The sequence below is a fragment of the Streptomyces sp. NPDC055400 genome (genome assembly GCF_053644375.1).
Genome location: NZ_JBSHLM010000020.1, coordinates 167991 through 224197, shown reverse-complemented (window position 1 = coordinate 224197; position 56207 = coordinate 167991). Strand labels below are relative to the sequence as shown.

General features: G+C 71.9%; 50 protein-coding genes and 3 pseudogenes (2 of these 53 cut by a window edge). 29 read left to right on the top strand and 24 right to left on the bottom strand.

Features of this window, described 5'->3' with window-relative positions:
• Window positions 1–18, top strand: partial view of a PadR family transcriptional regulator gene (locus ACWIGU_RS40200; protein ID WP_454406783.1) — the end only. Its footprint begins 567 nt before the window's first position; the window shows 18 of its 585 coding nt (coding positions 568–585); its start codon lies off the left edge, out of view; it ends in the stop codon at window positions 16–18.
• 290 nt (window positions 19–308) lie between these two features.
• Complete coding sequence (locus tag ACWIGU_RS40195) at window positions 309–992, top strand: glycerophosphodiester phosphodiesterase (protein WP_454406782.1); 684 nt, start codon at window positions 309–311, stop codon at window positions 990–992.
• A 19-nt stretch (window positions 993–1011) separates the two neighbouring features.
• On the opposite strand, the gene ACWIGU_RS40190 is transcribed toward ACWIGU_RS40195, so the two are convergent.
• The gene (locus ACWIGU_RS40190) at window positions 1012–1563 is read right to left on the bottom strand and encodes a GNAT family N-acetyltransferase (protein ID WP_454406780.1); all 552 of its coding nucleotides are present in this window, start codon (window positions 1561–1563) and stop codon (window positions 1012–1014) included.
• An 80-nt stretch (window positions 1564–1643) separates the two neighbouring features.
• Between ACWIGU_RS40190 and ACWIGU_RS40185 the strand changes: the two genes are divergently transcribed.
• Together ACWIGU_RS40185 and ACWIGU_RS40180 are read left to right on the top strand one after the other, a co-directional pair.
• Complete coding sequence (locus tag ACWIGU_RS40185) at window positions 1644–2030, top strand: VOC family protein (protein ID WP_454406778.1); 387 nt, start codon at window positions 1644–1646, stop codon at window positions 2028–2030.
• Between the two features lie 138 nt (window positions 2031–2168).
• A complete protein-coding gene (locus ACWIGU_RS40180) occupies window positions 2169–3560 on the top strand; it encodes an NAD(P)/FAD-dependent oxidoreductase (RefSeq protein WP_454406776.1) in 1392 nt (463 codons plus the stop codon).
• A 9-nt stretch (window positions 3561–3569) separates the two neighbouring features.
• On the opposite strand, the gene ACWIGU_RS40175 is transcribed toward ACWIGU_RS40180, so the two are convergent.
• Window positions 3570–5036: a PucR family transcriptional regulator gene (locus tag ACWIGU_RS40175; protein ID WP_454406775.1), complete on the bottom strand. Its 1467-nt coding sequence runs from the start codon at window positions 5034–5036 to the stop codon at window positions 3570–3572.
• An 89-nt stretch (window positions 5037–5125) separates the two neighbouring features.
• Between ACWIGU_RS40175 and ACWIGU_RS40170 the strand changes: the two genes are divergently transcribed.
• The 5 genes from ACWIGU_RS40170 (at window position 5126) to ACWIGU_RS40150 (ending at window position 11690) form a co-directional block, all read left to right on the top strand.
• Window positions 5126–6133 carry a DUF917 domain-containing protein gene (locus tag ACWIGU_RS40170; protein WP_454406774.1) on the top strand — a complete coding sequence of 336 codons (1008 nt, stop codon included), beginning with the start codon at window positions 5126–5128 and terminating at the stop codon, window positions 6131–6133.
• Window positions 6130–7497 carry a hydantoinase/oxoprolinase N-terminal domain-containing protein gene (locus tag ACWIGU_RS40165; RefSeq protein ID WP_454406773.1) on the top strand — a complete coding sequence of 456 codons (1368 nt, stop codon included), beginning with the start codon at window positions 6130–6132 and terminating at the stop codon, window positions 7495–7497. The genes ACWIGU_RS40170 and ACWIGU_RS40165 overlap by 4 nt, the downstream gene beginning before the upstream one ends.
• A gap of 87 nt (window positions 7498–7584) precedes the next feature.
• Complete coding sequence (locus ACWIGU_RS40160) at window positions 7585–9000, top strand: purine-cytosine permease family protein (protein WP_454406772.1); 1416 nt, start codon at window positions 7585–7587, stop codon at window positions 8998–9000.
• Between the two features lie 55 nt (window positions 9001–9055).
• Complete coding sequence (locus ACWIGU_RS40155) at window positions 9056–10627, top strand: hydantoinase/oxoprolinase N-terminal domain-containing protein (protein WP_454406771.1); 1572 nt, start codon at window positions 9056–9058, stop codon at window positions 10625–10627.
• On the top strand, window positions 10620–11690 hold the full coding sequence (locus tag ACWIGU_RS40150) for a DUF917 domain-containing protein (protein ID WP_454406769.1): 1071 nt from the start codon (window positions 10620–10622) through the stop codon (window positions 11688–11690). The genes ACWIGU_RS40155 and ACWIGU_RS40150 overlap by 8 nt, the downstream gene beginning before the upstream one ends.
• Here the strand turns inward: ACWIGU_RS40150 and ACWIGU_RS40145 are convergent.
• The 7 genes and pseudogenes from ACWIGU_RS40145 to ACWIGU_RS40115 form a co-directional block, all read right to left on the bottom strand.
• Window positions 11669–14005: a penicillin acylase family protein gene (locus ACWIGU_RS40145; protein WP_454406768.1), complete on the bottom strand. Its 2337-nt coding sequence runs from the start codon at window positions 14003–14005 to the stop codon at window positions 11669–11671. The genes ACWIGU_RS40150 and ACWIGU_RS40145 overlap by 22 nt on opposite strands.
• The gene (locus ACWIGU_RS40140) at window positions 14002–14142 is read right to left on the bottom strand and encodes a hypothetical protein (protein ID WP_454406767.1); all 141 of its coding nucleotides are present in this window, start codon (window positions 14140–14142) and stop codon (window positions 14002–14004) included. Before ACWIGU_RS40140 ends, ACWIGU_RS40145 begins: the two co-directional genes overlap by 4 nt.
• The gene (locus ACWIGU_RS40135) at window positions 14142–14684 is read right to left on the bottom strand and encodes a hypothetical protein (protein WP_454406765.1); all 543 of its coding nucleotides are present in this window, start codon (window positions 14682–14684) and stop codon (window positions 14142–14144) included. Before ACWIGU_RS40135 ends, ACWIGU_RS40140 begins: the two co-directional genes overlap by 1 nt.
• A pseudogene (locus ACWIGU_RS40130) lies at window positions 14669–15870 on the bottom strand (RNA-guided endonuclease InsQ/TnpB family protein). Before ACWIGU_RS40130 ends, ACWIGU_RS40135 begins: the two are co-directional and overlap by 16 nt.
• A 209-nt stretch (window positions 15871–16079) precedes the next feature.
• Window positions 16080–16868 (bottom strand): SDR family NAD(P)-dependent oxidoreductase, encoded by a 789-nt coding sequence (locus ACWIGU_RS40125; RefSeq protein WP_454406764.1) that lies wholly within the window; start codon window positions 16866–16868, stop codon window positions 16080–16082.
• 42 nt (window positions 16869–16910) lie between these two features.
• Window positions 16911–18359 (bottom strand): aldehyde dehydrogenase family protein, encoded by a 1449-nt coding sequence (locus ACWIGU_RS40120; RefSeq protein WP_454406763.1) that lies wholly within the window; start codon window positions 18357–18359, stop codon window positions 16911–16913.
• Complete coding sequence (locus ACWIGU_RS40115; protein WP_454406762.1) at window positions 18356–19612, bottom strand: M20 family metallopeptidase; 1257 nt, start codon at window positions 19610–19612, stop codon at window positions 18356–18358. Before ACWIGU_RS40115 ends, ACWIGU_RS40120 begins: the two co-directional genes overlap by 4 nt.
• A 143-nt stretch (window positions 19613–19755) precedes the next feature.
• Between ACWIGU_RS40115 and ACWIGU_RS40110 the strand changes: the two genes are divergently transcribed.
• On the top strand, window positions 19756–20541 hold the full coding sequence (locus ACWIGU_RS40110) for a FadR/GntR family transcriptional regulator (RefSeq protein ID WP_454406761.1): 786 nt from the start codon (window positions 19756–19758) through the stop codon (window positions 20539–20541).
• Between the two features lie 168 nt (window positions 20542–20709).
• Here the strand turns inward: ACWIGU_RS40110 and ACWIGU_RS40105 are convergent, their stop codons facing one another.
• On the bottom strand, window positions 20710–21216 hold the full coding sequence (locus ACWIGU_RS40105) for a DUF305 domain-containing protein (RefSeq protein ID WP_454406760.1): 507 nt from the start codon (window positions 21214–21216) through the stop codon (window positions 20710–20712).
• Between the two features lie 475 nt (window positions 21217–21691).
• Between ACWIGU_RS40105 and ACWIGU_RS40100 the strand changes: the two genes are divergently transcribed.
• Window positions 21692–22390: an AfsR/SARP family transcriptional regulator gene (locus tag ACWIGU_RS40100; RefSeq protein ID WP_454406759.1), complete on the top strand. Its 699-nt coding sequence runs from the start codon at window positions 21692–21694 to the stop codon at window positions 22388–22390.
• Window positions 22391–22420: 30 nt separating this feature from the next.
• Here the strand turns inward: ACWIGU_RS40100 and ACWIGU_RS40095 are convergent, their stop codons facing one another.
• Window positions 22421–22951, bottom strand: a complete 531-nt coding sequence (locus ACWIGU_RS40095) for a MarR family winged helix-turn-helix transcriptional regulator (RefSeq protein WP_454406757.1) — start codon at window positions 22949–22951, stop codon at window positions 22421–22423.
• Window positions 22948–24684, bottom strand: coding sequence for an FUSC family protein (locus ACWIGU_RS40090; protein WP_454406756.1), 1737 nt, complete (start codon window positions 24682–24684; stop codon window positions 22948–22950). The genes ACWIGU_RS40095 and ACWIGU_RS40090 overlap by 4 nt, the downstream gene beginning before the upstream one ends.
• 217 nt (window positions 24685–24901) lie before the next feature.
• On the opposite strand from ACWIGU_RS40090, the gene ACWIGU_RS40085 reads away from it, so the two are divergent.
• From ACWIGU_RS40085 to ACWIGU_RS40075, 3 genes are all read left to right on the top strand, one after another.
• Window positions 24902–25453, top strand: coding sequence for a DUF5134 domain-containing protein (locus tag ACWIGU_RS40085; protein WP_454406755.1), 552 nt, complete (start codon window positions 24902–24904; stop codon window positions 25451–25453).
• 186 nt (window positions 25454–25639) lie between these two features.
• Window positions 25640–26575: a M56 family metallopeptidase gene (locus tag ACWIGU_RS40080; protein WP_454406754.1), complete on the top strand. Its 936-nt coding sequence runs from the start codon at window positions 25640–25642 to the stop codon at window positions 26573–26575.
• Between the two features lie 73 nt (window positions 26576–26648).
• A complete protein-coding gene (locus ACWIGU_RS40075; protein ID WP_454406753.1) occupies window positions 26649–27323 on the top strand; it encodes a phosphatase PAP2 family protein in 675 nt (224 codons plus the stop codon).
• 73 nt (window positions 27324–27396) lie between these two features.
• On the opposite strand, the gene ACWIGU_RS40070 is transcribed toward ACWIGU_RS40075, so the two are convergent.
• On the bottom strand, window positions 27397–27642 hold the full coding sequence (locus ACWIGU_RS40070) for a DUF2630 family protein (RefSeq protein ID WP_356288891.1): 246 nt from the start codon (window positions 27640–27642) through the stop codon (window positions 27397–27399).
• 28 nt (window positions 27643–27670) lie between these two features.
• On the bottom strand, window positions 27671–28255 hold the full coding sequence (locus tag ACWIGU_RS40065; RefSeq protein WP_454406752.1) for a GNAT family N-acetyltransferase: 585 nt from the start codon (window positions 28253–28255) through the stop codon (window positions 27671–27673).
• 291 nt (window positions 28256–28546) lie between these two features.
• On the opposite strand from ACWIGU_RS40065, the gene ACWIGU_RS40060 reads away from it, so the two are divergent.
• Window positions 28547–29227: a TetR/AcrR family transcriptional regulator gene (locus ACWIGU_RS40060; protein WP_454406751.1), complete on the top strand. Its 681-nt coding sequence runs from the start codon at window positions 28547–28549 to the stop codon at window positions 29225–29227.
• On the opposite strand, the gene ACWIGU_RS40055 is transcribed toward ACWIGU_RS40060, so the two are convergent.
• Window positions 29215–30717: an LVIVD repeat-containing protein gene (locus ACWIGU_RS40055; RefSeq protein WP_454406750.1), complete on the bottom strand. Its 1503-nt coding sequence runs from the start codon at window positions 30715–30717 to the stop codon at window positions 29215–29217. The genes ACWIGU_RS40060 and ACWIGU_RS40055 overlap by 13 nt on opposite strands.
• Before the next feature lie 116 nt (window positions 30718–30833).
• On the opposite strand from ACWIGU_RS40055, the gene ACWIGU_RS40050 reads away from it, so the two are divergent.
• The 3 genes from ACWIGU_RS40050 (at window position 30834) to ACWIGU_RS40040 (ending at window position 34491) form a co-directional block, all read left to right on the top strand.
• Window positions 30834–31478 (top strand): DUF305 domain-containing protein, encoded by a 645-nt coding sequence (locus ACWIGU_RS40050; protein ID WP_454406749.1) that lies wholly within the window; start codon window positions 30834–30836, stop codon window positions 31476–31478.
• Window positions 31479–31573: 95 nt separating this feature from the next.
• The gene (locus ACWIGU_RS40045; protein ID WP_454406748.1) at window positions 31574–32929 is read left to right on the top strand and encodes an FAD-dependent oxidoreductase; all 1356 of its coding nucleotides are present in this window, start codon (window positions 31574–31576) and stop codon (window positions 32927–32929) included.
• A gap of 167 nt (window positions 32930–33096) precedes the next feature.
• Window positions 33097–34491 carry a nucleobase:cation symporter-2 family protein gene (locus ACWIGU_RS40040; protein WP_454406747.1) on the top strand — a complete coding sequence of 465 codons (1395 nt, stop codon included), beginning with the start codon at window positions 33097–33099 and terminating at the stop codon, window positions 34489–34491.
• Here the strand turns inward: ACWIGU_RS40040 and ACWIGU_RS40035 are convergent.
• On the bottom strand, window positions 34414–34773 hold the full coding sequence (locus ACWIGU_RS40035) for an ArsR/SmtB family transcription factor (RefSeq protein WP_356288905.1): 360 nt from the start codon (window positions 34771–34773) through the stop codon (window positions 34414–34416). The two genes, ACWIGU_RS40040 and ACWIGU_RS40035, sit on opposite strands and share 78 nt — an antisense overlap.
• 165 nt (window positions 34774–34938) lie before the next feature.
• On the opposite strand from ACWIGU_RS40035, the gene ACWIGU_RS40030 reads away from it, so the two are divergent.
• Window positions 34939–36018 carry an NADH:flavin oxidoreductase/NADH oxidase gene (locus ACWIGU_RS40030; RefSeq protein WP_454406746.1) on the top strand — a complete coding sequence of 360 codons (1080 nt, stop codon included), beginning with the start codon at window positions 34939–34941 and terminating at the stop codon, window positions 36016–36018.
• Between the two features lie 43 nt (window positions 36019–36061).
• Here the strand turns inward: ACWIGU_RS40030 and ACWIGU_RS40025 are convergent, their stop codons facing one another.
• From ACWIGU_RS40025 to ACWIGU_RS40015, 3 genes are all read right to left on the bottom strand, one after another.
• Window positions 36062–36316 carry a type B 50S ribosomal protein L31 gene (locus ACWIGU_RS40025; RefSeq protein ID WP_454406745.1) on the bottom strand — a complete coding sequence of 85 codons (255 nt, stop codon included), beginning with the start codon at window positions 36314–36316 and terminating at the stop codon, window positions 36062–36064.
• Between the two features lie 127 nt (window positions 36317–36443).
• On the bottom strand, window positions 36444–37991 hold the full coding sequence (locus ACWIGU_RS40020) for a M81 family metallopeptidase (protein WP_454406743.1): 1548 nt from the start codon (window positions 37989–37991) through the stop codon (window positions 36444–36446).
• Window positions 37992–38064: 73 nt separating this feature from the next.
• Window positions 38065–38226 carry a hypothetical protein gene (locus ACWIGU_RS40015; protein ID WP_454406742.1) on the bottom strand — a complete coding sequence of 54 codons (162 nt, stop codon included), beginning with the start codon at window positions 38224–38226 and terminating at the stop codon, window positions 38065–38067.
• Window positions 38227–38738: 512 nt separating this feature from the next.
• On the opposite strand from ACWIGU_RS40015, the gene ACWIGU_RS40010 reads away from it, so the two are divergent.
• The 4 genes from ACWIGU_RS40010 (at window position 38739) to ACWIGU_RS39995 (ending at window position 42665) form a co-directional block, all read left to right on the top strand.
• Window positions 38739–39827, top strand: a complete 1089-nt coding sequence (locus ACWIGU_RS40010) for a WD40/YVTN/BNR-like repeat-containing protein (protein ID WP_454406741.1) — start codon at window positions 38739–38741, stop codon at window positions 39825–39827.
• A 34-nt stretch (window positions 39828–39861) separates the two neighbouring features.
• Window positions 39862–40539 carry a uracil-DNA glycosylase gene (locus tag ACWIGU_RS40005; RefSeq protein WP_454406739.1) on the top strand — a complete coding sequence of 226 codons (678 nt, stop codon included), beginning with the start codon at window positions 39862–39864 and terminating at the stop codon, window positions 40537–40539.
• Window positions 40536–41582, top strand: coding sequence for an N-acetylglucosamine kinase (locus ACWIGU_RS40000; protein WP_454406738.1), 1047 nt, complete (start codon window positions 40536–40538; stop codon window positions 41580–41582). The genes ACWIGU_RS40005 and ACWIGU_RS40000 overlap by 4 nt, the downstream gene beginning before the upstream one ends.
• Window positions 41583–41714: 132 nt before the next feature.
• Window positions 41715–42665 (top strand): sirohydrochlorin chelatase, encoded by a 951-nt coding sequence (locus ACWIGU_RS39995; protein ID WP_454406737.1) that lies wholly within the window; start codon window positions 41715–41717, stop codon window positions 42663–42665.
• Window positions 42666–42757: 92 nt separating this feature from the next.
• Here ACWIGU_RS39995 and ACWIGU_RS39990 read toward each other — a convergent pair whose 3' ends face one another.
• The 3 genes and pseudogenes from ACWIGU_RS39990 to ACWIGU_RS39980 all read right to left on the bottom strand — a co-directional run.
• Window positions 42758–43798, bottom strand: a complete 1041-nt coding sequence (locus tag ACWIGU_RS39990) for a lactonase family protein (RefSeq protein WP_454406736.1) — start codon at window positions 43796–43798, stop codon at window positions 42758–42760.
• Window positions 43799–43918: 120 nt separating this feature from the next.
• Window positions 43919–45262 (bottom strand): nitric oxide synthase oxygenase, encoded by a 1344-nt coding sequence (locus tag ACWIGU_RS39985; protein ID WP_454406734.1) that lies wholly within the window; start codon window positions 45260–45262, stop codon window positions 43919–43921.
• Window positions 45263–45579: 317 nt separating this feature from the next.
• A pseudogene (locus tag ACWIGU_RS39980) lies at window positions 45580–46731 on the bottom strand (FUSC family protein); the annotation flags it as partial.
• Window positions 46732–46815: 84 nt separating this feature from the next.
• Between ACWIGU_RS39980 and ACWIGU_RS39975 the strand changes: the two are divergent.
• Window positions 46816–47973 (top strand): tyrosine-type recombinase/integrase, encoded by a 1158-nt coding sequence (locus ACWIGU_RS39975; RefSeq protein WP_454406733.1) that lies wholly within the window; start codon window positions 46816–46818, stop codon window positions 47971–47973.
• Window positions 47974–47999: 26 nt separating this feature from the next.
• Here the strand turns inward: ACWIGU_RS39975 and ACWIGU_RS39970 are convergent, their stop codons facing one another.
• Together ACWIGU_RS39970 and ACWIGU_RS39965 are read right to left on the bottom strand one after the other, a co-directional pair.
• Window positions 48000–49511, bottom strand: coding sequence for an FUSC family protein (locus tag ACWIGU_RS39970; protein ID WP_454406732.1), 1512 nt, complete (start codon window positions 49509–49511; stop codon window positions 48000–48002).
• A gap of 397 nt (window positions 49512–49908) precedes the next feature.
• Window positions 49909–50571: pseudogene (locus ACWIGU_RS39965) on the bottom strand (DNA-methyltransferase); the annotation flags it as partial.
• Between the two features lie 614 nt (window positions 50572–51185).
• On the opposite strand from ACWIGU_RS39965, the gene ACWIGU_RS39960 reads away from it, so the two are divergent.
• The 5 genes from ACWIGU_RS39960 to ACWIGU_RS39940 form a co-directional block, all read left to right on the top strand.
• Window positions 51186–52325, top strand: coding sequence for a C40 family peptidase (locus ACWIGU_RS39960; protein ID WP_454406731.1), 1140 nt, complete (start codon window positions 51186–51188; stop codon window positions 52323–52325).
• Between the two features lie 82 nt (window positions 52326–52407).
• Window positions 52408–52707: a DUF6112 family protein gene (locus tag ACWIGU_RS39955; RefSeq protein ID WP_454406730.1), complete on the top strand. Its 300-nt coding sequence runs from the start codon at window positions 52408–52410 to the stop codon at window positions 52705–52707.
• On the top strand, window positions 52707–53393 hold the full coding sequence (locus ACWIGU_RS39950) for a hypothetical protein (protein WP_454406729.1): 687 nt from the start codon (window positions 52707–52709) through the stop codon (window positions 53391–53393). Before ACWIGU_RS39955 ends, ACWIGU_RS39950 begins: the two co-directional genes overlap by 1 nt.
• A 34-nt stretch (window positions 53394–53427) precedes the next feature.
• Complete coding sequence (locus ACWIGU_RS39945) at window positions 53428–54798, top strand: SCO6881 family protein (RefSeq protein ID WP_454406728.1); 1371 nt, start codon at window positions 53428–53430, stop codon at window positions 54796–54798.
• Between the two features lie 79 nt (window positions 54799–54877).
• On the top strand, window positions 54878–56207 hold the 5' portion of the coding sequence (locus ACWIGU_RS39940; RefSeq protein ID WP_454406727.1) for an SCO6880 family protein. Its footprint extends 140 nt past the window's final position; only the first 1330 of its 1470 coding nucleotides appear in the window; its start codon is at window positions 54878–54880; its stop codon lies off the right edge, out of view.

The following is a 56207-nucleotide window of genomic DNA, read 5'->3' as shown; positions in this document are numbered from 1 at the left end:
TCGCCCACCCACGGGTGACACTTCCCGCGGCAGGCTTCCGAGGCGGTAGGACGGACCGGTCCCCGCCCTTCTCTGTCCCTCCGCCCGTCTGGAGCCCTGAGCGTGAGCATCCGCGCCGTTCTGGTCGCAGCCGTCATCACCGGACTGGTCCTAGGAATCACCGCAACCAGAGCGGACCACTCCACTCCCTCGCGTCGGACCGGTCCCATCGTGGAGACGGGCCGTTAGGCTTCGGCCGTGCCGCGCGGGCGACCCCGTCCACGACCTCGCGCGGATGCCGAGCCGCCGTCGACGGAAGCGAGACGATCTTGAACTTCCTCACCATCGGGCATCGCGGAGTGATGGGTGTCGAACCCGAGAACACCCTCCGGTCCTTCGTCGCCGCGCAGCACGCGGGCCTCGACCTCATCGAACTCGATCTGCATCTGAGCAAGGACGGCGCCCTCGTCGTCATGCACGACGCCGACGTCGACCGCACGACGGACGGCCGGGGCCCCATCGCCGACAAGACCCTCGCCGAGCTGCGCGCCCTGGACGCGGGGCGCGGCGAACGGGTGCCGGTCTTCGAGGAGGTGCTCGACGCCGTCTCCAAGCCGCTCCAGGCCGAGATCAAGGACGTCGCCGCGGCACGCGCCCTCGCCGAGGTCATGCTGCGCCGTGATCTGGTGAGCCGCGTCGAGGTGATCTCGTTCCACGACGAGGCCGTCGCCGAGATCGCCCGGCTGGTGCCGGGCGTCCGTACGGCGCTGGTGGCCAGCCGCTACGGCACCGACGTGGTGGACCGCGCCACCGCCGTCGGCGCCACGTCCCTCGTCCTCAACATCCGGCGTCTGACGCAGGAGATCGTCGAGCGGGCCCGCAAGGCGGACCTGCGGATCATCGGCTGGGTCGTCAACACGCAGGACGATCTGCGCCTGGTGCGGGCGCTCGGCCTGGACGGCGCGACGACCGACTACCCGGAGATCAAACGGACCGGCCGCTTCACGGCCTGAGCCGGCCGAGAGGCCCGCGTCAGCCGAGGAGCTTGACCAGCAGCTCGAACTGGAGGTCGTCCCGCTGCGGGATGCCGAAGCGCTCGTCGCCGTACGGGAAGGGGGTCATCTCTCCCGTACGGCGGTAGCCCCGGCGCTCGTACCAGGCGATGAGGTCCTCGCGTACGGAGATCACCGTCATGTGCATCTCGCGCACGCCCCAGGCCTCGCGGGCGGTGCGCTCCGCCTCCGCGATGATCACCTTGCCGAGCCCCGCGCCCTGGAGGGCAGGGCTCACGGCGAACATGCCGAAGTACGCGTGCTCCCCGCGGTGCTCCAGCTGGCAGCAGGCGACGACCGCGCCGTCGCGCTCGACCGTGAGCAACCGGCTGTCCGGCGACTTGATGACGTCGACGACGCCCTGCGGGTCGGTGCGCTGCCCCTCCAGGATGTCCGCCTCCGTCGTCCAGCCGGTGCGGCTGGAGTCCCCGCGGTACGCCGACTCGATCAGCGCGACGAGCACGTCGACATCGGCGTCGGTGGCGTCCCGGAAGGTGAGGTCGCCCGTCGTGGGGCGGGGAGCGATGGACATGGGACGGTCTCCGATCTCGTGCACAGGCTGTCGGCGCGGGCGCCGTCGAGCCTAACGCCGAGCCTCTACGCTGCGTTCGCATGGTTCACGTACTGAGCAGCAGGACGCTTCTTCGCCCCACCGATCCCGAGCGGTCGCGGGCTTTCTACGGTGGGGCGCTCGGTCTCGCCGTGTACCGGGAGTTCGGGACGGGGCCCGAGCGCGGGACCGTCTACTTCCTCGGGGGCGGTTTCCTGGAGGTGTCCGGCCGCTCGGAGACGCCACCGTCGCCCGGGCTCCAGCTGTGGCTCCAGGTCGCGGACGCGGCGGCCGCGCACGAGGAGCTGGCGGCGCGCGGCGTCGAGGTGCTCCGGCCGCCGGTCAAGGAGCCGTGGGGGCTGATCGAGATGTGGATCTCGGACCCGGACGGCGTGCGCATCGTGATCACCGAGGTCCCCGAGGAGCATCCGTTGCGCTACCGGCCTTGAGGGAGCGGGTTCCGGGGTACACGCGAGCGGAAGGCCCCGTTCAGCGTGCGCGCCACCGGCGCGCGGAAGAGTATGGGCGGGATGGTCGCAGACCGGCCCCTTCGCGTCCGGATGGGCCCGACCCTGGAGAGACATCACATGGCAGCTCCTCGGATCCTGATCGTCGGCGGTGGATTCGCCGGCATGGAATGCGCGCACAAGCTGGAGAAGATCCTCAAGCCGGGCGAGGCGCAGCTGAGGCTGGTCAGTCCGTTCGACCATCAGCTGTACCTGCCCCTGCTCCCCCAAGTCGCCTCGGGCGTGCTCACTCCGCAGTCGGTCGCGGTGCCGCTGCGCCGCATGCTGCGGCACACCGGCATCGTGCCGGGCGGCGCGGTGGGGGTGGACCCCGAGGCGAAGGCCGTCGTCGTACGGAAGATCAACGGCGAGACGGTGGTGGAGCGCTACGACTACCTCGTCCTGACGCCGGGCAGCGTCACGCGGCAGTTCGACATCCCCGGTGTGGACCAGTACGCGGTCGGCGTGAAGACGCTGGCGGAGGCGGCCTGGATCCGCGACCACGTCATCTCCCAGCTCGACCTGGCCGCGGCCGGCACCGACCCCGCCGAGCGGGAGTCGCGGCTGCAGTTCGTGGTGGTGGGCGGCGGGTACGCCGGTACGGAGACGGCCGCCTATCTGCAGCGCCTGACCACCGCCGCCGCCAAGCGCCTTCAGGGGCTCGACCCGGCGCAGATCAAGTGGCATCTCGTCGACATCGCCCCCAAGTTGATGCCCGAGCTCGGCGACCGGCTCGGCGAGAAGGCCTTGTCGATCGTGGAGCGGCGCGGGCTGCACGTGTCGCTCGGGGTGTCCGTGGCGAAGGCGACCGAGGACACGGTGACGCTCACGGACGGCCGTGTACTGCCGTGCCGCACGCTGATCTGGACGGCGGGTGTCGCCCCGAGCCCGCTGATCGCGACGCTCAGCGCGGAGACGAACCGGGGCCGGCTCGTCGTGGAGCCGCATCTGACGGTTCCGGGGCTCGACGGTGTGTTCGCGCTCGGTGACGCGGCCGCCGTGCCGGACCTGGAGAAGGGCGCCGACGCGATCTGCCCGCCGACCGCCCAGCACGCCATGCGGCAGGGCTGGGCGGCCGCGAAGAACGTGGCGGCCGCGCTGCGCGGACGGCCGCTGATGCCGTACCGGCACAAGGACCTGGGGCTCGTGGTGGACCTGGGCGGCATTCAGGCGGTGTCCAAGCCGTTGGGCGTGCAGCTGACCGGGCTGCCCGCCCAGTTCGTCGCCCGCGCCTACCACTTGGGGGCGCTGCGCACCGTGACGGCCCGGTTCCGCACGGCGGCGAACTGGGGGCTCAATGCCGTCGCCGGCGACGACTTCGTGCGTACGGGGTTCCAGGCGGAGCGGCCCGCGACGCTGAAGGACTTCGAGAAGACGGACGCGTATCTGACGCCGGAGGAAGTGCACGCGATGGTGACGGCGCATGTCGAGGGCCGTTCGACGTCGGCTCCGACTGAGCCCAAGGCCCCTTAGGGACGGCGGTTACGCGGGGCCCGGCGGGGCCGTCAGGCGTGCGCGGCAGGCCAGTTGGAGGGCCAGCCTGGTCTCTGGATCGGTGAGGTCGGCGCCCGTGAGGTCCGTGATGCGGCGGATGCGGGCGCCGACGGCGTTGCGGTGCAGATGGAGCTCCTCGGCGGCGCGGCCCGGGGAGTTGTTGTGGTCGAGGTAGGCCTGAAGGGTGCGCAGCAGCGGGTCGGCGCGGTCCGGACCCAACTCCGTCACGGGAGCGAGGAGTTCGTCCACGGCTTCGCGGGCGGTGTCCGAGGCGTACCACTCCAGGAGCATGCGGTCGAGGCCCGCGGCGTCGTGCGCGGTCACAGGGGCGGTGTCGGCGGTGGCGGGCTTGAGGAGGGCGGCCCTGGCCTCGCGGGCCGAAGTGCGGATGCCCAGGGGACCGCGGTGCGGGGCGCCGACGCCGCCGCGCAGGTCCGCCTCGGGGTGCAGTCGGCGCAGCCGGTCGACGGCGCGGCGGGCCAGGGCGAGCGCGGTGCGGCGGCCCGGGGCGCCGGGGTCGGTGGGCCAGGTGCCGAGCAGGAGGAGGGCGTCGTCGACGAGGGCGGCGTTCCAGTGGACGCCGTCGGGGACGTGGCCGTCGGCGTGCTGCCGTACGTCGGTGAGTGTCCTGGGCAGGACGGTGTCGAGGAGCCGGTAGCGGTCCGCGGCGGGCAGCGCCGCGGCCTCGATGCGCAGGGCGATGTGGCGGCCGTCGACGGGGAGGCCGATGGTCCGGCCGCGGGCGGCCAGGCGGGCGGTCTGGTCCTGCGGGGCGACGAGGAGTTCGGCGAGGAGGTGGCCGCGGGAGCGCACGGGGACGTCGCCGTGTCCGCCGCCGGCCGCCGTGAGCGCGGCCAGCGCCAGGACGGAGCGGATGGCGGTGCCCGGGTGACCGGGCTGTGCGGCCGCGGCGAGGCGCACCTCGCCGTCGGGTCCGGCGGCCGATGCGCCCTCCTCGCCGGGGCCGGGGGCGCGGCGCTCGACGGGTGTGCCGAGCAGGCGGGCGGCGATCGCGGCGGCCCGTTCCGGGTCTCCCGCGGCGGAGGGCAGTTCGCGGGCGGCGGCCTCGATCCGGGCGAGGGCGTCGGCCGAGTCCCCCGCGACGGCGCGGTCGACGGCCACGACCAGGGCCGCGAGGTCTCCGTCCGTGGTCAGGACGGCTATCCGGCCGCGCTCCGCGAGGGCGTGTACGGCGATGTCACCCGTCACCTGCTCGCCGCCCGGAAGCACGAGTGCCGCGGCGCCGGCCGCCGCGGCGTCCCGTACGGCCACGTCGAGGAGGTGGTCCGGAACGGGTGCGAGGAGCACCGCGACCGTTCCCGCGGGGACGGCCGCGAGCCCGTCGGCGCGGGGTTCGAGGCGGATGCCGGTGACCTCGGTGGCGTCGAGCGGGCCCGCGAGCGGGCGGAGCGTGTCGAGGCCGGGTGCGCTGAGCAGGTCGACGAGGCGCGGCATGCTGCCATTGTGCTGGAGGCACAGCGTGGCGCCAAGGTGTGGGCTCGCAGCCTATTGGCGGGCGCGTGCGAGCTCGTACTCTGAGCCGTATGCAGATGGACGCCGGAGTGCTCGCCGACTTCGCGCGGGGCTGTGCCGTCCTGGGTTCGGGAGGCGGCGGCGGCCCCGCCGCCGTGACGTGCCCCGTGGCCGAGCAGGCCATCGAGGAGTGCGGGCCCGTGCAGGTCGTCACCGCCGGCGAGCTGCCTGAGGACGCGTTCGTCATGCCCGTCGGCCTGATCGGCTCGCCCGCCGTCGCCGAGGAGCGCATCGGCAGCCGGGCCGAGCCCGCGCGGATGCGGGAGCGGGTCGAGGCGCTGCACGGCGTCCCGGTCGCCGCCGTCCTCATCTCGGAGATCGGCGGGCTCAACGGCTGCACGGCCGTCGCCTGGGCGGCCCGGCTGGGGTTGCCGCTGCTCGACGCCGACGCCATGGGCCGGGCGTTCCCGCGCATGGACCAGAACGTCCTCGAACTGGCCGGGCTGCGGCCGGGCCCGACCGTGCTCGCGGACGAGTACGGCCGCACCGTCGTCCTCGACCATGTCGACGGCCCCTGGCTGGAGGAACTGGCGCGGGCCGTGGTCGCGACGTTCGGCGGGCACGCCGCGTCGTCCGAGTACCCGCTGACGGCCGGGCAGGCCGCCCGGCACGCGGTCGCGGGCTCGGTGACGCGGGCCGTCGCCGTCGGGCGCGGCGAGGGGCCCTTGCCGGTCCTGACCGGCAAGGTGTCGTCCGTGCGGCGGACCGACGAGGACGCGACACGCGTGCTCCTGGAGGGGACCGGCGCCGACGCGGGACGCCTCGTACGGATCGAGGCCCGCAGCGAGTTCGTCGCGGCGGTCGAGGACGGCAGGGCGCTGGCGCTGGTGCCCGACGTGATCGCTCTCGTCGACGTGCAAACCGGCTGGGCGGTGCCCGTGGAAGAGGTCAGGTACGGGCTGCGGGTGCGCCTCGTCACCCTTCCGTCGGCGCCGATCTGGTACTCGGAGGCCGGCCTGCGCCTCGCCGGACCCGCCGCGTTCGGCATGCACGGGCTGACGAGGGAGGCCACGCCATGATCATCGGTGTGGATGTGGGCCCCACCGGCACGGATGCCGTCCTGCTGGACGGCGACGGCACGGGCGGCGCCACCGGCGGCAGCCGGGCGTTGCGGGCCGTGAGGGTGCCGTCTGTGCCCGGCGACGCGGTCGGTTCGCTCGTCGCCGCTGTCGAGACACTGCCCCGCGAGCCGCGGGCGCGCGCCACGCAGCTCGCCGTGGGGCTGCGGGTCGCCGACCGGGCCCTGGCGGAGCGTGCGGGCCTCGCCCATGTGGGGGTGCTGCGCATCGGGGGTGAGGCCGCCGACACCGTACGACCGCTGTTCGGGTGGCCCGCCGAGCTGCGTGACGCCGTGTGCGCCGGCACCGCGAACGTGGCCGGTGGCGGCGGGCTCGGCCCGCACGACGGGGCGCCGCTCGACCGGGACGCTGTGGCCCGTTTCGGGGCCGAACTCGCGGGCCGGGCCGAGGCGTTCGCGGTTTGCGCCGTGTTCGCACCCGCCGACGGGACACAGGAGCGGGAGGCCGCCGAGATCCTGCGCGCCGAGGCGGGCGCCGACGTGCCGGTGGTCCGGTCGGGCGAGATCGGCTCGCTCGGGCTGCTGCGGCGCGAGAACGCGACCGTCCTCGACGCCGCGCTGTGCCTCCTGGTGGCCCGAGTCGCCGACGAGCTGACGGCCGCGCTCCCCCTGCTCGGGCTCGCGCCGGGTGCCTCCGTGCTCGTGACCCGGCACGACGGCACCCTGATGAGCTTGGACCACCTGCGCCGCCAGCCCGGCCTGAGCCTCGGCTCCGGCCCGGCGTGCATGATCCGCGGCGCGGGGCTGCTCGGCGGCGTGCGGGACGCCGTGGTCGCGGACATCGGCGAACGTCACGCCCGCGTAGGCGCATTGACCGCCGGCTACCCCCAGGAGGCCGGACCCGGAGGGCGCATCGGCGGCGTACCCGTCAGCCTGCGCGTCCCCGAACTGCTCACCGTCGGCGCCGCGGCACACCGCGACCTGGCGGAGGCGGTGGACCGCATGCAGCCGGCCGCCGGCCGGCTCCCCGTCGTCCTGGTCGGCGGTGGCGCGGCCGCGCTGCCCGGCCGCGCGCTTCCCGGGTGCGATGTCGTACGGCCCGAACACGGGGGCGTCGCGGGCGCGTTCGGCGCGGCCGCGAGCCCGGTGGGCGGCCACCACGAGCGCATCGTGCGGGCCGGTCCCGGCCGGCGTCTCGACGCCGCACGGGACGAGGTGCGCGACCTAGCCCGGGCCGGGGCCGTGCGCGCCGGGGCGGATCCCCGCCGTGTGAGCACGCTCCTCGAACCGGATCTCACCGTGCCCTACCTGCCGGGCGCACTGCTCCTGAGGGCCAGGGCCTTCGGTCCGCCGCTACCGCTCTGACCTGCTCAACCTCATTTTCCACCACGGCAGTTCAGCTTCGCCCTGCCGTGATCCCGCCCATCCCTCTTCGATGCGAGGTCCGTCCCCATGCCCAAGCCATCCGACGTGCCGACGCCCGGCCAGAACGACCGGGCCGATGAGGACTACCCCCTGGAGCGGGTGCCGCGCGCGGCCCGCTACTCCTGGTTCAACGTCGCCGTGCAGCGGTTCGGCCAGCTCTCCGACCTCACGCAGTTCCTCCTCGGCGCGACGCTCGGCGCCGGGCTCTCCTTCTGGGGCGCCTTCTGGGCGTTCACACTCGGCTCGGTGATCCTGGAGGTCGTCTGCATCTTCGTCGGCATCGCCGGGATGCGCGAGGGCCTCGCGACCTCGATGCTGGTGCGCTGGACCGGCTTCGGGCGGTACGGCTCGACGCTCATCGGGCTCGTCATCGCGGTCAGCCTGTTCGGCTGGTTCGGGGTGCAGACCGCGGTGTTCGCCGCCGGCCTCCAGTCGATCGTGCCGGCCATACCGCTGTGGGCCTGGTGCCTGATCTGCGGACTCGCTGTCACCGCGCTGGTGCTGCGCGGGTTCCGGGCCATGGGCTGGACGGCGTTCGTGACCGTCCCGGCGTTCCTGGGCCTCGCCGGGTGGGCGATGACCGTACAGATCGCCCGGCACAGCTTCACCGACCTGGTCGCGTCGCCACCGTTCGGCGCGCACATCTCCATCGCGACGGGGGCGACGATCGTCGCGGGCTCGTACATCGTCGGCGCCGTCACGACACCCGACATGACGCGCTTCAACCGCACCACCGGCGACGTCGTCAAGCAGACCCTGGTCGGGATCTCCCTCGGCGAGTACGTCCTCGGCCTCGCCGGGGTGCTCCTCGCCTACGCCGTGAAGTCCTCCGACCTGATCGCGATCATCACGTCCAGCTCCGGCGTGGTCGGGGTGATCGTCCTCGTGTCGGCCACCGTGAAGATCAACAACTGGAACCTGTACTCGTCCGCGCTCGGCCTGATCACAGCCGTGGAGTCGGTGTTCAAGGTGCGCCTCGGCCGGGTGGGGACGACCGTCGTCATCGGTGTCCTCGGCAGCTTCGCCGCGGCGGCCGGGATCCTGGACCACTTCACGGACTTCCTCACGATCCTCGGCGTCCTCACCCCTCCCGTCGCCGGGATCATGGTCGCCGAGTACTTCGTCGTGAAGAAGTGGCGCCCCCAGCTCGACGCCTCGCGTGCCATCGGCCGGCTTCCGGAGAGCGAGCCGAGCTGGGTGCCGGCCACGGTCGCCCTGTGGACGGCCGCCTCACTGGTCGGCTGGTTCAGCGACCACTACGCCTGGTGGGGCATCCCGGCGCTCAACTCGTTGATCCTCGCGGGCCTCGGCTACGTGATCCTCGGCAAGCTCGGCCTCGTGCGCGGCGTCCGTGAGCTGCCCTTCACCCAGCCCGCCCGCCCGGCCGCCCAGATCGAAGCCGAGTCCGGCGCGACGTACCCCCTCCCCGCCACCGCCCACTGAACCCCGTACCGGCCCACGGACGCACCGTCCACGTACGCACGAAGGAAGCCACCACATGCGCATCGGCATCGACGTCGGAGGAACCAATACCGACGCCGCCCTGCTCGGGGACGACGACCGAGTCCTCGCGGCGGCCAAGTCGCCGACGACGCCGGACATCACGTCCGGGGTCACGGCGGCGGTCCGGGCCCTCGACCCGCCCGTCGAGTCCATCACCGCGGTGATGATCGGCACGACCCACTTCCTCAACGCCCTCATCGAGGGCGCCCGGCTGGCGCCCGTCGCCGCCGTGCGCCTCGGCCTGCCGGCGACGGCGGCCCTGCCGCCGATGACGGACTGGCCCGACCGACAGCGGGCCGCGGTCGGCGGGCACGGCTATCTGTGCCACGGTGGCCGCGAGTTCGACGGCCGGGTGCTGTCCCCTCTGGACCCGGACGAGCTGAAGCGGACCGCCGTGGACATCGCCGCGCGCGGGATCGGATCCGTGGCCGTCTCCTCGGTGTTCTCACCGGTCGCCGAGGACGACGAGCGGCGCGCCGCGGAGATACTGCGCGGCGAGCTGGGCGACGGCGTGCACTTCTCGCTCTCGCACGAGCTCGGCCGGATCGGCCTGCTCGCCCGTGAGAACGCCACGATCATCAACGCGGCGCTGCGGGACCTGGCGACGGTCATCGTCGAGTCGTTCGGCAAGGCGCTCGCGGAGGTGTCGATCACGGCGCCATTCTTCCTGTCGCAGAACGACGGGACGCTGATGGACGTGGACTTCGCCCGTACGTATCCGGTGGCGACGTTCGCGTCGGGCCCCACCAACTCCATGCGCGGCGCGGCCTTCCTGTCCGGGCTCGGGGACTGCGCGGTGGTCGACGTGGGCGGCACGACCGCGGACGTGGGCATCCTCGCGGGCGGCTTCCCGCGCGAGGCCGCGGGCGAGAGCGAGGCGGCGGGCATCCGCACCAACTTCCGTATCCCCGACGTCCTTTCGCTCGGCATCGGCGGCGGTTCGCTGGTGTCGCCGGACGGCGAGACCGGGCCGCGGTCGGTCGGCTACCGGCTGACGGAGGAGGCACTAGTCTTCGGCGGCACGACACTGACGGCGACGGACCTGGCAGTGGCCGCCGGCCGCGCGGACGTCGGGGACTCGGCGCGGGTCGCGCACCTCGACACGGGCTTCGTGACGCACGCCCTGGACCGGATCGCCGACCGGCTCGCGGAGAGCGTCGACCGGATGCGGACCTCGGCCGCCCCGCTGCCCGTGGTGGCCGTCGGAGGCGGTTCGATCCTGGTGCCCGAGTCGCTGCCCGGCTTCGACGACGTACGACGGCCCGGCAACTTCGGCGTCGCGAACGCGGTCGGCGCGGCCATCGCGCAGGTCGGTGGCGAGGTAGACCGGGTCTTCCACATCCCCGAAGGGCGCAGGGACTCGGTGCTCGCCGAGGCGCGCGACGAAGCCGTGGGACGGGCCGAGGACGCGGGCGCGCGGCGAGGCACCGTACACGTCGTGGACATCGAGGAGGTGCCACTCGCGTATCTGCCGGGCGGCGCGACCCGGATCCGCGTCAAGGCGGTCGGCGCCCTCGACCTGCACCGCATCGGAACCCAGCAGCACGGAGCGACGGCACATGCGTGAGATCAACCTGGACAACCTCGACGACATCGCCCGCGGCGCCGGCATCCTCGGCACCGGCGGGGGCGGCGACCCGTACATCGGCAAACTCCTGGCACGGGAGGCCATCCGCAAGCACGGCCCGGTGCGGGTCGTGGACATCGACGAGGTGGCGCCGGACGCCACCGTCGTGCCGGTGTCGGGGATGGGGGCGCCGACCGTCCTCCTGGAGCGGGTCCCGAACGGCGGCGAGGAACTGGCCGCCCTGCGGGCGCTGGAGAAGCACATCGGCCGGCCCGCCACGCACATCGCGCCCATCGAGGTCGGCGGCGTCAACTCCATGCTGCCCATCGCGTGCGCCGCGCAGGCGGGCCTCCCGATCGTGGACGGCGACGCGATGGGGCGGGCCTTCCCCGAGGCGCAGATGGTGCTGCCGGGCCTGATCGGCGTGACCAACTCGCCGATGGCGCTCGCGGACGACAAGGGCAACACGATCATCGTGGAGGCCGTCGACAACCACGCGGCCGAACGGATCGCGCGCGCCGTGTGCGTGGAGCTCGGCTGCCAGATCTCGGCCGCGGACACGGTGCTGCGCGGTGACCAGCTCGCCGACGGCCTCGTGCCCGCGACGCTGACCCTGGCGGAGCGGCTCGGCGCGGCGGTGCGCGAGGCACGGGCCGCGCACAGCGACCCGGTGGCCGCGGCCCGCGCCATGCTCGCCGGTGTCCATCTGCTGACCGGCAAGGTCGTCGACGTGAGCCGACGGACCGAGGGCGGCTTCGCGCGGGGCCGGGCCCGCATCGAGGGCATCGCCGACGAGACGGGGCGGGTGCTCGAACTCGACTTCCAGAACGAGCACTTGCTGGCCACACGTGACGGCGTGACCGTCGCCACGACGCCCGACCTGATCTGTGTCCTGGACAGCGAGTCGGGCGATCCGGTGACCACCGAGGGGCTGCGCTACGGGTTGCGCGTCAGCGTGCTGGCCGCGCGTTGCGACCCCCGGTGGACCTCGCCGGGCGGCCTGGCGCTGGCCGGGCCGCGGTACTTCGGGTACGACGTCGACTATCTGCCGTTCGGGTCCTGATCGGTGGCCGGCGCGGGCGGTCGCAGGGTGATCGTCCGCGTCGTGTGCTTCTCCACCTGCTCGCGCGTGTAGAGGAGCGGGAAGGAGCCGTCGGCGGCCCAGGCGGCGAACAGGTCGCTGTAGTGCTCGCTGTCCGGATTCCCGGACTGGCCCGGTGAGTTCATGGCCACCGAGTCGTCCCAGGAGCCGACGTCGACGACCAGGCGGAACGTGGCGCCCGTCGTCTGGCGGAAGTCGGGTCCGTACGGCGCGACACCCACCGTGTCACCGCTGCCGCCGCGCGGGGCGGGACCGACCGACGCCCACGGCGGCTGCGGTCCGTCGTGGAGGGCGGTCACCGGGTGGAACACGCGGGCGTGGTGGAGCGCGCCCCAGTTCCATGCGGCCGGGTCGGGTCCGAGGAGGGCGGAGAGGTCGGCGACGGCGGCGGTCAGAGTGGCGAGCAGGGTGCCCGGGTCGAGGGTGGTCTCCGCGCCGGTGAGCAGGTCCAGGTCGACGCGGGGGTCGGAGGCCGGGTCGTCGGGCGGCAGGATCCGGGCAAGGGCCGCGGCGCGTTCGGCGTCGGGGGCGACTTGCTGCAGTGCCTTGCCGAAGACGGCGGGGCGCAGATGGCGGCGGTACCAGATCTCGAAGAGCGCGGCGGCCGCCGAGTCCGCCGTGACGTCGGCGTCCCAGTGCCGCAGCAGGCCGATGGCCCGCGCCGTCGCTTCGTCGTCGCCGGCCAGACCGGCGAGCAGCGGCAGGATGCGGCGCGCGGGCAGGCTGACCGTGTCGGTCTGGAGCCGTACACAGTCCTCGACGGTCCAGTTTGTGCGCGCGTCGAGCTCTTCGGCGATGCGGTGGTGGCGGGTGGGGGCGTACCAGTCGTACGTGACCGTGTCGCGGTCGTTCGGGTATCCGGGCGGCAGGTTCATCTGGTTGGCGGTGGCGAACCAGCCCTGGTCCGGGTCGCGTTCGGCGGGCAGCGCGTCGGCGTCGAGGAAGCCGTCCCATTCGTAGCGGCCGTCGCCGGGCACGGGCAGGGTGCCGTCCCAGTTCGGGCGGACCGGGACGCGGCCCGCGGGGCGCCAGCCGACGGTGCCGTCCGGCGCGGCGTACACCTGGTTCTCGCCCGGCGCGCCCCAGCGGCGCAGGGCGGCGAGGAACGCGTCGGGTCCTTCGGCCCGCATGTAGCCGGTGCTGCCGAGGTAGGGCGCCATGCCGGGTCCGAGCCAGGCGGCGCGGACGGCGAACGCGGCGTCGCGCGTGGGATGTTCGTGGATGACGGGGCCGTGCCGGGTGAACCACAGCTCGGCCTCGACCGGCTCCCCGTCCTTGACCGGGATGGTCTCGGTGACGCGGGTCATGGCTTCCCAGCGGCCTTTGTAGCGGTAGGCGCGGGGGTTGTCGGGGTCGGTCTCGTAGACGTACAGGTCCTCCTGGTCGATCGGGAAGATCGTGAAGCCGAACGCGATGTTCCCGTTGTGGCCGATGGAGAGGCCGGGCAGGGCGGGTTCGCCCGCGCCGATGACGTCGATGCCGGGTGCGGTCAGGTGCGCGATGTAGCGCAGGGCGGGCAGGGTGACCGCGCGGTGCGGGTCGTTGGCGAGGATGGGGCGGCCGGTGACGGTCCGGGACGGGGCGAGCACCCAGTTGTTGGAGCCGTCGATGCCCTGGAGGGCGGCCGCGTCGGGCCAGGGCGGAACCGTCGCGAGGTCGTACACCCGCAGCACGTCGTCCGGGATGACGCTCAGGTCGAGGCCCTCGGGGACGGTGAGGTGGTGCGGGGCGGGTTCGCGGCGGCGGCGCAGGTCTTCGACGCCGGTGCCGTGGTCGCGCAGGGTGAAGGCGCGGGCGACCTCGTCGTGGAGGTTGTACTGAAGGCCGTGACTGCGGATGCGGGCGACGTCCGATGGCCCCCAGAATGCCGGCTGGTAGCCCAACGTCACGAATTCCGGGGGGAGTTGGGAAGAGTCGCGGCGGCACAGGGACACGTAGGCGTTGATGCCGTTCACGAACGCCGTGGTGATCTGTTCGGTGTCCTCGCCGTACGCGCTCCATTCCTCGGACATGTCGCCGCGATAGAGGAACAGGCGGGCGGCGCGGTCGTGTTCGACGTACCGCTCGCCGAATACCTCGGACAGGAGGCCGAGTCCGCGGCGGCGCCACAGGTCCAGCTGGAAGAGGCGGTCTCTGGCCGCGTTGAAGCCCTGCGCCAGGAACAGGTCGTCCTGGGAGCCGGCGTAGAGATGGGGGACGCCCCACCGGTCGACGAGGATCTCCACGGGTCCGGCGAGGCCGGGTATCTCGAAGTCGTTCGCTGCTTGCGAGTTCACCGGTACGTCTCCCCTGTCGCCGCGTACGCCTGGGCGCCGCCCTCCGCTTCCACGATCGTCTCGGGCTCGGGGCCGGCGCCGCTCCGGCTGCCGATGTGGGCGGCGCGGTGGAGGACGGGTGCGGTCTCGTCGGTCATCAGGACTCCTTCGCCGGGGCCGCCGAGGCGGCCTGGACAGTGGGCCGTTGCGGGGCGGGGGCGCTCGGGGCCGGTGTCGCGCGGGTGATCGCGAACGTCACCACGAGGTTCGCGGCCAGCGCGATGATGCCGCCGTTGACCCCGTGCCACGGATCGTTGTCAGTGACCCACAGCCCCGTCATCACGGCGAGCCCGACGAGCATGCCGCAGATCCCGGCGCGGGCGGTCATGCGCCGCCAGAACAGGGAGAGCAGTACGACGGGCACGAGCTGGGCCAGGCCCTCGTAGGACAGGACGGACAGCTGGACGAGCGTGTTGGGGTGGAAGAGGCTGCCGCCGAGCGCGACCAGGCCCGCGAGGACGCAGACCGCCTGCGAGCGGCGCTTGGTGCGCAGGTCGTGGCCGTCGGTGACGGCCGGCCGCGGGCGGCGCGGGTCGGCGCCGTTGCCGCCGCCGAGGACGGTCTTTCCCCACAGGGTGCCGATGGACAGCTTGACTTCCTCCCCCTCGTGAACGAGGGGGATTCCTACGGCTCGCGCCATGGGGTTTCCTGCTTCGTCGCCAACTGCCCGCCCGGAGTTCTCCGTTGAGGTCTTACGCCAGCTCCACAGGCTGTCACCGCCAGTCCGGCGGCCAGCAGGTTGTTCGCTGCGTTCGTGTCCCGGTCGTGGGTCGTTCCGCAGGTGTCACAGGTCCAGGTTCGAACGTGCAGCGGCATCTTCTTTGCGAGGGTGCCGCAGTGGGAGCACAGCTTGGAGGAGGGGAAGAAGCGGTCGACAGCGATCACTTCCCGCCCGTACCAGGCGGCCTTGTACTCCAGCATGCTCCGGAAGTCCGACCACGCCGCATCGCTGATGGCGCGGGCAAGACTCCGGTTCTTGACCATGTTGCGTACGGTCAGGTCCTCGATCACGAGCGTTTGGTTTTCACGCACGAGCCGAGTGGTCAGTTTGTGCAGGTGGTCGCGGCGCCGGTCGGCGATGCGGGCGTGGATCCTGGCGACCTTTCGCCTGGCCTTGGCCCGGTTGGCGCCGTCACCCTTGGCCTTTCGGGAAAGGTTCCGTTGGGCCTTGGCCAGGCGGGCACGATCCTTGCGTTCGTGCCGGGGGTTGGCGATCTTCTCGCCGGTGGACAGGGTCAGGAGATGGTCGAGACCTACGTCGATGCCAACCGCCTGGCCGGTTGCCGGGAGCGGCGACACGGACGGGTCCTCGCACAGCAGGGACACGAACCAGCGTCCCGCGGCATCCTGCGACACGGTCACCGTAGACGGCTTTGCTCCCGGGGGGAGCGGGCGCGCGACCACACGATGTCGAGCGGTTCGCTCGTCTTCGCGAGTGTCAGGCGGCCGTCACAAAAGCGGAACCCGCTGGTGGTGTACTCGGCGGACTTGCGGGACTTCTTCCGCGACTTGAAGCGCGGATACTTGGCCCGCTTGGCAAAGAAGTGGGTGAATGCCGTCTGCAAGTGCCGCAGCGTCTGCTGCAACGGCACCGACGACACGTCGCCCAGGAAGGCCAGTTCCTCGGTCCTCTTCCACGCGGTCAGCATCGCTGAGGTGGCGTTGTAGTTGACCCGCTCTTGCCGCGTCCACGCTTCGGTGCGGGCGACCAGCGCGAGGTTGTAGACCTTGCGCACGCAGCCGAACGTGCGCGACAGCTCGGCCGCCTGCGCATCGCTCGGATAGAAGCGGTACTTGAACGCCCGCTTCACGCACGTCGTGGTCACGCTCACAAACTAATGCGGCCGTGGCTTAAATCCAAGCCTGCGGGTCACAGCACTGCGCCCCACCCTGACGGCACATCACAGATCCCTGCACTGCCCCGCAGGAGTCCGTTTCCCCTCCGCCCTGAAGGGGCGGAGCATGCACGGAGGAACCCGATGAAGCTCCTTGAGGAGGGAGCGGGGAGGGGCGGCGTGCTCGGCGGGCGGGGTGTTCAGAGCGCGGGGTCGTAGCGGCCGTCGACCGCGGTCCAGCCGCCGTCGACGGTCAGGACGCTGCCGGTGACGTACGTCGACGCGTCGCAGACCAAGTACGCGACGGCACCGGCGAGTTCGTCGGCGCGAGCCCAGCGCCTGAGCGCGGAGGCCTGGGCGTAGGCGTCGTACCAGGCGGGATCCGCGGCGATCTGGTCGGTGAGCGGGGTGCGGACGACTCCGGGGGCGACGGCGTTGAACCGCACGCCCCGCGGGCCCCATTCGGCGGCGGCGGTGCGCAGGAACTGGACGAGGCCGGCCTTCGACGCGGCGTACACGCTCTGGCCCGGTTCCACCTGGAAGGCCCGCATGGAGGCGAAGCCGACGACGCTGCCGCGGCCGCGCTCGGCCATGCCGGGGGCGAACGTCTGGACGAGGCTGACGTAGGCCCGCAGGTTCAGGGCGATGACGCGGTCGAACTCGTCGAGCGTGTAGTCGGCGATGCGTTTGCGGACGTTGGCGCCGACGGTGACGACGAGCGCGTCGAGGGGGCCCCACACGTCGGCGGCGGCGCGGATCGCCTCGGGGTCGAGGACATCGAGGGCGTAGGCGGACGCGGTGCCGGACCGGACATCGTCCGCGCCGGCCAGGGCGACGGTCTGCTCGGCGCCCTTCTCGTCCCGGTCGGCGACCACGACGTCGGCGCCCTGGGCGACGAGCGCGCGGACGGCCTCACGGCCGATGCCGCCCGCGCCGCCGACGACCGCGACGCGCCTGCCGTCGAGGCGGAACAGATTCGCGTAGTCCATGAAGTACTGCTGCCTTTCGGTCTGTCGAGGTGATCGGATCCGTCAGGGGCGGATGACGGCCATGCGCGTGACCGTCAGCTCCTCGATGGCGAAACGCGGCCCCTCGCGTCCGGTGCCGGAGTCCTTGACGCCTCCGTACGGGGCGATGTCGCTGCGGTAGCCGGGGACTTCGTTGATGACGACGCCGCCGACGTCGAGCGCGTCGACCGCGCGGAAGGCGGCGCCGAGGTCGCGGGTGTAGACCGCGGCGTGCAGCCCGTACCGGCTCGCGTTGACCAGGTCGTACGCGGCATCGAGTCCGGGGACGGTGCGCAGGCACACGACGGGGCCGAACACCTCCTCGTCCCAGGCGGGTTCGCCGTCGGGGACGTCCGCGAGCAGGGTCGGGGCGAGGCACCTCGCGCCGGTGCGGCCCCCGCCCGCGACGACCCGGGCACCGGCCGCCCTGGCCCGGCCGATCCAGTCGAGGACGCGCTCGGTGGCGGCTTCGTCGATGAGCGCGGAGACCCGGGTGCCGGTGTCGCGCGGGTCGCCGACCACGACGTCGGGCAGCCGTTCGACGATCTTCTTCTCCAGGGCGCCGGCGATCTCCTCGACGGCGATGACCCGCTGGACCGAGATGCACGCCTGCCCGGACGCGTAGTAGCCGCCGCGGGCCACGGCGTCGGCGGCCGCGTCGAGGTCGGCGTCCGCCGCGACGACGAGCGCCGCGTTGGAGCCGAGTTCGAGGACGACCTTGCGGGGCGCCGCGTCGCGCGCGATGCGGTGCCCTACCGTGGCGGAGCCGGTGAAGGAGACCGCCGCGACGTCGGGATGCGTGGTGAGGGTGCGGCCCACCTCGGTGTCGCCGGTCACGAGTTGGACCGCTCCGGGCGGCGCGCCGGCCGCGGCGAGGCGCTCGCGGACGAGGTGGGTGAGCCAGAGGGTGGCGAGCGGGGTCGCCGGTGCGGGCTTCATGATCACGGGACAGCCCGCGGCGAGCGCCGGGGCGATCTTGTGGGAGGCGAGGAGTACGGGGTAGTTGAAGCCGGCGATGCCGACGACGACCCCGATGGGCCTGCGCGTCCAGAACCCGAACATGCCGTCGCCGGAGGCCTGGAGGTCCAGCGGGACGGTCTCGCCGTGCAGGTGGGCCACCTCGTCGGCGGCGGCCCGCCAGGTCGCGGCGGCGCGCCGCATCTCGGTGTCGCAGTCGACGCGCGGCTTCCCGGTCTCCAGGACGAGCAGCTTCGCCATCCGGGACGAGACGCCTTCCAGGTCGGCCGCGACACCGGCGAGCACGTCCCGCCGCACCCGCGCAGGCAGGACCGCGACCTCCTTGCGGAGCCCGGCGGCGTGCTCGACGGCGCGCCGCGCGAGGTCCACGTCGCCGACCGGCGCCGAGGCGAACTCGCTCCCGTCGTACGGGAAGACGACAGGCCGTTGCGACGGCGCGGGAACCCAGGCGTCCCCGACCGGCAGGCCCGTGGGCACTTCTCGCGGATACGTCATCGCGCCGCTCCCTCGTCTGATCGCGCCGCTCCCCCGTTTGTACGGGCGGTGAGGAAGGCCTGCGCGGCGGCCGCGTACACGCGCGTGTACGCGGCGATCTCGTGCACCTCGACGTACTCGTCGGCCTGGTGCGCGATCCATTTGCCGCCGGGGCCGTACACGACGGTGGCGAGACCGGCGTCGCGCGTCAGGATCGTGCCGTCGGTGGTGCCGGGAACGGCTCCGAACGGTGGTGCTTCGCCGTGCACTTGGCGGTGTGCGTCCACGAGGGCGGTGACCACGGGGTGGTCCTCGGGGATCTCGACGGCGGGCCGGTCGTCGACGACGGTGACCTCGACGGACACCCCCGCTCCGGAGGCCGCCCGTTCCGCGAACTGCCTGACGCGCTCGATGAGTTCGGCGTGGTCGATGCCCGGTACGGTCCGTACGTCGATGCCGACGACGCCGTGCGCGGGGATCACGTTGAGCTGGTCGGGGTCGCCGCCGAGCAGCACGGTCGGGGTGACGGTGACGCGGCCCGCGTGCGGATGCTCGCCGTAGCGCTCCTCGGCCCACTCCTGCACGTCGGCGAGCGCCTCGACGATGCGGGCGCCGGCGACGATCGGGTTTCTGCCCTCCTGCGGCATGGCACCGTGGGCCATCACGCCGTGCAGGTCGAGACGGATACGGATCCCGCCGCGCGCCGAGGTGCACACCTCGTAGCCCTCGGGCTCGCAGACGATGACGCCGTCCACCTCGCGGGCGAGCGGTGACGCGGCGAACGCCTTCGCGCCGAGCATCAGCCCCTCCTCGTCGCAGAGCACGCCGACGACGATCCGGCCGGGGAAGGGCCCGGCCAGCTGAAGGGCCCGGACCCCGTAGATCATGGCGGCGACACCGGACTTCATGTCGGCCGAGCCGCGGCCCCAGAGTTTTCCGTCGCGGATCTCGGCGCCGTACGGATCGACGGTCCAGTCGGCCGTGTCGCCCTCGGTGACGACATCGATGTGCCCCTCGAACATCAGCGTGGGGCCGTCCCCGCCGCCGCCCTCGACCACCGCGACGGTGTTGGGCCGCCCGGGGACGACCTCCACCACCTCGTACTTCCAGCCGAACTCCGTGAAGAGCCGCTGGACGACGTCGGCCGCGGGGCGCTCCACCTCGGTGGCTCCCGCGGCGTTGACGGTGCGCAGCCTGACGAGTTCCTGGGTGAGGGCGACCGCGGCCGCGGCGTCGGTCACGGGGACGGGCAGGGCTGTGGAGCGGGAACTCATCGCACCTCCAAGTCGGGGTGGCCACGAGGCCAGTCGACTGGTCAGACCAGTTGATTTCCCGTACTCTGCCTCCACGTTCACGCCCGGGTCAATGGCCGGATCATGGATTCACTCCGGCGCAACTGCCCGACATGGAGAGGCACATGCCGCCCGACGACGATCTCTTCCAGCCGGTGAAGCCGGTCCGCGCCTATCAGCGGGTGGCCCAGCAGATCGAGGAGCGCATCCTCAGCGGTGACCTGCCGCCCGGCTCCCGGCTCCCGGCGGAGCGCGAACTCGTCGTGCGCTTCGACGTGGGCCGCTCGACGGTCCGCGAGGCGCTGCGCGTGCTCCAGTCGGCGGGCCTGATCCGCTCACGCCCGGGCGACCCGCTGGGCGCCGAGGTCCTCGGCGTCTCCCCGGACAACCTCAGCCAGGCCCTGAGCCGCCTGACCCGTTCCCGTATCGCCTCGCTCGGCGAACTGGTGCAGTTCCGCATGGTGCTCGACGCGGAGAGCAACCGCCTCGCCGCGCGCCTGCACACCCCCGACGACCTGGCCCGGATGCGGGAGCAGATCGACCGGATGGAACGCCTCGGCGAGTCGTCGACGGGAAACCTGCACGCCTTCAGCGAGGCGGACGCCCTCTTCCACCGGGCCATAGCCGAGGCGAGCGGCAACTCCCTGCTCGGCCTGTGCGCCCGCGCGGTGCACGAGGCGGTGGTCGGGGTCATCGAGGAGAAGATCGCGGGCGCCGCGGACGCCGTCGCCTGGATGGAGCGCTCGATCACCCACCACCGGCAGGTGCTCGACGCGATCACCTCGGGCGACGCGCCGCGCGCGGCCCGGCTCGGCCGTGAGGCGCTGTACGAGTACTACGCCGACCATGTGGAGCCGGAGACACGGCGGTTGCTCGCGGCGGCCGTGGAGAATCCTCGGGGTAGGGACTGACGCGGCCTGCCGCCGGAGGGCTCAGCCCGGAGCGGCGGCAACGGCGGGCCACCGCCGCAGACCTTCGGCCCACAACAACCGCTACCGCGGACCACCGCCGAAGACCTCCAGCCCGCAACAACCGCCACCCCGGCCCACCGACACAGACCTCCAGCCCGCAACAAACCGCTACCGCGGACCACCGCCGGAGGCCTTCAGCAGGGACTGCATCAGCGCGATCTCGGCCTGCTGGCCCGCGACCATCGTGCGGGCGAGCCGTTCGACGGCTACCGGGGCCCCGTGTCCCGCGACGGCCCTCGCCATGTGCACTCCCCCGCGATGATGCGCGATCATCAGCCGCAGGAAGACCTCGTCGGCCCGCTTCCCCCGCGAGCCGCGCAGGGCGTCCAGCTCGGCGCGGCTCGCCATCCCGGGCATCAGGACGCCCTCCCTGCGGTCCTCCGCGCTGGGTGGCGGCATGCCCGTCCAGGCCATGGGCGGTCGGCTCGAAGTCGCCGTCCTGCCCCACAGGGACAGCCAGCCGAGCATCATGCCGCGCTGGTTGGCCTGGGTGTTGGCGATGTCGTACGCCGGCGTGCGCACTTCGGGCGAGGCGCCGCGGCGCAGAACGAGGAGGGACATCTCGACCGCCTGCTGGTGGTGCACCGCCATGTCGCGCGCGAAGCCGACGGCCACGGAGTCGTCGGCCGGCGGGGCGGAGGTTCCGGCGGCGCTGGCCCGCCCGCCAGGACCGCACCGGCGAGCAGGGCGGCCACCAGCGCGACGGCGGCCGCGGCGACGAGCAGGACGCGGCGGGTCCGGGCCCCGGCGGCCGCCTCCGCGGCGCTCACGGCTGCGCAGGCCGGCCAGCCGCGCCTGCCGGGACGTGCCGTCGCGGCCGGCCCCACGGGCCGGGTGCTGTTGCTGGCCCTGAGATATGGGAGACCCCCGGTTCGTGCGCCGGACCGACGCAGGCCGACGCTAGAGGGCCCGCTGTCCCGGGCGCCCGGGTCCCGGGTCCCGCACCGCTCCCGGGACGCGAATGGGGCAGCCGCCACGCGCAACCGGGACAGGAGGCGCCCTACGCTGCGACAGCCGATGCCCGTGCACGCCACGTGACCTGGCCGTTCGGAGGCATCGGGAACAGCGGTGAATCGACGGGGGAGAACGAGTGGAATTCGGCATACTCGGGCCGCTGCGCGTGTGCGGCTGCGACGGGCGGGAGATCGCCATCCAAGGGCGCAAGCAGCGCACACTGCTCGCCGCGCTGCTCCTGGCCAGGGGCGACGTCATCCCGGACGAGCGGCTCACGACGCTCCTGTGGGACGAGCGTCCACCGGCCACGGTCAGCGCCCAGCTCTACACGTACGTCTCACGGCTGCGGAAGCGGCTGGGTCCCGCCGCGCAGGTGCTCCGTGAACCGTCCGGCTACCGCATCCGCATCGGCGAGGGGCAGTTCGACGCCGACGAGTTCGAGCGGCTGTCACGGGCCGGGCACGTCGAGCTGCGCGCGGGCAGGCCCGACCGGGCCGCGGGTCTGCAGCGGTCGGCCCTCGCGCTGTGGCGCGGGCCGGCGCTCGGCGGCGTCACCGACTATCTGCGTGACGCCGAGACCCCGCAGCTCGACGAGGCACGGATGGCCGCCCTGGAGAGCCGCATCGAGGCCGAACTCGCCCTCGGCGAGCACCAGCAGCTGGTCGCCGAGCTCACCGGCCTGGTGACGCGTCACCCACTGCGCGAGGCCCTGCGCGTCCAGTGGATGACGGCGTTGTACTGCTGCGAGCGGCAGGCGGAGGCGCTCGCCGTCTACCAGGAGGGGCGCCGCCTCCTCGCCGACGAGCTGGGGATCGACCCGGGCCCGTTCGAGTGAAATCCCAAGCCATGGTGAAAAGGGACGGGATCAGGCGCGCGGACCACCCGGACGGCCTTCGAGCTGACCGAGCAACTCGCCCAGCAGCACACTGAGTTGGCCCTGCCCGGCGCCACCGAGGCCGGAAAGCACCGTTTTCTCGTACGCGAGCTGGTCGGGCAGCAGCGCGTCGACGAGGTCACGGCCGGCGTCGGTCAGGCTGAGGTGGGAGACGCGCCGGTCGCGGGTGTCGCCGCGCCGGCCGACCAGGCCGCGCTCCTGGAGCTGTTTGAGCCGCTTGGTGACGGCGGCGCCCGAGGAGAACGTCTCCCGGGCGAGGTCACCCGGGGTGAGTTCGTGGCCGGTACGGCGCAGTGCGCCAAGCAGGTCGAACTCGGCGCGGGTCAGCCCGGCGCGGCGCAGCGGGGCGTCCTCGGCCTGCTGGAGGAGGGCGGCGCAGCGGTTGATCCGCCCGATGACCTCCATGGGCCCGGTGTCGATGTCGGGGCGGACGGTCTGCCACTGCCGCACCACCGCTGCGACGGTGTCGTCCGCCGCCGCCCTGCCGTTCCGTGTCGTCATGCTCGCGTGTTCTCCCGGGCGTCCGTGCCGCCCCTGTGCTCGTCTGCGTTCACTGCGTTCTCGGGGTTTCGGACGGTCCGCGGCGTCGCGCGTCGGACCGTCGCCGCGAGCGTACGGTGTCCGGCCTGCTCAGCGGTGACCACACGCTCCTCGGGCAGGGCGCGCTGCCACCATTCGCCGGCCGCGGTGTCGTCGGCGGCGCGCAGCTCGACGAGGGCCGCGGCGAGCCTGCGGCGCGCGGCCTCCAGGGCGCCGGGCTCAGGACGCGGGGAGCCGAGGATGCGTTCCGCGGCCTCGCGGGCGCGGTCGGTCGCTTCGAGGGCCAGCTCGATGTGGTCGGCGGCGCGCCGGTTGGTGACGATCACTGCGGCGACGATGCCCAGCAGCGCCCCGACAAGGGTGTCGACGACGCGGTCCGTGATGAGCTCGCCGGCCTCCTGTGTCCTGGCGAACTCGGTGATCAGCAGCGCCATGGGGGTGACGCAGACGCTGCCGAGCCAGTAGTTGCGGGAGATGAACGCCTCGGCGCCGAAGCTGAAGAGCAGGCAGAACAGGACGACGAAGATCTGGCCGGCGTGGGCGAGGGGCACCACGGCGGCGAAGACGAGCACTCCGGCGAGATTGCCGGCCACGCGCTGCACGGTGCGGTTCCAGGTGAGGGTGACATTGGCCTGGTAGAGCGAGGCGGCGGTGACCAGGGCCCAGTACGGGCGGCCGATCCCGAGGGCGAGCGACCCGTATCCGGCGAGGGCGCAGCCGACGGCGGTGCGCAGGGCGACCGGCAGGAGAGGCGAGCCGGGGGCGAGCCTGCGCCACAACGACGGCTTGCCGAAGGCGAGTTCGGCCTCGACACCGAGGACTTCGTCGGCGGCTTCGTCGGCGTGGGCGTGGTTGACGCGCGGGACGGGGCCCGTGCCGCTCAGGCCTGCCGCCCAGTCGCGCAGGAGTGCGGGGTCGGCGTCGGCGGGGGCGCCGAGAGCGACCTCGGCGCGCACGACCAGGCGCTCCAGGGCGCGGCGGGCGGCGCCCCGGCCGCCGGTGGCGAGGAGGGACTGCCAGGCGGCGTGGACGGCGGCGGCAGCACCGGCCCTGGCCCGCTCCCGCGCACCGCCCTCGGCGCTCACGTACGTGGCGGCGGCGTTCAGGGCGCGAGCGGTGGCGCGCCGCTCCGGGCCGTGCGGCCGGACGAGGGCGGGGGCCATGCCGACCAGCCAGGCCACGGCGCCCGCACCGGCGGTCAGGGCGAGGTGGCCGGGTATCTGCCCCAGGTGCTGCGGTGCGAAGAGGCTGGCGGAGCTGATGAACGTAAGGATCAGATGGCCGGGCGGGCCGATGCGGGTCGCGTCGCACAGGGTCTTCTGGGCGGCTGCGAGGAGCGCGCCGACCGCCACGAGTACGGCCGCCGAAGAGGTGAGCGAGGCGGTGAGCAGGGCCGCGGCGAGGCTCGCGAGCATGCCGAGGACGACCCAGGCGAGGGCCCGTGCGCGCGCCGCGTACGGCAGGTTGTGTGCGTAGAGCGCGCACAGCGACCCGGCCATCGTGTACATCGCGAGGTCGAGGCGGCCGAGGGCGAGCAGCGTCAGATTCGGCACCGCCGCGGACACGACGACGCTGGTCGCGGGCTTGAACCAGATGTCGGACGGGTTGTTGAGACGCAGTACCCCCGCGAGCGGGAGCGGACGGACGGGCCGGGGCCTGGACGGGGTGGGGGTTGTCGTTTCTGCGCTGCTCATACGGAGAAGTTTAGCAGGTGTTTTACTTGGAAACTTTCTGACTCCCTGTCCGACCACCGCACCCACTCCCTGCACCCGGGGGGCAACCGACCGCGCAACACCCGCGCACGGTGGCACTGCCGAAAGCGCCCGGTGCTCCCCTGCGCTCGATTGCGCCCCGCCGTGCACGGGCATCTCGTCCCCGACGCGGTACGGCGTCCGACTGGGGGAGGTTCGCGTGCACGGACCGGGCTCGGCCGCCTGGCTGCTCGTCGCGCTGTGCGCGGCGACGGGGGCGTACTGCCTGCTGCGGATGCGCAGCGGAGTCGAGGAGCAGCGCCGCACGGCGGGCGGCGAGGCTCTCATGGGGTTCGGCATGGCGCTCATGGCGATACCGGCCGCGGTGGTCACGCCGCCACCCGCCGCCTGGGCGGCGTACGCGGTCGTGTTCGGGGCCGCGGCCCTGCGCGCGCTGTGGGCGGCGCGTTCGAACGCACACCATCTGCACCACCTGGTGGGCGCCTTCGCCATGGCGTACATGGCGGTGGCGATGGCCGCGGCGCCGGGCGGGCACGCAGGTCACGCAGCGGCGGGCGCACCACTGGTGACCGGTCTGCTCCTGCTCTACTTCGCGGGGTACGTGCTGTGGTCGGGCGCGCGGCTGGTGCCGGTGGCGACGGCGGCCGGGGGCGGCCCGCCGGCTACCGGGTGGGGCGACCGCCCGGAGCTGGCACGGGCCTGCCGGCTCTCGATGGGCATCGGGATGGTCGCGATGCTGCTGACCCTGTAGACGCGCAAGACCTGTCGACCCTGCGAACGCGCAGGCCGGAGCCGTTGGGGTGCCGCCCCGGGCCCGTACGGACAGGATCCCGGGAAACTGCTCCATAGCGGACAACTGCCCGCTCAAAACCGTGGTGTACGTCACTTGACGCGACAGCCCGTACCCTCCGGTAGCCCCGGCTCATAGGCTGAGGCCATGACGGTCCCCGTAGCACTGCTGCTGCTCGGCACCCTCGCCGCTGTCCTCGCCCCGCGCCTTCTCGCGCGGGCCGACTGGCCGGAGCGCGAGCCGGTGGTCGCCCTGTGGGTGTGGCAGTGCGTGGTGGCCGGCGTCCTCCTGTGCTGCGCGCTCTCGATGACGCTGAGCGCGGCCGCCGCCTGGCAGGCCGTCCGCGGCCATGTGTTCGCGTCCGCCCCGCATGCCGTCGTCGACGCGTACGCGCTCCGGGCGGCCGGCGGCTGGGCGGCGACGCTGGCCGTGTCGCTCGCCCTCGGCGGGCTGTGGACCGCGGCGATGCTCGCCCGGGAGATCTTCCGCTCGGGGGCCGGGCGCAGGCAGCGGCGCGCCGAACTCCTGGTGCGTTCCCCGCTGTTGCCGGGCGAGGAGCCGGGCAGCGACCGACTCGTGGTCCTCGAAGGTGAGCGCCCCGACGCCTGGTGGCTGCCGGGCGCCGCGCCCCAACTGGTCATCACGACGGCCGCCTTGCGCCGCCTCAAGGGCCGTCAGCTGGACGCGGTCCTCGCGCACGAGATGGGCCACGCACAGTGGCGGCACGACTGGCTGCTGCACTGCTCCGGTGCGCTGGCCACGGGCTTCCCGCAGGTCCCGGTCTTCGCCGCGTTCCGCGACGAGATGCACCGGCTCGTCGAACTGGCCGCCGACGACATGGCGTCACGCCGCTTCGGACGGCTGACCATCGCCCTCGCCCTGGTCGAACTCAACGAGGACCGCGGGGTGTTCGGCCCCTGCCCCACGCCGCAGGCCCATGTGCCGCAGCGCGTGCACCGGTTGCTGACCCCGCCGCGGCGGCTCACCCCGGCGCGGCGTCTGCGCCTGACCGCCGCGGCAGCCCTCGTACCGGTGGTGCCGCTCCTGGTGACGTTCGTGCCGGGCCTGCGCGCGCTGGGCTGAGCGACGACCCGCGCCGGACGCGCCCGCTCCGCATGATGGCCACCGGCGCCGTCCATGGGTGAGGATCTTCCCCATGCACCCGGCACCGGTGAACTCCCCGCCCCGTCCCCGGCATCCGCGGCCCGCACGCGCGACGGCGGTGCTCGCCGCCCTCAGCGCGCTGCTGCTGATCGCGGTGGCGACCCGCTGGGAACCGCTGATGACCCTGGACGGCGAACTGGCGCGCACCGTCCACCGCTGGGCCGTCGACGATCCCGCACTGACGCGGGTGAACCGGATTCTGACGGACTGGTTCTGGGACCCGTGGACGATGCGCGCCCTGTGCGCCGTGGTCGTCGTCTGGCTTGTATGGCGCCATAACGCCTGGGGGCTCGCACTATGGGTGGTGGCCACATGTGCGGTGGGCACAGTGATCCAGCAGGGCCTGAAGGCGGCCGTCGGCCGTGACCGCCCGGTGTGGACCGACCCCGTGGACTCCGCGCACTACGCGGCCTTCCCCTCCGGGCACGCCATGACGGCGATGGTGACATGCGGGCTGACCCTCTGGCTGCTGCACCGCTACGGCGCGGGCCGCGTCCTGTGGCGCACGGCGTGCGCGCTCGCGGTGGTGTCGGTCGTCGGCGTGGGCCTCACGCGGCTGTGGCTCGGCGTGCACTGGCCCTCGGACGTACTCGGCGGCTGGCTGCTCGGGGCACTGACGGTGACCGTGTCGGTGACGGCGTACGAGCGGCTCGCAGCGAGCAGGTGACCCGTCGGGGCAAGACCGTCAGGGTGTGCCGTCATGACTGGCACATCACGACTGGGCTGTCACTGCCGGACCGTCACGACTCATAGCCCTCGACCTGCGACTCGGGCCTGGCCCTCGCCTCGTCGGGGTTCTCGCCGAACTCCGTCTTGGCCCGCCGCTGGCGCAGCAGGTCCCAGCACTGGTCGAGTTCGCGCTCCACGGCGGCCAGGCGCTCGTGCTCGGTCGCACCGTCGATCTCACCGGAGGCGAGCGACGCGCGGAGGCGCTTCTCGTCGTCGACCATCGCCGTGATCCGGGCCAGGATCTGCTCTTGATCCATGTCGGTACGCCTCCCAGTCGGCCGCCCGTCATCCCTTGCCCACTCTAGGGAGGGTTCGCCCGGTGTGCGATCCGGATCGGGTGGGCGCCCAGTACCGCAGCACCCCGTCGTCCTCGCCCGAGTCGTCCCGCACCGCGCCGCTGGCCTCGATGACGCGGCGGGAGGCGGCGTTGCCCGTGTCGCAGGTGATCAGCGCGGGGTCGACGCCCAGGTGGGCGGCGAGCGGGAGGGCTGCGCGGAGCATCGCGGTGGCGTGTCCACGCCCGCGGGCGCCGGGCCGTACGTCGTAGCCGATGTGCCCGTCGCGCAGCCAGGCCGCGGTGAGGCGGTGGCGGATGGCGAGGCGGCCGAGGTAGGTGTCCCCGTCGACGTACCAGAGGGTCGTGCACTCGACGTCGTACCGCAGGATGCTGCGCGGTCCGTGGGTGAGCCGCAGGCGGGCGACGTATTCGGCGAAGACGGCCGGGTCCTGCCAGGTGTCTCCGTACGCGCGCAGGCTGAGCCCCGCGGTGGAGTCGTCGTCGGGTCCGCCGGCGCCCTCGGCGCGGGCCTCGTCCATGGCGGCGAGGAAGGAGGCGTGGACGCGGACGTCGGGAGCGATCAACTGCGGCATCGGGCCAGTGTGCCCCGTGAGGCGTCCGCCGCGGCGGGGATTTCCGGCGCCGGCGGCCGTTCCGGAACCCGTACCGGAATCCCGCGTCCCGTGCCGGAAACCCGTACCGGGCCGCTGTCCGGACGGCACCGACGCCGTCCGGACAGCGGCCCGGCAGAACCAGGCGTATCCGACGATCCCCCGCGTCGCCGGATACGCCCGAGAGCCCTGGCCAAAGGTTCCGCAAAGGGCCCTCGGGCAGGGACGCTACGAGTATACTGGCTGCGAGCCAGTCAACGCAGGAGTTACAGGATGTCCCCGCGCAGCGCATCGGTCAATGAGGAATTGCGACGGCGATCCCGCGAGCGGCTTCTGCAGGCGACGATCGAGCTCGTCGGGGAGCGCGGATACGAAGCGGCGACCCTCGGTGACATCGCGGACCGCGCCGGTTCGGCGCGAGGCCTGGTGTCGTACTACTTCCCCGGCAAGCGGCAGCTGCTCCAGTCCGCGGTGCACCGCCTCATGCACCGGACGCTGGAGGCGGCCCTGGAGCGCGAGCCGCACACCGAGGACGGGCCGGAGCGCCTCGCGCGGGCCGTCGACGCGATCCTCGGCCTGGCCGTCGACCACCCCGTCCTGATGCGGACGCACATGGCGGGGATCCTCCAGGCCGAAGGCTTCGTGCAGTGCCCCGAGCAGCAGCGGCTCGCCGAGCTGCTGCGCGACACGGTCCGGCGGAACGGCTCGCTCAGTGTCGACCGCGACTATCCGCTGCTGCGCTCCCAGCTGATGGGTGCCGTGTTCGCGGCGCTGGTCCCGGGGGCGCCGATGCCGCTGCCGACCCTGCGGGCGGAGCTGTTCGCCCGGTATGGCCTCGCGTGGGAGCTCGGAACCCCGCCGGACGACGCGGCGCCCGGCGGGAGAAGCCCGGAGAGCGCTCCGGACTTCTCCCAGTACTTCGAGCCGGGACGTTCCGGGTCTCAGTCGAAGTAGTCCGGCTGCGTCTGGACGTTCAGCTCGCCCATGCGGACCCCCTTGGCCGGATCCGTGCGCCGGTCACTGAGCTTCAGGACGTCGAAGCCCTTGGCGATGTCGTTCGAGTAGATGTAGCCGTTGTAGTAGTACGCGGACCACGCACCGCCCACCTTGAGGGTGTCCGTGGTGAGCGGACCGCGCTCGAAGTAGCCGATCTCCTTCGGCTTCGAGGAGTCGGTGAAGTCCCAGACCGAGACGCCGCCCTGGTACCAGGCCTGGACCATGATGTCCTTGCCCTTGACGGGGATCAGCGAGCCGTTGTGGGCCACGCAGTTCTCGGTGTCCGCCTGGTGGCGGGGGATCTTGAAGTAGCTCTTGAAGACCAGCTTGCGCTGGTCGCCCTTGCCGACGACGGCGTAGATGCCGTCGGCGCCGCGGTCCGGCCCGACGGCCTCGTTGCAGGTGGCCGCCCCACCGCCGCCGAGCTCGTCCGTGAAGACGACCTTGTCGGCCTTCTGGCTGAACGTCGCCGAGTGCCAGAACGCGAAGTTGGTGTTGTCCTCGACCTGGTCGATGACCTTGGGGTTCTCGGGGTCCTTGATGGAGAACAGGATGCCGTCACCCATGCAGGCGCCGGCGGCCAGGTCCTTCGAGGGCAGGACCGTGATGTCGTGGCAGCCGGTGGTCTTGGAGACGCCCGGGTTGGTGGGTCCGCCCGGGTTGCCGCCGCCGTCCGGCCCCTCACCGGGGAACAGGACGGGGAAGTTGACCACCGCCGCCTTCTCGGGTGCCTTGCGCGGCACCTTGATGACGGAGATCCCGTCGTGCGGCGGCTGGCAGTCCGGGAACGTCGCGCTCGGCGAGTACGACGAGACGTACACGTAGACGTCCTTCTTCTCCGGGACCAGCGTGTGCGTGTGCGAGCCGCAGGCGGTCTCGACGGCGGCGACGTACTTCGGGTTCGTCTTGTCGCTGATGTCGAAGACCTTCATGCCCTCCCAGGAGGACTTCTCCGTGGCGGGCTGGGTGGTGCTGGCACAGGAGTTGTCGCTGCGCGAGGAGTCCGTCGACAGGAAGAGCAGGTCGCCGGCGACGGAGATGTCGTTCTGCGATCCGGGGCACAGAACCTGCGCGACGGTCTGCGGGGCCTTCGGGTCGCTGATGTCGAAGATGCGGAAGCCGTCGTAGTTGCCCGCGAAGGCGTACTTGCCCTGGAACGCGAGGTCCGAATTGGTGCCGGGCAGCACGTCCTTGGGGATGTTGGTGAGATGTTCGATGTTGTCGGAGTGGACGACCTCGTCCTGGGCGGGTATGTCGCCGTTCGCGATCGCCGCCCGGGTGTCGGCCGCCGCGCTCTTCGAAAGCCGTTCGGACTTGGCCGGGGCGTCGCCCGGGTCCGGGGTCGCCGCCGCCGGGCTCCCCATGAGCAGGGCGGCCAGCAGCCCGGCCGCGGTCGCGGCGACTCCCAGGCGTCTGCGTCGCGTTCGGGACGTGTCCAACAGGGTCACTGCTGTCTCCCTCGTCGAGAATTTCCCCGCATCCCCCGTTCACGCGGGAGCGGAGCACGAACCCCACGAGTATCGTCTTCATCATGCACAGATCAACAGATGGCAACGTACTCGTCATGAAAGTTGTTCTGCCGTTGACGGTCGCGGTGGCCGCACTCGTACTCGGCGGCTGTGACGCGGCGCCGGACGGCGGGGGCGCTGACACCAACTCCCGTGCACGGCCCGGGCCTTCGGTGATCGCGCCGGGCAAGCCGGGCGAGGGCGCCGAGACGTTGTCGGCCCAGGACGCACAGAAGCGCAAGCCGGACGACAGCCCCAACTCGGCCGACTTCAGTTACGCGCAGATGATGATCGCGCATCACACACAGGCCCTGCAGATGACCGAACTCGCCCCGAAGCGAGCCGAGTCGGGCCAGGTCAAGCGCCTCGCGGAGCGCATCGCCGCGGCGCAGGGCCCGGAGATCGGGGCCATGGAGGGCTGGCTCGACTCCCACGGCAGAAAGCGCGAGAGCGGCGGGCACCACGAGCACGGCGCGATGCCGGGGATGGCGACCGAGGCACAGCTGAAGACCTTGCGCGCGGCGCACGGCGCGGCGTTCGACGAACTCTTCCTGAAGCTGATGATCACGCACCACACCGGGGCGGTCACCATGGCGACGGACGTGCTGTCCGAGGGGAACAACGTGCAGGTCGAGGAGATGGCGAACGACGTGATCGCGCAGCAGACGGCCGAGATCGGGCGCATGCGGAAGATGTCGTGACGCCCGGCGGGTGAGCTCCGCGCGCGTCGCACCCTCCCGGCCCGGCCCCCTCGGTGTCATGCTGGAAGTCCGTCGGCCTGCGGAAGGAGTCCGCCGTGCTGCGCGTCGCCGTTGTGGGATCGGGGCCGAGCGGGGTCTACACCGCGCAGAGCCTGGTCCAGCAGGAGCGGGTGCCGGACGTCCACGTGGACGTCCTCGACCGGCTCCCCTGCCCGTACGGCCTGGTGCGCTACGGCGTGGCACCGGACCACGAGAAGATCAAGTCGCTGCAGAACAATCTGCGCACGGTCCTGGAGCACGAGCGCGTCCGCTTCGTCGGCGGCGTCGAGATCGGCCCCGGCCTGCCGCCCGACCGGCTCCTGGAGATGTACCACGCGGTCGTGTACTGCGTGGGCGCCGCCACCGACCGCCATCTGGGCGTACCGGGCGAGGATCTGCCGGGCAGCTGGTCGGCGACCGACTTCGTCTCCTGGTACAGCGCGCATCCGGACGCGGTGGCCGAGGGGTTCGTGCGGGGCGTGGAGTCGGCCGTCGTCATCGGTGTGGGCAACGTCGCCGTGGACGTCACGCGGATCCTGGCCCGCGGCGCGGCCGAGCTGGCGCCCACCGACATGCCGCAGGCGGCGCTCGGCGCACTGGCCGACAGCCGGGTGCGGGACGTATACATGGTGGGGCGGCGCGGCCCTTCGCAGGCCCGGTTCACCACCAAGGAGCTGCGTGAGCTCGGCACGCTGCCCGGGGTCGAAGTGGTCGTGGATCCGGCCGAGTTGGCGCTCGATCCCGCCTACCTCGACCCGTCGGGGCTCCCGGCGGCGAACCGGCGGAACGTCGAGGTGCTGCGCGGCTGGGCCGAGCGCACGTCGCCGGGTCTGCCCCGCCGCATCCATCTGCGCTTCTTCCAGCGGCCGGTGGCACTCCTGGAGGGGGCCGCGGGCCGGGTGGCGGGCGTGCGGTTCGAGCACACCGCGCCGGACGGCTCGGGCGGCGTGAGCGGCACCGGCCGGTTCGACGACATCGACGCGCAACTCGTCCTGCGCTCGGTCGGATACCGCGGAGTGCCCTTGGACGGGCTGCCGTTCGACGCGGCCACCGGGACCGTGCCGCATCGCGAGGGGCGTGTCCTGCGGGCCGGCGAGGTCTCGCCCGGCGAGTACGTCGCGGGCTGGATCAAGCGCGGCCCGACGGGCGTGATCGGCACCAACCGCCCGTGCGCCAAGGAGACCGCGCAGTCACTGCTCGACGACGCCGCGGCGCTTGCGGCCCGGGACGTTCCGGATGACGCGCTCCCCGGCCTTCGCGCGGCGGGCTGTGCGGCCGTCGAGTGGCCCGGGTGGCTCGCGATCGAGCGCGCGGAGGCGGAGCTGGGCCGGTCCCTGGGGCGCGGCCCGGTGAAGATCCCGGACTGGGCGGGCCTGCTGGCGGCTGCCCGCGACGGGACACGTAGCGTCTGAGCAGCGATACGCACTGTCGTGTGGCGCCCGGGAAGGGCGACACATCCCGGCAACAGTCGTGAAATCAACAAAACGTTTAAGCCTCATACGGTCTCGTGCTGTCCACCTCTTCCCCCGCACCCGCATTCGCCTGCGTGTCCGCGTTCCGACAGCCCCTTGGAGTGCCCATGGCAGCCCCGGCCGCCCCACCGTCCGTACACCCCGTCGACGAGGTGCCGCCCGTGCGGCAGCTGGCCGTGTTCGGTGTGCAGCATGTACTCGCCATGTACGCGGGTGCGGTCGCCGTGCCGCTGATCGTGGGCGGCGCGATGAAGCTGTCGCCCGCCGACCTCGCGTATCTCATCACCGCGGATCTGCTGGTGTGCGGTATCGCGACGCTGATCCAGTGCGTCGGTGTGTGGCGGTTCGGCGTACGGCTGCCGATCGTCCAGGGCTGTACGTTCGCCGCGGTCTCGCCCATGGTGCTCATCGGCACGACGGGCGGCGGGCTTCCCGCGATCTACGGGGCGGTGATCGTCGCCGGGCTCGCGATGATGCTGCTCGCTCCGGTCTTCGGCAGGCTGCTGCGCTTCTTCCCGCCGCTGGTCACCGGCACGGTCATCCTGATCATCGGTGTCTCGCTGCTGCCGGTGGCGGGCAACTGGGTCGCGGGCGGCGCGGGTTCGAAGGACTTCGGCGCCCCGAGGAACATCGCGCTGGCCGCGTTCGTCCTCGTGCTGGTCCTCGCCGTGCAGCGGTTCGCGCCTCCGTTCCTGAGCCGCGTCGCGGTGCTTGTCGGCATGGTCGTCGGGACGGCCGTCGCGGTGCCTACCGGTTTCACGGACTTCGGCGGTGTCGGTGACGCGCACTGGGTGGGCATCAGCACGCCGTTCCACTTCGGCACGCCGACGTTCCACGGCGCGGCGATCGTGTCGATGCTGATCGTGGCGCTGGTGACGATGACCGAGACGACGGGCGACTTCATCGCGGTGGGAGAGATGACGGGGCGGCCCGTCCAGCCGCGTTCGCTGGCGGACGGTCTGCGCGCGGACGGCTTCTCCACGGTCCTCGGCGGCGTGTTCAACACGTTCCCGTACACCGCGTTCGCGCAGAACGTCGGCCTTGTGGGCATGACGCGGGTGCGCAGCCGCTGGGTCGTCGCCACGGCCGGCGGGATTCTGGTGCTGCTCGGCCTGCTGCCCAAGCTGGGCGCGGTCGTCGCCGCCATCCCGGCGCCGGTGCTCGGCGGCGCGGGCCTGGTCATGTTCGGCACGGTCGCGGCGAGCGGCGTGCGAACGCTGGCCCGGGTCGACTTCGCGGGCAACCACAACCTGACGGTCGTCGCCGTGTCGGTCGCGGTGGGCGTGCTTCCGGTGGGTGTGCCCGGGATCTACGCGAAGTTCCCCGACTGGTTCCAGACGGTCATGACCAGCGGGATCAGCGCGGGCTGCCTCACGGCGATCGCGCTCAACCTGCTGTTCAACCACCTTCCGGGAAGCGGGAGTTCAGCCCCCGAGCCGGCCGTCCTGAAGGGCGGCGGCCGCGAGAACGCTGTCGAGCAGCCCAGGGAAGAGCACCTCTAGATCGGCGCGGCGCAGCACGCTCATCTTGGCGGTGCCCCGGTACATCTGCCGGATCACGCCGCTCTCGCGCAGGACGCGGAAGTGGTGCGTGGTGGTCGACTTCGTGACCGGCAGGACGAAGTGCGAACAGGAGAGCTCCGCGTCCTCGCCCTCCTCGGCCGCCAGCTCCCGCACCACCCGCAGGCGCATCGGGTCGGCGAGCGCGTGCAGCACCGACTCCAGGCGGATCTCGTCACGCGTGGGGTGAGCAAGCGCCCTGCTGCTCGGTGCGGCGGTCGTCACGGCGGCTCCACTTCGTTCGGCCCGGTCTGCGGACGGGGGCGGCGGGTGCGTTCCGGTTGCGTCAGGCCCATTGTACGAGACCCGTCGTAGTTTGACAGGTGCCGTACTACGATGCCTATCGTACGAGGACCCGCCACGCCCGTCGTGAACGTATAGGAGTCTGCCGTGAGCGCGCTGTTCGAGCCCTACACCCTTCGGTCGCTGACCATCCCCAACCGGGTCTGGATGCCGCCGATGTGCCAGTACAGCGCCGCTCCCGAGGGCCCGCTGACCGGCGCCCCGAACGACTGGCACTTCGCGCACTACGCGGCCCGCGCCGCCGGCGGCACCGGGCTCATCATCGTCGAGGCCACCGCTGTCAGCCCCGAGGGCCGCATCAGCCCGTACGACCTCGGTATCTGGAACGACACGCAGGTCGAGGCGCTCCGCCGGATCACCGCCTTCCTCAAGGCGCACGGCACCGTCCCGGGCATCCAGCTCGGGCACGCCGGGCGCAAGGCGTCGACCGACCGGCCCTGGAAGGGCGGCGCCCCGGTCGGCGCCGACGCGCACGGCTGGGACTCGGTCGCGCCGAGCCCCCTCGCCTTCGACGACAAGCACCCCGTCCCGGCCGAGCTCACCGTGGAGCGGATCCGCGAGATCGTCGGCCAGTTCGCCGACGGCGCCCGCCGGGCCCTGGACGCGGGCTTCGACGTCGCCGAGATCCACGGCGCGCACGGCTATCTGATCGGCCAGTTCCTCTCGCCGCACTCCAACGTCCGCACGGACGAGTACGGCGGCTCCTTCGACAACCGGGTGCGTTTCGCCCTCGAGGTCGTCGACGCGGTCCGCGAGGTGTGGCCGCAGGACAAGCCGCTCTTCTTCCGTGTCTCCGCCACCGACTGGCTGGAGGAGAACGGCTGGACGCCCGACGAGACCGTGCGCCTCGCCACCCTCCTCAAGGAGCACGGCGTCGATCTGCTCGACGTCTCGACCGGCGGCAACGCGTCCGGCGTCCGCATCCCGGTCGGACCCGGTTACCAGGTCCCCTTCGCCGCGCGCGTGAAGGCCGAGACGGAGCTGGCCGTGGCCGCCGTCGGCCTCATCACCGACGTGGAGCAGGCCGAGAAGATCCTCGCCAACGGCGAGGCCGACGCCGTCCTGCTCGGCCGTGAACTGCTGCGCAGCCCGTCGTGGGCGCGCTCGGCGGCGCGCGAGCTCGGCGGGGACGTGCACGTGCCGGACCAGTACCACCGCTCGGTCTGAGCCCCAGCGGTACGGTCCGGTCCCCCAGCGGTACGGCGGTCGGTCAGCCCTTGTCCTGTTCGCCGTACCGCTTCTCGAACTTGGCGACCTGCCCCTCGGCGTCGACCACTCGCGCCTTGCCCGTGTAGAAGGGGTGCGACTCGGAGGAGATCTCCACGTCGACGACGGGGTAGGTCTCGCCGTCGTCCCACTCGATCGTCTCTTCGCTGGAGGCCGTCGAGCGGGTCAGAAAGGCATAGCCCGCCGACCGGTCGCGGAACACCACGGGGCCGTAGCCGGGCTGTTTGTCCTGCCGCATCGTGTCTCCTTCAGCGCGCGGTTTCGGCGCACCGGCTCGTCGACAGCCGGTACGGGCCTCTCCAGCCTCACCCGGAAGCGGCCGCTCCGCGACTCCGGTCCGCGCCCGTCCGCAAGGGCACGCCCGCCTACAGGAGCACGGCCGTGAGGTCGGGGCCCGGCCCGTCCGCGTACGCGTCGTCGTCGAACGGGTACAGCGGCCGCTCGACCCGGTGGTGCCCCAGACGCAGGAGGTCCTGGTCGACGCCGCCCGGGGTGAGGGCGAGCAGCCAGTCGGCGGCCATGTCGTGGAGTTCGGGCTCCAGGTAGCCGATCTTCACGACGACCAGGTCGTACGTGCGCGGGTCGACACCGAGGCCGCCCTCGGCCGGCCCCATGAAGTCCGCGAGCGTGTGGAACGGCTTGCGGCGCTCCACGAGGACGACGGTGAGTCCGCCGACGCGCACGGCCGCCATGTCGACGCCGCGGTCGCAGGCGCCGCCCTCGGCCCGGTCCTTCTGCCCGGTGGCGCGCTGCAGCGCCGTGACAGTACCGGTGAGTTCGTACGGTCCGCCGTGACCGGCGTCGACCTTGCCACCGACGCTCAGCGTCACCTCGGAGCCCACTCCCGCCTCGAAGCAGCGGGCCACGGCGACCGGGTCGGTGATGCCCGGGTGCACGGCCGTGACCTCGCCCGTGCGGATGGCGTCGTTCGCGAGGAGCTTGCCCAGCATGTACGCGAGGTCGCCGGCGCCGCCCGCGGTCGGGTTGTCGCCGGAGTCGCTGATGAGGAAGGGGCGCTTGTCGGAGGCCACCGCCTTCTCGACGCACTCCTCGGCGCTGCCGGTCGGGCCGGCGAAGACGAAGTCCCTGCGGGCGTCCCAGTAGCGCCGGGCGAGCTTCTCCGCCTCCGCGGCGGCGAGTTCGCCGTCGTCGCCGGTGACGACGATGGCGGCCTTGCAGCGCGGCTCGTCCGCCCAGGCGTAGCCGACCCACATCGCCGCGTCGAGGATGCCCGGAAGCTTCTCCGTCTCGGCGAGCGAGGCGTACAGGGACTTGGCGGGTTCGAGGCGGGTGCTGGTCTTCTCGCCGGGCAGCAGGACGGGCACCTGGACCCAGGCGCGGTGCGGGCGCGTGCCGTCGCGCAGGCAGCGTACGAGATTGCGGGCGGCGCGCTCGCGGGTGTCCCACGCGTCCTCGTGCGGGGCGAGGCGGTGGGCCGTGAGCAGGTCGCAGGGGTCGGCGAAGCGGCGCGAGACGTTGCCGTGCAGGTCCATCGCGGCGGACAGCAGGGGGCGGGTGCCGTGCGCGTCGAGCGCGGCGCGGACCGCGTCCGTCAGGTCGCCCTCGGCGTCGGTGAGGCCGATGACGCTCATGGCGCCGTGGATGTCGTAGACCATGCCGTCGAGGGGGCCCGCCTCGCGTATGCGGGTGACGAGTTCGTCCTTGAGGACCAGGTACGACTCCGCCTCGACCGGGCCGCCGGGCAGCGAGGTCGCGTGCAGCAGCGGCACCCACTCGACCACGTCGGCGAGTTCGGAGTCGGGCCTGGTCCACGTGTAGCGGTCGAGGAGTTCCCGGCCGCGCGTCTGCCGGAAGTCGTCCGTGGTGGAGCGGTGCGGGCAGAACGTGGAGGACTCGATGCCGATGCCGCCGATGCCGATGCGCAGGCGGCGTGCGGGGGCCGTGCTGGTCATGCCGAGGCGCTCTCTTCCTGGGGGACGGGTGCGGTGGGGAGGTTGTGGCGCAGGGCGGTGAGGCCCGCGCCGATCAGTCCTGCGTCGCGGCCCGCGACCGTCGTGGTGTCTCCAGGTCCGACGTCGCGAGCGGCAGGCAGCGCTCGTACAGGACTCCGCGCACGGCGACGACCAGAGGCTCGGCGGCGGCGAGCGCGCCGCCGAGAGCCACGGCCTGCGGGTTGACCCGGTTCACCCTGCGCTGTGTCGGACACACGCCCTCTTCGTCGCTCGGTTGCTTGCCTCAGCGCGCTGGTTCGTTCGGCGGGTTCGTTCGACTGGTTCGTTCGACGGGTCTTCGATTTCCACTCGAACCCTAGGGAGAACCGAACCAAGTTCGCCATACCTCCGGGACGAAGTACTCGCGCAGGCGAACCTCTCCCCCGGCACCGCCGGGCACGTCCCCGCCCTGGCGGCACGCTTGTTGGCGACACCAGGTGAGTCACCGTCCGCCGCGAAGCCGCCGTCGGGGCCGGTTCCGCACTCGCTGCCCTCTCGCGCAGGACGTCTGCGCCGAGGTCGAGCCGCCGGTCGCGGCGCCGCGCGGAGCCGGCCACCAGGTGGCGTGTCACTGTCCCTGCAGGTGCCGGAGGGAGAGGCCGCCCAGCCGGTGTGACCTGCGACTATGCAAGCTCTGAGGGTGACTGTCAGTGGTCGGGTGCAGACTGATCCGTACTTGAGACAAAGGCGTCCTCGGAGGTGTCCGGCATGACTGAAGTGCTGCTGACGGTTGGCACGCGCAAGGGGCTTTTCATCGGCCGCAAGCGGGGCGGCGGCGCGTGGGAGTTCGACGAAGGCCCGTACTTCAATTCGCAGGCCGTGTACTCGGTGGCGATCGACACGCGGGGCGATGTCCCACGGCTGCTCGCGGGCGGGGACAGTGCGCACTTCGGCCCGTCGGTCTTCCACTCCGACGACCTGGGCCGTACGTGGACCGAGCCGTCGCACCCCGCGGTCAAGTTCCCGAAGGACACGGGGGCCTCGCTGGAGCGCGTGTGGCAACTGCATCCGGCCGCCGCCGAGCGGGACGTGGTGTACGCGGGCACGGAGCCGGCGGCGCTCTACCGCTCGGAGGACCGGGGCGAGACGTTCGATCTCGTGCGTCCGCTGTGGGAGCACCCGACGCGGTCGAAGTGGGTGCCCGGCGGCGGCGGTGAGGGCCTGCACACGGTGGTCACCGATCCGCGTGACGCGAACGCGGTGACGGTCGCGGTGTCCACGGCCGGGGTGTTCCGCACGCGGGACGGCGGACAGAACTGGGAGCCCGCCAACTCCGGGGTCTCCGCGGTCTTCCTGCCGGATCCGAACCCCGAGTTCGGCCAGTGCGTCCACAAGGTCACACAGGACGCGGCCGACCCGGACCGCCTCTACCTCCAGAACCACTGGGGGGTCTACCGCAGCGACGACGGCGGCTCCCGGTGGCACGACATCGGGGCGGGCCTCCCCTCGACGTTCGGCTTCGCCGCCGCCGCGCATCCGCACCGCGGGGACACGGCGTACGTGTTCCCGATCAACGCCGACTCGGACCGGGTGCCCGCCGAGAGGCACTGCCGCGTCTTCCGTACCGAGGACGCGGGCCGGTCCTGGGAGCCACTGACGGCGGGGCTCCCGCAGGGCGATCACTACGGGACGGTGCTGCGCGACGCGATGTGCACGGACGACTCCGACCCGGCGGGCGTGTACTTCGGCAATCGCAACGGCGAGGTGTACGCGTCGGCCGACGACGGTGACAGCTGGCGGCAGTTGGCCTCCCATCTGCCGGACGTGCTGTGCGTGCGGGCGGCCGTGGTCGGTTGATCGGCCCGTCCCTCACGGCAGTAGGGTGACGCCCGTGGCACCACGACCCTTGCACGAAATCGTAGAAGCCGGCTGGGCGAAGGCCCTTGAACCCGTCGCGGATCAGATCACCGCGATGGGCGAGTTCCTGCGCGCGGAGATCGCGGCGGGACGCACGTACCTCCCGGCCGGGGCGAACGTGCTGCGCGCGTTCCAGCAGCCGTTCGACGAGGTGCGGGTCCTGATCGTCGGCCAGGACCCCTATCCGACGCCGGGACATGCCGTCGGGCTCTCGTTCTCGGTCGCGCCCGAGGTGCGGCCGCTGCCCGGCAGCCTCATCAACATCTATCGCGAGCTGAACACGGACCTGGGCCTGCCCCAGCCGTCGAACGGCGACCTGACGCCCTGGACGCGGCAGGGCGTGCTCCTGTTGAACAGGGCGCTCACCACGGCCCCGCGCCGCCCCGCCGCACACCGCGGCAAGGGCTGGGAAGAGGTGACGGAGCAGGCGATCACGGCGCTGGCCGCGCGCGGCCGCCCGCTCGTGTCCGTCCTGTGGGGCCGCGACGCCCGCAATCTGCGCCCGCTCCTCGGCGACCTGCCGTCCGTGGAGTCCGCGCATCCGTCCCCCATGTCGGCGGACCGCGGTTTCTTCGGCTCGCGCCCGTTCAGCCGGGCCAACGACCTGCTGGCGCGGCAGGGCGGACAGCCGGTGGACTGGCGGCTGCCGTGACCCGCGGGTCCGCCGCTGCCGGGCCGGGCGACGGAGGGAACTGCCCCGCGGGCCCCGAGTGGGTCCTCGGCGTCGACTCCGGTGGCTCCGGTCTGCGCGTGGCGCTCGCCGCCGCCGGGGACCTCACACGTCCCGAGACGACGGTGTCCCGCGAGCCCGTGCGGACCGGCGCGGCGGGTATCGACGCCGGGCATCTGCTCGCACAGATGGTTCCGATGGCCCGGGAACTGCTCGCCCGCGTCGGCGACCGCGGCCCGGGCGTCCCGCGGGTGAGCGCGGTCGCCGTCGGCGCGGCCGGCATGGCCACGCTCGGCGACGGACTGCGGGCCGCGCTCCCGGACGCGCTCGCGTCCGAACTGGGCGTACGGCGGCTCGCGTTGGCAGCGGACGGTGTCACCGCGTACGCGGGCGCGCTCGGCCAGCGGCCCGGCGCGGTCGTCGCCGCGGGCACCGGCATGATCGCGCTCGGCACGGACCTCGGCACCTGGCGCAGGGCCGACGGCTGGGGGCATCTCCTCGGCGACTGCGGGGGCGGCGCGTGGATCGGCCGTGCGGGCCTGGACGCGGCGATGCGGGCGTACGACGGACGGCGCGGGGGCTCCGCCGCGCTGCTCGCCCTGGCGGAGGAGCGGTTCGGCCCGGCGGCCGGGCTGCCCGCACGGATCTATCCGCGTACGGACCGTCCCGCCGTCCTTGCCTCCTTCGCGCCGGACGTGGCCCGCGCCGCACTCGACGACTCCGTCGCCGCCGGAATCCTGCGTGAGGCGGCAGCCCATATCGCCGAGGGGGCGGCCGCGGTGTGCCCTGCGGGCGACGGCAGTGAAGTGGCGCTCACGGGCGGCCTGTTCAAGATGGGCGAGCCGCTGCTCGCCCCGCTCCGTGCCGAGCTCGCGGACCAACTCCCGTACGCCGAAGCCGTGTCGGCGACCGGCGACCCCCTGCACGGTGCGTTGGTGATCGCCGCCGCGCTCGCGCTCGACGGCCTGCTCCTGCCGTGCGACGGCCGCCTCCTCCACGTCCCCCGGAAGGATGCCGGCCACTGAGGGCGGCCCTTGCACCCCCTCTGACCTGGACAGTTGAGCCATTCGTCACTGAAAGGATAAATCCGGACGGATACCGCTCAGCTGCCCCCTCCCCGAACAAGGGAGACCCGCGAGCCAGTAGCATGCGGCGGCATGAGCTCCCCCACTGGGCCTGCATCCGGCCTGCCTGTACGAATGCCGCGACCCCGTCAGCCCGGTCGGCACCGCCGCCCGGAACCCGTGGCCGCCCCCGAGGGCGCACCCGCACTCGTCCTCGCGGTGCCCGGCACGCCCAGCAGCGCCTCGCGCAGCCTCGCCGAAGAGGTCGTGAGCATCGCCCGCTCCGAGCTGCCGGGCCTCGACGCCCGCATCGGATACCTCGACGGTGACGACTCGGAGGCCGCCGAGGCCTCGGCCTTCGCCGAGTTCCCCTCCCTGCGGGCCGTGCTGTCGCGCGCCGCGAAGGAGCGCACCGCCCGTTTCGAGCAGGCCCGTGCCGCAGGCGCCGACGTCGCGGAGCCCGACGGACCGGTCGCCGTGGTCGTGCCCCTGCTCGCGGGCCCGGACAGCGCGCTCACGCGCCGTATCCGGCAGGCCGTGATCGACAGCCGTACGGCCGCCGAGCTGACGGATGTCCTCGGCCCGCACCCGCTGCTCGCGGAGGCGCTGCACGTGCGTCTCTCGGAGGCGGGCCTGGCCCGTGCCGACCGCGCCCGGCTGTTCACGGTGGCCACCGCCGCCGACGGCATCATCCTCGCCTCGGTCGGCGGCGACGAGGCCGTCCAGGCGGCCGGGATCACCGGCATGCTCCTGGCCGCGCGCCTCGCGGTGCCGGTCATGGCGGCCGCGCTCGACGAGGAGGGCGCCATCGCGGCGACCGCCGAGCAGCTGCGCGGCTCCGGCTCGCAGCAGCTGGCGCTCGCGCCGTACCTGATCGGTCCGGAGATAGACGCCAGCCTCCTCCAGGCGGCGGCGAACGAGGCGGGCTGCGCGTCCGCCGAGTCGCTGGGCGCCTACCCGGCGATCGGCAAGCTGGCCCTGTCGAAGTACGCGACGGCGTTGGGCATCGCCCCGCAGCAGCCGCAGGGCGCGCCGGTCCTCTAGGTCCCAGCGGACCAGGCACGGACACAGGCACCGGAGACGGGCCCGAACCCCCATGGGGCCGGGCCCGTCTCCGTATCCGCTCGGGAACGGTCTCAGCCGAAGACCACGCAGGACGCGGCGGGCGCCTCGATGGAGCCGCCGCGGCGCGGGAGGCCGGTCTCGCGGTCCACGGAGAACCAGGTCACGTCGCCGGACCGCTCGTTCGCCGCGTACAGGAAGCGGCCCGAGGGGTGCAGGGCCAGGTCGCGCGGCCAGTCGCCGCCGCAGGACACGGTGGCGCGCAGCGCGGGGCGGTCGCCGGTGGCGTCGAGGGCGAGGACGGAGATGACGTTCGCGCCGCGGGTGGCGGTCCACAGGAAGCGCCCGTCGGGCGCCACGACGACCGCGGACGGGAAGGCGTCGCCGTGCGGCGCGTCCGGCAGCACGGAGATCTCGCCGAGCGGCTGCAGGGCGCCCTCGGCGGCGTCCCACAGGCAGACGGTGACGGTCGGCGTGAGCTCGTTCAGGATGTACGCGCGGTCGCCGCGCGGGTGGAACGCGAGGTGCCGGGGCCCTGAGCCGGGCCGCAGCGCGACCTCGCGGTGGACGCCCAGGCCTGTGCCCTTCATCGAGCAGACGCGTACGGAGTCGGTGCCGAGGTCCACACTGACGGCCCAGCGGCCGCTGGGGTCCGGCACCACCTGGTGGGCGTGCGGGCCCTGCTGGCGCTTGGGGTGGGTGCCCGAACCCTCGTGGCGCAGCACCTCGGCGGAGTCGCCGTCGAGGGTGCCGTCGGCGCGCAGCCGTACCGAAGTGACGCTTCCCGAGCCGTAGTTGGCGGTGAGTACATGGCCGTCGTACAGGGCGAGATGGGTGGGGCCCGAGCCGCGAACGAGGACGCCGCGCCCGGCGAGTTCCGGCTTGCCGTCCCCCGTACGGAACGCCGCCACGGCCCCGTCGGCGGTCTCGCTCACCGCGTAGAGGAAGTCGCCCGCGGGCGAGAGCGCGAGGTACGAGGGGTCGGGGAGGGTGTCGACGGCGCTGAGCACGGTGAGTGAGCCGCTGTCCATGTGGACGGACGCGGTGAGGATCCCGGAGCCCCCCGCGGCGGTGAAGGATCCGATGTACGCCCGTCCGCCCTGCCTGTCGCCCACGCGAATCCCCTCGCACCGCCTGCACGGTGAGCCCGGTGCTCGCCGTTCGTGCGGCCGACGGTAGCAGCGGGTCCTGGGGCTTTCGTTCGGATCAGGCCGGATCACATCTGAAGACAGGCCCTAGACCAAGAACTCGCCGGCCGCTCTGGCGAGCGCCTCGGGATGCTGCACGTACGCCGGCGTGCGCTGCGTGGTGTCGTACGTGCGGTGGAAGACGGGGGTCGCCGAGCCGGAGATCGGCGGCACGATCCAGGACCAGTCGGCGCCCACGGTGCGGCCCTTGCGCTCCTCGCGGTCGAGGTGGGTGAGGAAGCGCCGGGACTCGGTGTGATGGTCCGTGACGGTGACGCCGGCGCGGTCGAAGGAGGACAGGACGGCGCGGTTCAGCTCGACGAGGGCGCGGTCCTTCCACAGGGACCGGTCGCTGGTGGTGTCGAGGCCGAGGCGTTCCGCGATGCGCGGCAGGAGGTCGTAGCGGTCGGTGTCGGCGAGGTTGCGGGCGCCTATCTCGGTACCCATGTACCAGCCGTTGAAGGGGGCTGCCTGGTAGCAGATCCCGCCGATCTCCAGGCACATCGTGGACAGGGCGGGCACGGCGTGCCAGCGCAGGCGCAGCCCGGCCCACCAGTCGTGGTCCTCGTGCTCGATGGGCACTTCGAGGACCGCGTCGGGCGGCAGGTCGAAACAGCGTGGCTTGTCGTCGATGCCCTGGACGATCAGGGGCAGTACGTCGAAGGGGGTGCCGTCACCGCCGCGCCAGCCGAGGCGCCGGGCGAGCGCGGTGAGGCCTTCATTGCGCGGGTCGCCGACGACGCGGCCGTCACGCTGGACGTACCCCGCGTACCGGATGAGCTGTTCGTTCCAGATGCGGGGCCCGGGGCGGTCGGGCGCGTCGGGCGCGAAGACGGTGATGAGAGGACGGATGCGGCCTCCTTGCGATGCCTCGCGCAGATGGTCGGCGCAGGCGGCTGCGATGTCCTCGGCGGCGGTGAGGTGGCGGCGGTCGCGGACGTGCAGGGAGTTCCAGTAGAGGCGGCCGATGCAGCGGTTGGCGTTCCGCCAGGCGACGCGGGCCCCGAAGGTGAGCTCGCGCTCGGTGTGGCGATACGTTCCCGTGTCCGCGATCTCGGCGTATGCCTCCGCGAGGCGGGCGGCCGGGTCACCGAGCCGCTCCTCGGCGTGGTGGGCGCGGATGAAGCCGGAGGCGACGGGCCAGAGCTCCGGGGTGCGGGGGGCCGGGTTACGGGGGTGGGGGCCGCGGGAGTCGGGGCTGCGGGGGTGGCCGATGCCGGCGGGTGCGTGCGCGGGTGCGGAGGAGCGATGGCGGGTGGCGCCTTCCGGGCAGTCCCACGGTGCGGCACCATCCCAAGGGACAGCTCGGTCCCGGTCCGTGGCTCCGTCCCTGGCCTCGGCTCGGTCCAGCCATCCGGCGGGCCCGTCGGTTCGCTGCGGTGTATCGGGCATGGCGCACTCCCAGGGGGTCCCCGGCCGCGTGCCCTCCCGCGGGGCCGCGCACTCCGTGCGTCCACATGATGCCGCTGCGTCACCCGTCCGGGGGCCGATCCGTCGTCTACGTGACAGGCGAATCCGCCCCGGAACATGCCGGACCGCCCACCCCACGGGGCGTTGCCGCAGGTGGGACGAGTGACACAGGGCCGCGGCCGTCCGCGCGATCGGGCTCCGAGGTGAGGGGAGCGCACAGGGCAGTATTGGGGCGCGAAGTTCGCGGCGCACGCCCCTCGGGAGGGCCCGCGGCGCGAGGGGCGCGTCGCCGCGAGGGCTCAGGCGCTGACCGGAACGCGGTCGGATCCGCGCAGGGGAACGGCGAGTTCGAGCAGGGCCTGCTCCAGGGCGTGGAGATGAGCCAGCACGGGTTCACCCTCGACGAGCTGCGGCAGCGTCGCGGATTCGGTCCGGCGACGCGCCCCGACCGCCGGCGTGTCCGTGAGCGCCTCGACGGCTGTCTCCACGCGCCAGCAGGCCGCGGCGAGCCGCGCGTCGTGCGAGGCCTCAGGGTCGGCGACGACGGAGGCGAGCCCGCGCACCTCGCGCGCGCAGTCGTCGAGCAGCGCGAGTACGTGCCGGGCCCGCCCCATCCGCGCCCGCATCGGGCTGAACGGATGCACCAGCGGCGCGAGCGAGAGCCGCACCCTGCCGAGGATCGACTCCAGCTCGGCCACTCGCCGGGCCGGGTCGGCCGTCGGTGAACCCGCCAGCCGGGCGGCGGCCTCGGCGGTGCAGGCGTGCACGCAGCGCAAGGCACGTTCGACCCACGCGTCGGTGACGGAGTGCGTGGTCACCGGCAGCAGGAGCAGCACCGCGAGCACGGCGCCGAGCGCCCCGACGGCGGTCTCGCCGACCCGCAGGACCAGCAGCGCCGGGTCGAGCACGCCGAGCAGCCCGTACAGCATGCTCGCCATGACGGTGACGGCGAGCATCATCCACGTGTACGAGACGGCGGCGGTGTAGAAGATCCCGAACACGCTGAGGGCGACGATCACGGCGGCCGCGACGGGCTGGTCGTGCAGCGGCACGGCCACGGCGAAGCCGAGGACGATGCCGAGCACCGTGCCGAGGAACCGCCGGAACCCGCGCACCACGGTCTCCCCGCGGGACGTCGTGTTCACGAACACCCACCACGTGGCGCCCACGGCCCAGTACCACCGCTGGTCGGACAGCACCTGACCGGCGGCGAGCGCGAAGCCGGCGCCCGCGGTCGCCTGCACGGCCTGCCGCGTCGTGATGCGTGCGAGCCGGCTCCCGCCAGTGGGCGCCGCCACCGCCGCGGGCGCCGGCAGGCGCCGCTCGTAACACCACAGACCGAACCGCACGGCCGACGCGGCGCCGAGCGAGAGGAGTACGGCGGCGTACAGCTCGGGGAGCTGGTCGGGCACGGTGTGCAGGAACTGCGCGGCGAAGAAGGTCATGAAAGCTGCTCGTTAGGCGCGGCCGCAGGTCAGCGCCATACTGACGCCCCCGGGGTCAGTAAAAGGTCAGCATGAGTACGGAGTCAGCACGTGGCCACCAAGACCCTCGCACGCGGGATGGGCAGCTTCTTCAAGGAGTGCGATTGCAAGGCACCGACCCGGTGCCTGCACCCCTACAAGATCCGCTACAGGGACGCGTTCGGCAAGCAACGTGAGGAGTCGGGCTACTCCACACAGGACAAGGCGACGGCCCGGCTCACGGAGATGTACCAGGCGAAGAAGGGAGCAGCGAAGGCAGGCCCCTCCGACGGAGAGAGGATCGCCGTCCAGACTCTTGAGGACTTCGCGTCCAACTGGATTCGGCACCGAGCACGCGGGCTCACGGACAATAGCGTCGAAAGCTATGAGCGGGCTCTGACGGTGCACATATTCCCCCGCCTGGGGTCACGCAAGATCGGCACCTTCACGGCCGACACCGTGGACGACTTCGTCGCCGACATGGCCCTCGACGGCATCGGCAGCGCGGCGCAGATGACCGCGTACAAAGTTCTGCGTCTGGCGATCAACTCGGCGCGGCTTCGCGGTGGCCTGGGCCTGGACCCGTTCATGGACGCTACTCCCCCGGACTACCGGCGCAAGGACATCCTCATCCCGTCCCTGGAGGAGCTCAACCTCATCAGGCAGCACGCACACGACGAAGACTTGCGCCTCGTAGTGGAAATGATGTCGTCATGTGGCCTACGAAACGGTGAGGCACATGCCACCAACATCAACGGGCTCGTCGCCGACGATGTCTACCGCATCAGTAATCAGATTCATGGGCGCCAGCGAATACCAGCACCGCTCAAGCACCGCAGCTGGGGAGAATTCCGCGAGACGCCACTGCCCGCAAAGACGCGAGCATTCTTGCTGCAATACGCGGAGACTCACGCCGCCGATGAGCACGGGTACCTACTGACCAATGGTGGACGGGGAGGAGCCGGCGTCGGCGGCAGCCCGTACTACTGCGGAAATGCGTTTCGCAGTAAGTGGCGGAAGGTTCTGCGCTCAGCGGGTATCAAGGTGCCCTACACGATGTACGGCCTTCGCCACTTCTTCGCTTCCAATTGCCTCAGCATGGGCATCCCGATCACGGATGTCGCCGAATGGATGGGCCACAAGTCCATCGAGGTGACCTACCGCAGCTACCGGCACCTGATGCCGTCCTCTATCGGGAGGGCCGCGAGGCTGCTCAACACAGGTATCTGACCGATGCGCTGCACAGCCTCGTCGGCTCAGGCGCTGGACGAAACCTGACTGGTCCTGCGCAGGGGGACAGCGAGTTCAAGCAGAGCGTGCTCCAGGGCCTGGAGGTGGGCGAGCACGGGCTCGGCGCCTGTAGGTTCGGGAGCCGCCGCATCGTCGACGCGGACGCGCCGACGGACGGTCGGCGCGTCGGTAAGCGCCTCGACCGCGGCCTCTACCCGCCAGCAGGCAGCAGCAAGCCGCGCGTCGTGAGAGGCCTCCGGGTCGGCTGCTACCGACGCGAGCCCGCGCACCTCACGCGCGCAGTCGTCGAGCAGCGCGAGCACCTGCCGAGCGCGCTTCTTGCGCGCCCGCATCGGGTTGAAGGGGTGCACGAGCGGCGTGAGCGACAGCCGCACCCGCCCCAGGATCGCGTCCAACTCCGCCACGCGCGGGACTGGATCGGCGTCCGCGCTTCCGGCGAGCCGTGCCGCGGTCTCAGCCGTGCAGGCGTGCACACAGTGCAGCGCACGCTCGACCCATGCGTCGGTCACCGAGTGCGTGGTCACCGGAAGCACGAACAGCACTGCCAGCACAGCTCCGAGCGCGCCGACCGCCGTCTCGCTCACCCGTAGTGCAAGTAGCCCCGTGTCGAGCACCCCGAGCAGCCCGTACAGCATGCTCGCCATCACGGTCACCGCGAACATCATCCACGTATAGGAGACGGCGGCGGTGTAGAAGATCCCGAAGACGCTGAGCGCGATGACCACGGCGGCGATCATCGGCTCATGGTGCAGCGGCACAGCAACTGCGAAGCCCAGCACCACACCCAGCGCTGTTCCCAGGAACCGCCTGAATCCCCGCACCACTGTCTCGCCGCGCGAGGTCGTATTGACGAACACCCACCACGTGGCACCGACTGCCCAGTACCAGCGCTCATCGGAGAGCACCTGCCCGGCAGCGAGCGCGAACCCGGCTCCCACAGTGGCCTGCACGGCCTGCCGCGTCGTCATCCGGCCGAGCCGGTTACCCCCTGTCGGCGCGGGCACCACAGCCGGCCCCGGCATCCGACGCTCGTAGCACCACACCCCGAACCGCACTGCGGCCGACGCAATCAACGACAGAAGCATGGCCCCGTACAGTTCGGGCAGCTGCGCAGGCACAGCGTGCAGAAACTGGGCTGCGAAAAGGGCCATAAAGGCGAACACGCCGAGCGAGTGCCCGCGCGGCCCCCAGCGCCGCGCGTACACCCCCACCCCTACGACAGTGAGGAACAATGCGTCCCGCGCGACAGGCACGTCATGCACCACGGCCGCGAGCGCAAGTACGGGCAACCCCACGACCGGCAGCAGCGCCGTCGTCACCGCCTGCCCACGTACCGTCGCATCCGTCACCGTGAACAGAGCGAGAAGCGCAGTCAGTCCCCCCGCGATGGCCGGCACCAGCGAGTGCCCGACCACTCCGCACAGCGTCACCGCGAGCCCGATCCCCAGCACGGCCCGGCTCGCGAAACGCAGCCGCATCCGACCCGGATCCGCCGCCACGAACACCCTCTTCAGCAATGTGCCCCGCCCCTTCCGTCGGCCGCTGTACGCGCACACGACAATGGCGCCGCGGAGACCCTTTAAGGACCGCAGCGCCATTGACGCATCCATCTCAGCATCTGTACGACTGTTGGTTCAACAGAGCTCAAACCCCCTATACCAATGGCCCAACACGATCACATATCACTCGGCCACAGCAGTACCAACGGACCACCCCCGGGGCATCTGGACACGCACAGCAGCGAACCCCACCGACCACCTACGTGGTCAGCGCAGCTTCTGCTGCCGAACTCATGCCTTCACTTCCGAACCCTGAACTGGATCTTGGCCTTGACCTCGACCGTGCTGCTGGCCTGATCCAGCGCAGCGTTGAGTCCGGGGGGACTGTAAGAAGAACGGCCCTGTCTCATATTCGGTGGTGGTCGGATCGTTCGATGCCGACGAATTTGCACCCCTCGCGCAGGGCAGCGACGCCGGTGGTCCCGGAGCCGGTGAAGGGGCCGAGGACCGTGCCACCTGGCGGACAGATCTTCACCAGCTCCTGCATCACATCGAGGGGCTTCTGAGTGATGTGTACGCGGTCCTTCCTGAGCTGGCTCGCGGAGTAGAGGCCGGGCAGGTAGACGGGGTTCCGGTTGGCGTCGCCCTGGCCCTTGGCTCCCTAGAAGATGTACGCGCAGGACTGCTTGAGGCGGCCCTTCTGCGGACGCGAGACCGGCTTGTGCCAGGACGCGATGTCGCGCCAGATCCAGCCGGTGGCCTGCAGCGCATCGGTCGTGGTCGGCAGCTGCCTCCAGACGTTGATGACCAGCGGGGTACCGGACTCGACGGTCGCACGGTAGGACTCGGTGAGCAGGGACGTGAGCCAGACGCCGCAGGACCGCTGATCTCGGTTCTCGCCGGGGAAGTTGGCGAGGTCGTGCTCGGCGTCGGCGGAGGTGTACTTCGCGCGGGCGCTGCGGCCGGTGCGGTCGCTGCTGGTTCGGCCGCCGCTGTTGTAGGGCGGATCGGTGATGAGGGCGTCGACGCTGTTATCGGGGATGGTGGCGAGGTCGGTCAGCGCGTCGCCTCGGTGCAGGGGTACGGCATTGCGCGGTTATCTCTTTCCGAGGGGTCGCCGTGCGTGTGAATGAGCCACGCCTGGAGGCCGCGATGGAAGCCTTCCCTGGCGAGCATGTGGCTGGAGATTAGCCACCTTTCACGGCCGCACCTAAGGACCTGAACTCGCCCGGCGACTGCGCGGGACGATCAGGTTCGGGTTCGTTTGGTGCGGCCGGAATGCGTCCCTACAGTCCTGCCATGTTCAACGGACGGGGCCCGGCTCCGCGCCTGTTGAGCTGTGCCAATACGCGTTGCCGCATCCAGACGGCGACGACACCCTGGCACTCACCGAACGTGCTGCGAATTGGGTAGGAGCGGTTCTCCGTGTGGAGTCTGAGATTACGAAGGCGGCTGGCTGCCGCTCTCCGTAAAGGGCGCTCAGGGGAAGGGTGTTATCTGCTGCCGACCCCCTGGGCGCCTTGTTTCCACGAGTTCCTTGATTCCTGCCCGTCGCGGCGTTGGTGACCTTTCCGACGAGAACGCCAGTGTCGTGCCGGCTACGCGTAAGGAGTTGCTGATGCAGCACGCACCGGCACGCCCTTCACCCGGACCCTGCGCTCCGGTCCACCACTCGACGTACGGCCCGCGACGTTGAAGACGGCCGCAGGCATAGTCGGGGTGGTGGCGCTCGGTCCGCTGCTGTTGACTGCGCCGATCGCTGTCGCCGCAGCTGGTGCCGCTGACGCTCAGTCCGCCTGCTCTGATGGTGATACGCAGACCGTGGATTCCTCGGCGGTCGCCAAACAGGTGGAGTCGATCCTCAAGGGCGGCGGCAAAGGGTTCGCTTCGGTTGCGGGCCTGGACCATCCCACGGAGCAGATCCCGAATGCCAAGACGATCCAGGCCACGGGCGTCGCCATGAAGGTGCCGGCGCGGGGGCAGATCGTTGCCCTGGCTACGGCCCTGCAGGAGTCGGGACTGCGGAACCTAGACTACGGCGACCGGGATTCACTCGGCCTCTTCCAGCAGCGTCCCAGTCAGGGCTGGGGGACGGCCACTCAGGTCCGTGATCCGGTACAGGCCTCGACGAAGTTCTACGAGGAATTGCTCAGCGTCTCGGGATGGCAGTCCATGACCGTCACGCAGGCCGCCCAGGCGGTCCAGCAGAGCGGTTCACCCGATGCCTACGCCAAGTGGCATCCCTTGGCCACAGCTCTGCAGAAGGCCATCGCCACGTCGCTGTCCAAGGAGTCGACGTCCGCCAAGCGCGGCTCCAAGGACACCAAGGACGAGGAATCGGACTCTCTGCCTGGCGGGTGCGGCACCGGCGAGGACGGTGGCGCGTTCGGTCCGCTCCCCGCCGGCTCCGTCCTCAAGGGCTACAAGATCCCGACCGACGCTCCGAAGTCTGTGCGCACGGCTATCCGTTGGGGGCTCGGCCAGCTCAGCACTCCATATCAGTGGGGTGGCGAGTGTTCGGATCCGCACGGTCAGGATCCGATGGGCCGCTGCGATTGCTCTTCCCTGATGCAGGCGTCGTACAAAGCCGGCGGTGTGTCGATCTCCCGGCCCACGTACACGCAGGTCAAGGAAGGCAAGGCGGTTAGCCTGGATGCCCTCAAGCCGGGCGATCTCCTCTTCACCCGCGGCACCGCCGAAGTCCCGGAACACGTCGGGATGTTCATAGGTGAGGGGCTGATCCTTCAGGCTCCGCGCACCGGCGACGTGGTCAAGATCTCGACCGTCACCGATTGGCGACCGGACCTGCTGGCCGCCCGCCGGATCATCTGACCGGCGCCTCCCCCTCTCTTCTCGCTCCACCCTCTCCGGGCTCTCGCGCGCCCAAAACCGTACTGGAGTACCAGTGAAGCTCATGCAGCATGCCCAAATCCTGGCGTACAACCCCGGCGTCAGCCCGAGGGAGGGCGGCCTGCCCGGACTCGATGTCCTGAAGAAGGTCATTGGCAGCATCAACCTGTTCGGCATCATCGCCGTGGTGGGCGCGCTCGCGATCTCGGCGATCGTCTGGGCCTGGGGCCACCACAGCGGCGGCCACCAGGCGGAGGCCAACGGCAAGAAGGGCACTGTCGTCGCGGCCGGCTGCGCGCTGCTGCTCGGCGCGGCCAACGGCATCGTGACGTTCTTCTCGGCGATGGGGACCCAGGTCCACTGATGCCGAAGAAACCATTTCCCTCCTCTGGCGAGCGAACGCACCAGGCTCCGGCCTCGGTTCTGCGCCGCGCTGCGATCGGCGGTGTCGTCCTCGCTGTGCTTCTGGCGGTCGCTGGGCTCCTCGCGTACGTCACACGTCCGGAGAGCCCCGCTTTGGCCAAGGTCACCCAGGCTCCGCCATCCTCCTCGGCGTCGGCCTCCCCGTCCGCCGCACCGCACGCAGATTCGGCGGTCGCCGCACCGCCGAAGACCAGCGATCCGATCGTCTTCAGCGAGTACGCCACCGAGGTCCTGTGGACGTACGACACACGTTCCTCCTCCCAGGCCGAGCACCTGGCCGGCCTCAAGGAGTGGATGACCAGCGAGAAGAAGTACGCGGACTGGCGGTCCGTCACGGACCAGGTACCCAGCCCGGTGCTGTGGTCACGGATGCACGACAACCAGCAGCACGCGAGCGCCACGGTCGGCGAGGGCCACTTCCCGCAGGCGTTCAAGACGGCTCTGGCCCAGGATCCCGGCGCGATCACGGAGGCGTACGTCTACGCCGTCACGGTCACCGGCAAGCAGTCCATCGCTTGGAAGGGCTCAGGTGCCGGGGCCGAGTCCCGTTCGACAACGCTCGCCGTCCAGTGCCGGCCGCACCAGAACTGTGCCCTGGTCGGGGTCCTGCCGAGCGTCGCGCCGTGAACCACCCCCACAACTCTCGAAACGAGGTGCCCTGATGGGGGCTTGCGACCTTCCTCTGATGAACACGGTGTGCGCCACCGTGGACGGTGTCGTCGGCGCAACCGGCGAGGCAGTCACGGACGGAATCGGTGCATGGATCGCCAAGTCGATGGGTGAAATGGCACAGGCGGCAGCTGATCTGGCGTCGAAGGCCGTCGATCAGACGACGGGCATCGATCTGAACGCCGAGTGGTTCCGCAGCAACTACGAACTGATCCTGCCTATCGGCCTGATCCTGACCGTGGGGACGTTCTGTCTGCAACTCACCCGCGCCGCCTGGCGACGGGACGAGCGAGCCCTCGGCCAGGCGGTTTACGGCACCGTGGCCGGAGTCCTGTTCGCCTTCGCTGCCATCGCCTGCACCACCGTCACGATCACCGTGGTCGACGCGCTCAGTGCGGGGCTGTTCAAGGCTGCCAACAGTTCGGTGGACGATGCGGTGCGCCGCGTCATCAAGGTCAACGAACTGGGGCCGATGTACGGCCTAGGCTGGGCCATCCCCTCTCTGATGGCACTCGGCTGCGCGGTGGGCGCCTTCCTCTACTGGGCAGTCATGGTGGCCCGCAAAGTCGGCATCTTGGTGCTCGTCACACTGGCCGTGTTCGCCGGGGCCGGCGGCGGCTGGGAGGTCGCCAAGCGGTGGCGGCGTGGCTGGATCGAGGCCACCAGTACCCTGATCGTCTCCAAGCTCCTGATGACGATCGTGTTCCTGTTGGGCGTCTCGGCCATGGGCAAGTCCGACGCGAACGACGGGCTCAGCGCCCTTTCCGATGCGCTCGCGGGCATCGTCGTGATGGTCCTCGTCATGCTCTGCCCGTATGCGACGTACAAGTTCGTGCATTGGGCAGCCGACGGCGGTGGCCATGACGACGTGCACCGCTCCGGTGTCGCGGGCATGGCGGTGGCCGCTGGCGCGGCCAAGACCGCAGGTCAGCTCGCCATACAGGCCGGTATGGGGATGCGTGCTCCGCAGGGTCCAGCGAAGGTGCCGGGCCAGGGACCGGATGGTGTTGCCTCCGGGATCGATCCGACCGGCAGCTCTGGCGGAGATGAGAAGCCGAACCAGGCCCACTTCCGCTTCGGCGAGGCCCCGAACGCCTCCGGCGACAAGGGTCGGGCGCTGATCCGCCGCCCTCCCACAGACGGCGACCGGGGAGTACCTCTCATCCAGCGCCCCGGCCAGGGTTCCGCGAGCGACTCCGCTCCAGTGGCCTCGGCGCCAACGCCACAGGGTGCCTCCGTCGCACCGCCGCGGGTCGCGCACCAGGATCCACCGGCGCCACGACGAGGCGGGCCTGCGCCGCACGGCGCTGCCACCCCACAACGGTGGGTCTATCCCGCGCCGCCGGGTGATTCAGACTCATAGCCCTAGCTGATGGGGCGGCCGGAGGCCCAGCTCGGCCGCCCCGCCCCCCTTCGCCTCATGTTCCAAGGACGGCTTCGCCATGCACTCCGACTCTCCTCACCTCGGCGGTCCGGTCACCGTGAAGTTCCCACACCGCTCACGCCGTGGCGTGCTGCTCGGCCTCTCGGCCCCGCAGCTGATCGTCGTCGCGGTAACCGGCCTGCTGCTGCTCGCAGTGCTGCTCTCAGCTGGCGTGACCGGGGCGCTCAAGCTCATACCGCTGTGGGCTCTGGTGCTCGCGGCAGTCTTCATGCGCCACCGTGGGCGCTCGCTCGCCGACTGGGCACCGATCGTGGTCCGTTACGCGCTGCGTCGCTTTCGGGGCCAGCTGGTCTGGCTCACGCGGCCCTCGACCCAGCCGCAGCGCGAGGGCCTGCTCCACCTTCCCGGTACCGCTGCATCGCTGCGCGTGACCACCGCCCCGGGCGGCCGCTTCGGCGCAGTGCACGACCCGCACGAGGGCACCCTCACCGCCGTGGTCAAGGTCTCCTCCCGCGCCTTCGCCCTGCTAGACCCAGCCACCCAGCACAGCAACGTCACCGGGTGGGGCCGCACGCTCGCCGCTCTCGCGCGCACCGGGCACATCGCCCGCGTCCAGGTCCTGGAGCGCACCGTCCCCGACTCCGGTGACGCGCTGAACCGTTACTGGAATCAGCACGGCGATACGCAGTCGCCGCTGGCTGGGCCCATCTACCGTGACTTGCTGAGCGCCGCTGGTCCGGCCGCTGCCCCGCATGAGGCATACGTAGCCGTGGCCCTCGACCTCAAGGCGGCCCGCCGCCTGATCAACCAGGCCGGCGGCGGTCTCACCGGCGGCTTCGCTGTCTTGGCCCAGCTCACCTCCACCTTTGACCAGGCCGCTCGCAACTCCGATCTCATGCCGAGTAATTGGCTCCACGCGACCCAGATCGCCGCCGTGATCCGCACCGCGTATGACCCCAAGGCGTCGGCCGCCCTCGACCAGTGGTCCGCCTCGGGGCACCCGCAAGCCGACGCGGCTGCCGCTGGTCCCGTCGTCCTGGTCGAGAAGGCCGACCGGATCCGCACCGACTCGGCCCACCACGCCACGTTTTGGATCGAGAACTGGCCGCGCATCGAGACCTCTCCGGGCTTCCTGCACCAGCTCCTGTTCACCTCTGGTGTCCGCCGCACCCTGTCGCTGACGTACAAGCCCAAGGGACTGGACTCCGCACTCAAAGACGTACAGCGCAAGAAGGCCACCGTGATCGCGGACGCCGCCGAGCGAGCCCGCAGGGGGCAGGTCGATTCCGAGGAGGACTCGGTCGAGTACGCCGATATCAAGCAGCGCGAACGCCAGCTCATCGCCGGGCACGCTGATGTCGCCCTCACCGGCCTGCTCACCGTCAGCG

Bases quoted from the DNA above. Each gene is read 5' to 3' on its own strand.
- ACWIGU_RS40190 (WP_454406780.1), bottom strand. From the start codon at position 1,563: ATGTCCATCGCTCCCCGCCCCACGACGGGCGACCTCACCTTCCGGGAC.
- ACWIGU_RS40185 (WP_454406778.1), top strand. From the start codon at position 1,644: ATGGTTCACGTACTGAGCAGCAGGACGCTTCTTCGCCCCACCGATCCC.
- ACWIGU_RS40180 (WP_454406776.1), top strand. From the start codon at position 2,169: ATGGCAGCTCCTCGGATCCTGATCGTCGGCGGTGGATTCGCCGGCATG.
- ACWIGU_RS40175 (WP_454406775.1), bottom strand. From the start codon at position 5,036: ATGCCGCGCCTCGTCGACCTGCTCAGCGCACCCGGCCTCGACACGCTC.
- ACWIGU_RS40170 (WP_454406774.1), top strand. From the start codon at position 5,126: ATGCAGATGGACGCCGGAGTGCTCGCCGACTTCGCGCGGGGCTGTGCC.
- ACWIGU_RS40165 (WP_454406773.1), top strand. From the start codon at position 6,130: ATGATCATCGGTGTGGATGTGGGCCCCACCGGCACGGATGCCGTCCTG.
- ACWIGU_RS40160 (WP_454406772.1), top strand. From the start codon at position 7,585: ATGCCCAAGCCATCCGACGTGCCGACGCCCGGCCAGAACGACCGGGCC.
- ACWIGU_RS40155 (WP_454406771.1), top strand. From the start codon at position 9,056: ATGCGCATCGGCATCGACGTCGGAGGAACCAATACCGACGCCGCCCTG.
- ACWIGU_RS40150 (WP_454406769.1), top strand. From the start codon at position 10,620: ATGCGTGAGATCAACCTGGACAACCTCGACGACATCGCCCGCGGCGCC.
- ACWIGU_RS40140 (WP_454406767.1), bottom strand. From the start codon at position 14,142: ATGACCGACGAGACCGCACCCGTCCTCCACCGCGCCGCCCACATCGGC.
- ACWIGU_RS40135 (WP_454406765.1), bottom strand. From the start codon at position 14,684: ATGGCGCGAGCCGTAGGAATCCCCCTCGTTCACGAGGGGGAGGAAGTC.
- ACWIGU_RS40125 (WP_454406764.1), bottom strand. From the start codon at position 16,868: ATGGACTACGCGAATCTGTTCCGCCTCGACGGCAGGCGCGTCGCGGTC.
- ACWIGU_RS40120 (WP_454406763.1), bottom strand. From the start codon at position 18,359: ATGACGTATCCGCGAGAAGTGCCCACGGGCCTGCCGGTCGGGGACGCC.
- ACWIGU_RS40115 (WP_454406762.1), bottom strand. From the start codon at position 19,612: ATGAGTTCCCGCTCCACAGCCCTGCCCGTCCCCGTGACCGACGCCGCG.
- ACWIGU_RS40110 (WP_454406761.1), top strand. From the start codon at position 19,756: ATGCCGCCCGACGACGATCTCTTCCAGCCGGTGAAGCCGGTCCGCGCC.
- ACWIGU_RS40095 (WP_454406757.1), bottom strand. From the start codon at position 22,951: ATGACGACACGGAACGGCAGGGCGGCGGCGGACGACACCGTCGCAGCG.
- ACWIGU_RS40090 (WP_454406756.1), bottom strand. From the start codon at position 24,684: ATGAGCAGCGCAGAAACGACAACCCCCACCCCGTCCAGGCCCCGGCCC.
- ACWIGU_RS40080 (WP_454406754.1), top strand. From the start codon at position 25,640: ATGACGGTCCCCGTAGCACTGCTGCTGCTCGGCACCCTCGCCGCTGTC.
- ACWIGU_RS40075 (WP_454406753.1), top strand. From the start codon at position 26,649: ATGCACCCGGCACCGGTGAACTCCCCGCCCCGTCCCCGGCATCCGCGG.
- ACWIGU_RS40070 (WP_356288891.1), bottom strand. From the start codon at position 27,642: ATGGATCAAGAGCAGATCCTGGCCCGGATCACGGCGATGGTCGACGAC.
- ACWIGU_RS40065 (WP_454406752.1), bottom strand. From the start codon at position 28,255: ATGCCGCAGTTGATCGCTCCCGACGTCCGCGTCCACGCCTCCTTCCTC.
- ACWIGU_RS40060 (WP_454406751.1), top strand. From the start codon at position 28,547: ATGTCCCCGCGCAGCGCATCGGTCAATGAGGAATTGCGACGGCGATCC.
- ACWIGU_RS40050 (WP_454406749.1), top strand. From the start codon at position 30,834: ATGAAAGTTGTTCTGCCGTTGACGGTCGCGGTGGCCGCACTCGTACTC.
- ACWIGU_RS40040 (WP_454406747.1), top strand. From the start codon at position 33,097: ATGGCAGCCCCGGCCGCCCCACCGTCCGTACACCCCGTCGACGAGGTG.
- ACWIGU_RS40025 (WP_454406745.1), bottom strand. From the start codon at position 36,316: ATGCGGCAGGACAAACAGCCCGGCTACGGCCCCGTGGTGTTCCGCGAC.
- ACWIGU_RS40020 (WP_454406743.1), bottom strand. From the start codon at position 37,991: ATGACCAGCACGGCCCCCGCACGCCGCCTGCGCATCGGCATCGGCGGC.
- ACWIGU_RS40010 (WP_454406741.1), top strand. From the start codon at position 38,739: ATGACTGAAGTGCTGCTGACGGTTGGCACGCGCAAGGGGCTTTTCATC.
- ACWIGU_RS39995 (WP_454406737.1), top strand. From the start codon at position 41,715: ATGAGCTCCCCCACTGGGCCTGCATCCGGCCTGCCTGTACGAATGCCG.
- ACWIGU_RS39985 (WP_454406734.1), bottom strand. From the start codon at position 45,262: ATGCCCGATACACCGCAGCGAACCGACGGGCCCGCCGGATGGCTGGAC.
- ACWIGU_RS39955 (WP_454406730.1), top strand. From the start codon at position 52,408: ATGCAGCATGCCCAAATCCTGGCGTACAACCCCGGCGTCAGCCCGAGG.
- ACWIGU_RS39950 (WP_454406729.1), top strand. From the start codon at position 52,707: ATGCCGAAGAAACCATTTCCCTCCTCTGGCGAGCGAACGCACCAGGCT.
- ACWIGU_RS39945 (WP_454406728.1), top strand. From the start codon at position 53,428: ATGGGGGCTTGCGACCTTCCTCTGATGAACACGGTGTGCGCCACCGTG.